Origin of the sequence: Streptomyces liliiviolaceus, assembly GCF_018070025.1 — a bacterium.
GTDB lineage: Bacteria > Actinomycetota > Actinomycetes > Streptomycetales > Streptomycetaceae > Streptomyces > Streptomyces liliiviolaceus.
On record NZ_JAGPYQ010000001.1, the window covers coordinates 2,171,664 to 2,229,334 of the forward strand.

A 57,671-nucleotide genomic window follows, 5' to 3' on the forward strand; every position below is an offset into this window, starting at 1 on the left:
ACCCTCGTCGGCTTCGCCTTCAAGACGGCCGCCGTGCCCTTCCACTTCTGGGTGCCCGACACCTACGTAGGAGCCCCTCTCCCGGTCGCCGCCTACCTGTCGGTCGTCGGCAAGGCGGTCGGCTTCTCCGGCCTGATCCTCGTCACCGTGATCGCCCTGCCGTCGTACGCGGACGTCTGGGGCCCGGCACTCGCCGCCCTGGCCGCCCTCACCATGACGATCGGCAACGTCGGCGCCCTGCGGCAAGTGGCCACGCGCGCGTACAGCGCGGTACGGCTTCTCGCCTGGTCCTCCGTGGGACAGGCCGGCTACCTCCTGGTGCCGATCGCCGCCGCCGCGTACTCCGATGACGCCCAGAAGGCCATCGGCTCCACCGTCGCGTACGCCCTCATGTACGCCGCCGTGAACCTCGGAGCGTTCGCGGTGGCCGCCCTGGTGGCCCGTACGAAGCCGCTGAACCGGATCAGCGACTACCGCGGCCTGTACGCCTCCCGCCCCCTCGCCGCGCTCGTCCTCGGCTTCTTCCTGCTCTGCCTGGCCGGTCTGCCGCCGGGCATCATCGGTCTCTTCGCGAAGGTCACCGTCTTCTCGGCGGCCGTCGAGGCGGGACTCGGCTGGCTCGCCGTGGTCATGGCCGTCAACGTCGTGATCGCGCTCTTCTACTACCTCCAGTGGACGACCCTGCTGTTCCGCGCACCCGAGGGCGAACCCGAGTCGCACCGCGTCCCGGCCCCCCTCACCGCGGCGATCGCCCTGACCGCCGTCCTCGGTGTCGCGCTCTCCGGGGCGCCTCAGCTCATCCTGCGCTTCTCGGACACCGGTCTCTTCTGACACCGGTCTCTTCTGGCACCGGTCTTTTCTGACCCCGTCCCCGCGGCCCTCACGCGCGCGTGAAGGCCGCCAGCCCCGCACAGACACGCGTGCGGGGCTGTGCGTCCATCACCCGGACAGCCGACGCGCGAGCCCGTGCGCACAAGGGAACTAGAGCTCCCCGCCTGGCGTTGACCAGTGAGGGAGGGTCCACTGGACCGTGGAGTCACGGAACCAGTGACGTCAGAGATCGACAAGCAAGGGTTCCCCTGCCGCACGATTTGGAGGGCGTACCGTGCACCGCCGGCACAACGGGCTCAGGACCGCCGTACTCCTCGGGGGACTGTCCGCACTCATCATCGTCATCGGCAGTTTCTTCGGGCGTACGGGTCTCGTCGTCGCACTGGTCATCGCGATCGGCACGAACGCATACGCGTACTGGAACAGCGACAAACTGGCTCTACGCGCGATGCGCGCGCGCCCGGTGAGCGAATTCGAGGCCCCGGCGCTCTACAGAATGGTCCGCGAGCTCTCCACACAGGCCCGCCAGCCCATGCCCCGCCTGTACATCTCCCCGACGGAAGCACCGAACGCGTTCGCGACGGGCCGCAACCCCCGCAACGCCGCGGTGTGCTGCACCGAGGGCATCCTGCGCATCCTGAACGAGCGGGAGCTGCGCGGCGTCATCGGCCACGAACTGAGCCACGTCTACAACCGCGACATCCTCATCTCGTCCGTCGCCGGCGCCCTGGCCTCCGTGATCATGTTCCTGGTCAACTTCGCCTGGCTGATCCCGATCGGACGCTCCAACGACGACGACGGCCCCGGCCTCCTCGGCATGCTGATGATCATGATCCTCGGCCCGCTCGCCGCGTCCGTCATCCAGCTCGCCATCAGCCGCTCCAGGGAGTACGAGGCGGACGCGTCCGGCGCGCAGCTCACCGGCGACCCGCTGGCCCTCGCGAGCGCCCTGCGCAAGCTGGAGGCGGGCACGAAGCAACTGCCGCTGCCTCCGGAGCCGCGCATCGAGACCGCGAGCCACATGATGATCGCCAACCCCTTCCGTCCGGGCCGGGGACTCTCCAAAATGTTCTCAACGCACCCGCCCATGGCGGAGCGCATCGCCCGGCTCGAACAGATGGCAGGTCGCCAGCAGTGAAGACAATCCTCAACATCATCTGGCTCGTCCTGAGCGGCTTCTGGCTGTTCCTCGGCTACCTGCTCGCGGGCGTGCTGCTGTGCATCACGATCATCGGGATCCCGTTCGGCGTCGCCGCTTTCCGCATCGGCACCTACGCGCTGTGGCCGTTCGGCCGGACGACGGTCGAGCGCCGTGACGCGGGGGCGCCGTCCTTCATCGTCAACATCCTCTGGCTGATCCTCGCCGGCTGGTGGCTGGCCCTCGCCCACATCGTCACGGGCCTCATCCAGTGCGTCACGATCATCGGCATCCCCCTGGGCATCGCCAACTTCAAGCTGATCCCGGTCTCGCTGTTCCCCCTGGGACGCGAGATCGTGCGTACGGACCAGCCGTTCACGTCGTCGGTCCGATAGGGCGGCGCCAGGGGTGCGGAGGCCGAAGTACGCCCTGACGGCGTACGACGCCGACGCCGAGGACGACGAGGTCTGGGCGCTGTGCGCGGACGCCGAGAACCTCTTCTGCGATCCGCCGGCTCCCGCGCGCGGCACGTACGAACTGCTCGGCTGCGTCCCCGAGGGAGAGCTGGGCAAAGCCCTCCTGCGCGCGCGTGCCGACGGATCGGCGCCTCTGGGCACCCTCGTCCTGGAGATCCTCGACAAGGACGGCGAGCGGGTCGAAGCGTGGTCCCTGGAGGACGTACGCGTCCTCGGTGACCGCCCGTGCGCGCGCGACCTGGCGCTGCGCGACATCACCGTGAGAGCGCGCGAGTCCCCGCACAACCCCTTCGACTATCCCCAGTGCCCGCCGCTCTCCCCGGGCTACCGGCTGCTGGGCGCGCAGGACGACCCCTGGGGCGGCTGCCGGGACCTGGCGCACGTCACGCACAGCCGGCCGGACCTCGTCGAACCACCCGTGCGACTGCTCGGCTGCTCCCCGCGCGGAGCCCTCCGCACGGCCCTGGACGCGGGCGAGGAGGACCTCGGACACGCCAAGCTGACACGCGTCGACACGGCGGGCCGCCCCATTCAGTCGGCCGTCGAGGGCGAACTCGTCGCCTGGATCCCCTCGGCGCGCGGCCCCGGCCTGGTGGACCTGACGCTGGAACCCTGGTCGGACCGGCCGCCGACCGCGGCCGAGGAGGTCTGGGAACTGTGGGACACCGGCCGGCCCACCGAGCCCGGCCTCTGGGCCCGGTGCGGCGCGGAAGGCCGCCGGCACTGGCTGACCACGGCGCTGGCCCGCCACGACGCATGCAAGCCCGACGCGGAACCGGGCCGTACCCATCACCTCGACGGCCGCCACATCATCGACGAACCGGGCTTCTTCTGCGCGCTCGGCGAGGCGGTCAACGGACCGGGCGGCTACTTCGGCCGGGGCCTGGACGCCCTCGACGACTGCCTCCGCGGCCGCTGGGGCACCCGACGGCCCTTCACCCTGGTCTGGCACGACGCGGAGGTCGCCCGCCGCTGCCTGGGCCTTGTCCCGCGCACCGACCACCGCCCGTGGACGTTCGAGGAACTCCTCGCGTTCCTCGTGGACGAGGGCATCGACGTCCGTCTCGACTGAGAGCCGCTCGTCCGAGGGTTATCCACAGGCCCGCCCGATTGTCAGAGGCGCGCTGCATCATGAATGCATGACCGAGATCGAGCAGTTGCTGGTACGTGTCCTCGCCGAGGCACACAACTCGCGGCCGTGGGGCTGGCCTTCGCTCCCCGACCCCGTGGACGCCGCCACGCTCGCCCGCGCCGAGTCCGCCCTCGGCTTCTCCGTCCCACCGCTGCTCGCCGCGCTCTATCTGCGGATAGGGGACGGAGGGTTCGGCCCGGAGCACGGTCTGCTGCCCCTGCTCGACAGCCCGCCCTCGGGAGAACCGGCGGTCGTCGCGCAGTACCTCGCCCACCGCGAGAGCGGCCGCCAGGACCCCGACTGGCCCTGGCCGGAAGGCATCCTGCCGATATCCCACTGGGGCTGCGGAATGTACGCGTGCGTGGACTGCCGTACGCCGGACGCCCCGGTGCTCCTGTTCGAGCCGAACGCCGACGACGCCGACCACGCCTGGTACGTGGACGCGCCCACCCTCACGGCCTGGCTCGACACCTGGCTCCAAGGCACCGGCTGGTACGACGAACTGAACGACGACACGGACCTGCCCCCCTGGACCGACTTCCGCACCCGCACGGAACCGACCCGAACGTCGTAACACCCGCCCGCCCCGTCAAGGGGCGCGCGAGGAACGGCGCGAACGACCCACGACAACCCGCACGATGGCCACCGGCCCCAGCCCTAGCAGGGGGCGCGGGGAACGGCGCGAGCAACCCACGACAACCCGCACGATGGCCACCGGCCCAAGCTCCGTCAAGGGGCGCGGGGAACTGCGCACCCAGCCCCCACCTACCCGCACGCACCCACGCCCCCCCCAGCCCCCGGCACCCCACACCAACGAAGCCAGCCGCAGGCACAAGCGCAGGCGATCAACGCGCGCGAAACCGCCACCGCACCCCGTACACACCCGCTCCCACCGCCAGCACACCCACCCCCACCGCCACGGACATCCGCGGCAGGGCGAAAGCCAGCGTCAGGCACCCCGCGAGACCCACCGCGGGCAGGACCCGCGACACGGCCGCCGAACCCAGCGTCCACGCCGAGGCGTTGGCGATCGCGTAGTACACCAGCACCCCGAAGGAGGAGAAGCCGATCGCACCCCGCACATCCACCGTCGCGGCCAGCACCGCGACCACCGCCCCGACGGCGAGCTCCGCCCGATGGGGCACCCGGAAGCGCGGATGCACGGCGGCCAGCCCACTCGGCAGATGCCGGTCGCGGGCCATGGCCAGCGTCGTCCGCGACACCCCCAGGATCAGTGCGAGAAGGGAGCCGAGCGCCGCCACCGCGGCACCCACCCGTACGACCGGGACGAGCCCCGGTGCCCCGGCGGCGCGCACCGCGTCGGCGAGCGGCGCCGTCGCCTGCCCGAGCCCCGTCGGCCCCAGCACGGAGAGGACAGCCACCGCCACGGCCGCGTACACGACCAGTGCGATACCCAGAGCGAGCGGGATCGCGCGCGGAATGGTGCGCGCCGGATCCCGTACCTCCTCGCCGAGGGTCGCGATCCGCGCGTACCCGGCGAAGGCGAAGAACAGCAGTCCGGCCGCCTGGAGCACTCCGGAGGCACCCCCGGAGACGCCCGCGCCGAGCCGCCCGGCATCGGAGTCCCCCGAGGTCAGACAGACGACCACGACGGAAGCGAGGACCGCGAGGACGACCGCGACGATCACCCGCGTCAGCCACGCGGATTTCTGCACACCGCCGTAGTTCACCGCGGTCAGGGCCACCACCGCCCCGACGGCCACCGCGTGCGCCTGTCCCGGCCACACGTACGTGCCCACGGTGAGCGCCATCGCCGCGCACGAGGAGGTCTTGCCCACGACGAACGACCAGCCCGCCAGATATCCCCAGAACTCGCCGAGCCGCTCGCGGCCGTACACGTACGTTCCGCCCGACGCGGGATATCGGGCGGCGAGGCGTGCCGAAGCGGTCGCGTTGCAGTAGGCGACGACGGCGGCGACGCCCAGCGCGAGGAGCAGCCCGGATCCCGCGGCCCGTGCCGCGGGCCCCAGCGCGGCGAAGATCCCCGCACCGACCATCGAGCCGAGGCCGATGACCACGGCGTCCCCGACGCCGAGCGTCCGCCGCAACTCCGCCGCGCCGTTCGCGGATCCAGCCCCGGATCCAGCACCGGACGTGGACGCGGACCCGGACGCGGACGCGGACCCGGATTCGGACGAACCCGGACGGGCCGGCTCGGACTGTGTCATGAACCGCACCCTACTGATCAGTGCAACCGGCCACCGTCGCGCAGACGTCCTCCTCAGCAACAAGGAACGAACAGAAGAGCGAAACGCAGAACGGCAAGAAACAGCCGAGAGCGGTATGACCACAGCCTTGTGCGAGCAAGATCACAGCACAGGTACAGCACGAAGGGGCAGGTTCACGGCATGGGCATCATCAGCTGGATCATTCTGGGGCTGCTGGCCGGAGCCATCGCCAAATTCCTGCTGCCGGGACGCGACCCCGGCGGCTTCATCGGCACGACACTGATCGGCGTCGCGGGCGCCTTCATCGGCGGGTGGATATCCGCCCGCTGGCTGGACCACCCGATCTCCAAGGACTTCTACGACGGAGCCACCTGGGCCGCCGCGATCGGCGGCGCGCTGGTTCTGCTGATCGGCTACCGCATCCTGTTCGGCAACTCGCGCGACTGAGTGCGCGCCCCCGAGGCCGCAGCCGGCAGGCGAGAAGGGTGGGCACCCGAGGTGCCCACCCTTTCTCGTACGCGCGGCCGGCGTCCGTGGAACGACCGGCACGTCACCGGTAGTTGACGAACTGCAGCGCGAAGTCGAAGTCCTTGCCCTTGAGCAGGGCCTGCACGGCCTGCAGGTCGTCACGGCTCTTCGAGCTGACCCGCAGCTCGTCGCCCTGCACCTGAGCCTTCACGCCCTTCGGGCCCTCGTCGCGAATGATCTTCGCGACCTTCTTCGCGTTGTCCTGGGAGATGCCTTCCTCGATCGAGGCGAAGATCTTGTACTCCTTGCCGGAGAGCTGCGGCTCACCGGCGTCCAGCGCCTTCAGCGAGATACCGCGCTTGACCAGCTTGGTCTCGAACACGTCGAGGATGGCCTTCACCCGCTCCTCGGAGTTCGCCTCCATGAGGATCTTCTCGCCGGACCAGGAGATGGAGGCGCCCACGTTCTTGAAGTCGTAGCGCTGCGAGATCTCCTTGCCGGCCTGGTTGAGGGCGTTGTCGACCTCCTGCCGCTCGACCTTCGAGACGATGTCGAAACTGGAGTCGGCCATGTCCTGTGGCTCCTTGTATCGGGGTGCGTAGTGGCGGCCGCCGAACCCGCTTCGGTCCCGGGCCGCATCCGCATAAGCCTAGCCACCCCCTCCCCTCCGAGCACCGATCAATCGAGTGGCGAAGCACCCCCGGGCATCGGGTATCGTTTACGTCGTTGCCACGGAGCGCCGCCGAAAGACGGTTCGAACGGCAGCAACCCCGGCGGTGTGCCCGAGCGGCCAAAGGGAGCAGACTGTAAATCTGCCGGCTCAGCCTTCCCAGGTTCGAATCCTGGCGCCGCCACGCTGAGAGAAGAAACCCTCTCTGAAATGCGAGTACGCATTTCAGAGAGGGTTTCTTCGTGTTCGGGCGGCTCCGGGCCCGGTGGCCGGTGGCGCGGCCGTCACAGGGTCCCGGACCACGGGAGCGCGGAGCGCCCCGCAGCCGCGCCCCGCGTTCTCTCCGTACCCTGACCCCATGTCCTCACGTCGCCGGATCTGCCCCGAGTGCCGTCGCGAGATCGCCGTCGTCGCCGGGCGGTTCGCCCGGCACGACCCGGCGGGGGCGCGGGGGAGCGGGGAACTCGTGTCCTGCCCGGGGTCGCGCAGGCAGGCGGAGCTCGGGGCCTCTCAGCCGGCGCTGGACGGGTACGTCGTCGCGGACTTCCCCGGCCAGCTTCCGCTCTTCTGACGCCCGCGGCCTTGCGGGCCGACGGCTTCCGGACGGCCTTGACTCTCGGGGCCGGCCTTCACCGGCGCCCTCCCGCCCACCTGCCCGTCAGTTGCCCGCCACCGACTTGACCGCCACCGACACCGGTGTGGAACCGCTGATCAGCTCCAGGGTCAGGCCCGCGGTCGCCGGGGTGTCCACCAGTTCCGCGAGGACCGCGGCGACGTCGTCGCGCGGGACCGGTCCGCGGCCCGTGGCGGCCTCCAGACGGACGAGGCCCTTGCCCGCGTCGTTCGTCAGCATGCCGGGGCGCAGGATCGTCCAGTCCAGGCCGCGGTGGGCGCGTACGTACGCGTCGGCCTCGCCCTTGGCACGCTGGTACGCGTCGAAGACCTCGTCCCCGGGGTGCTCCGGATCCGCGCCCATGGAGGACACGACCACATGGCGTCGTACCCCCGCCCGGGCCGCCGCGTCCGCGAAGAGCACCGCGGCTCCCCGGTCCACGGTCTCCTTGCGGGCCGCCCCGCTGTCCGGGCCCGCGCCCGCCGCGAAGATCGCGGCGTCCGCGCCCCGCAGATGCGCGGAGACCTCCTCCTCCGAAGCCGACTCCAGATCGCACAGCACCGGCTCGGCGCCGGCCGCCCGCAGATCGTCGCCCTGCTCGGCCCGGCGGATGATCCCCGCGACCTCGTCACCGCGCGCGGCGAGCAGCCGCTCAAGCCGCAACGCGATCTGACCATGACCTCCAGCGATAACAATGCGCATGTTTCCGACCGTACGCCCGGATGGAGACACTCGCCGCACAACCCTGTGGATAACTCGTGAGTCTCTTGAGAGATCACGTTGTACGAGGGGAACGCCGTCAGGCGTCATAAGGAGACCGTCATCACCGCCACACGCATGAGCCCCGCCACCCGCAAGAGCCCTGTCATACGCAGGACCCTCACCGCGGTCGGCTGCACCACCGCCCTGCTCTCCGCAGTGGCCGCCTGCGGCACGGTGGAGAACCTCACCGCCGGCCAGAAGGTGGACCGGGCCGTCGAGGGGCTCGGCGAAAAGAAGTCGCTCGCCTTCGAGTTGGGGCTCGACGCCAAGCCCTCGGCACTCGTGAAGCTGGCCGGGGAGGAGGAGCCCGGCGAGGAGATGCCGCCGGAACTCGCGAAACTGTTCGCCGGAGTACGGGTCAAGGTGTCCGTCGAGTCGCGCAAGCCGCTCGCCGAGTCGGGTGAGAAGGATCTCGTCGGTACGGCCATGTCGGTCTCCGGGCCCGACGGCGTCCTCGCCGAGTACCGCCTCGTCGGCGACTACACGTACTACCGCGCCGACATGAAGGCGTTCGGCGAGGCGATGGGCTTCCCCCTGCCGACCGCCGACGAGCTCCCCGAGAGCGAGAAGGAGCTCAGGCCGGTCCTTGAGGGCAAGTGGGTCAAGATCGACAACCGCGAACTCGAACGCGCCGCGAAGGACGCCACCGGCGAGGACGGCAACGGCAAGGGTGGCGAGGCCGACCCGGCCGACGAGATCGACAGCAAGACCCAGCAGAAGATCCTGAAGGCCGTGCGCTCGGTCGTCGCCCGCGAGGTCACCTTCAGCGACAAGGGAGGCAGCGACGGCGTCGAACGGGTCGTCGCCAAGGCCTCGTTCCGCGACCTGCTCACCGGCATCATCGACAAGCTGCGGCCGCTGGCGGGCGAACTCCCGGCGGGCGCCGAACTGCCCACCGACAAGGACCTGAAGGATGCCCCGGACAAGAAGGTGGCCGTCGACTTCTCACTGAAGAACGGCGATCTGACCCGCGTCTCCATCGACCTCGCCACCTTGGCGGACGACCCGAAGGGCGCGAAGGTCCCGCTCGTCCTCAAGTTCGGCGAGGCCGGGGACATCAGTGCCCCGTCCGGCGCCACGAAGCTGCCCGCGGGAGGGTTCGGCGGCCCGGGCAACCCGTTCACCAGCGGTCTGCTGGGCGGCTTCTGACCCTCAGTTCGCCGGCAACCGCATTCGTCGGCAGGCGTGTTCACCACACAGCACACACGCACGCACGGACACACCGCACAGACGGCAGACGAACGCACGCGCGCGTAGAGAGGTCGACGGCCTCCACGCGCGCGTGCCGCGCATCTCACCGCGACCGGCGACCCGCGGCCCGCGGCCACGATCGGCCACCCGCAACCCACGGCTCACAGCTCACGGCTCACGCCTGCCCCGTACGTCCCTGACGCGGCAGGTCCATCGCCACGGCCGCCGCCGAGTTGCAGTACTCCCGCACCGCGCTCGTCCGCGCCACCACGCGCCCCCGGTGCACCACGATCCGGCTGTACGCCAGCGACAGGGCGGCGTCGAGCCGGTCCCCGCGCACCGCGAGCAGCTCCGCCGGGAAGCCGGCCTCCACGCGCACCTCGGGCAGCCCCAGCACCGCCCGCGCCGACGAACTCACCGCGTCGTACGCGTCGGTGGACCGCAGCCCGTACCGCGAGGCCAGCAGATACGCCGCCTCCATGGGGTCCCCGCGGCCCACGGGGTTCGACAGGTCCCGCAGAGCGCCGCTCCCGGCCGCGACCCGTACCCCGGCCGCCCTCAGCAGCCGTACCGGAGCCGTGTCGCGGCGGTCCACGCCCGAACAGCCGCCCTGGGGCAGGCAGACGACGGTCACGCCGGCCGCGGCGAGCTGGTCGGCCGATCGCGAGGCCACCTCCGAGGGCAGCCGGCTCAGCCCTCCGCAGGGGCCGAGCGTCACCCCGGGCCGCAACCCGCCCGCCATCGCCGCGAGGCGCGCGAGCCGGGCCGGATCGTCACCGTCCGTATGCAGATCGACCGGGCAGCCCTGTTCCGAGGCCACCTCCAGGACCGCCTCCACGTATCCCGTCGGATCCGGGTCCAGATCCGGACAACCGCCCACTACGGAGGCGCCCATCTTCACCGCGTCCCGAAGCATCGCCAGCCCGTCGGCCCCGGCGAGTCCGGTGAGTACCCGGGGCATCGCCACGACCGTCAGCTCGACCAGCCCGCGCAGCGCGCGCCGCGCCTGGAGCACCGCCGCCATCGAGCCCAGCCCCTGAACGTCGCCCACGCGCACGTGCGAGCGGACGGCGGTCGCCCCGTGCCCGAGCTGCAGGAGAGCGGCCTCGGTCGTCCGGCGCTGGACCTCCCGGCCCTCGTACGAGACCGGGCCCTCGCCGTCGGCCGACAGGGCCGTGTCGCCGTGGGCGTGGGGCTCGGCCGGGGCCGGCAGGAGCAGATGGCCGGTGAGGTCCACGCGCGCGGTGTGCGCGGTGAGACTGCCCGCCGTGCCGACCGCCTCGATGCGTCCGCCGGCCAGCCGTACGTCCACGAGCCTGCCGTCGGTGAGCCGCGCACCGCAGAGCAGCAGGTCGGACCCGTTGTCCCGGCCGGACGGACCGGAGGCGCCCGAGGAGCCCGACGAGGACGAGGAGCTCGACGAGGAGTGGTGCGGCTGCGGCTGGCTGTCTGGCATCGCGCTCCCGGGGCTCGGCGGCTGCGCGGGAGGGGCACAAGATCACGCAGCGTGAGTCGAGCCTAGGGTGACGATCGGCGCACATCGAGGAGGAGCGGAATAGTCGTACCGGTGTGGTCCGTCGGGCCGCGGAGGCGGGTGGAACAGCCGGTGAGGACCCGGGAACGGGCCGGGGCAGGTGCCTCGAAACGGATTTGGGCGATCGGCTGCCGAGCGTGTAATGTCTTCATCGCTCGCCCCAATAGCTCAGTCGGTAGAGCGTCTCCATGGTAAGGAGAAGGTCTACGGTTCGATTCCGTATTGGGGCTCTGGTGTGGGAAGTTCCCGTCGAAAGACGGGAACTGATCACATCAAAGCGGTGTAGCTCAGTCGGTAGAGCAAGCGGCTCATAATCGCTGTGTCACCGGTTCAAGTCCGGTCACCGCTACTGACGGTAGCCGATTGCGGGGTCGGTCCTTCGATCGGTTACTCTTCTATGCGTTAATCCATGTCCCATCCGTCCGTCAAGGAGCACTCACGTGGCTGCCACCGACGTCCGCCCGAAGATCACGCTGGCCTGCGTGGAGTGCAAGGAGCGGAACTACATCACCAAGAAGAACCGGCGTAACAACCCGGATCGCATGGAGATGAAGAAGCACTGCCCGCGTTGCAACTCGCACACCGCGCACCGCGAAACGCGATAAAAAAGGCTCGTTCACGAGGCCGTCCCCTGTAATCGGGGGGCGGCCTCGCGTCGTTGAACACCAGCTGCGAACCAGTGCGAACCAGGAGGTGCCGAGCCGATGGCGCTCGACCAGTCCTTCGTAGGGCGGTCCTACCCGCCCACCGACCCGTACGAGGTCGGCCGGGAGAAGATCCGTGAATTCGCGGAAGCGGTGGGAGATCCCAATCCCGCGTACACGGACCCGGACGCGGCCAAGGCCCTCGGCCACCCCGATGTGATCGCGCCGCCGACTTTCGTGTTCGCGATCACTTTCAAGGCCGCGGGACAGGTCGTCCAGGACCCGCAACTGGGTCTCGACTACAGCCGGGTCGTGCACGGCGACCAGAAGTTCGTCCACCGGCGCCCGGTGCGCGCGGGGGACCGGCTGACGGTCACGTCCACCATCGAGGCGATCAAGTCGATGGCGGGCAACGACATCCTGGACATCCGCGGCGAGGTCCGCGACGAGGCCGGTGAGCACGTGGTGACCGCCTGGACCAAGCTCGTGTCCCGTGCGGCCGAGGAGGCGTGAACCGATGACCGCGAAGATCGCGTACCTCGACGTCGAGGTCGGCACCGAGCTGCCGGCCCAGACCTTCGGAGTGACCCGCGCCACGCTCGTGCAGTACGCGGGTGCCTCGGGGGACTTCAACCCGATCCACTGGAACGAGAAGTTCGCCAAGGAGGTGGGCCTCCCGGACGTCATCGCGCACGGCATGTTCACCATGGCCGAGGCGATCCGGGTCGTCACCGACTGGACCGGCGACCCGGGCGCGGTCGTCGAGTACGGCGTCCGCTTCACCAAGCCCGTCGTCGTCCCGAACGACGACGAGGGCGCCACGATCGAGGTCAGCGGCAAGGTCGCCGTCAAGCTCGACGACAACACCGTCCGCGTCGACCTCGTGGCGATGAGCGCGGGCCAGAAGGTGCTGGGCATGTCCCGGGCCGTCGTCCGGCTGGCCTGACGGACCGCAGGGGTACGAGTAAGGGGCGCCCGCCATTGCGGGCGCCCCTTACTCGTACCCTCTCCCCGGTCTCTCCGGAGCACCCTCTTGACTTGGTTAGTGATTGAGTACTAACTTCGTCGTATGGTCAGGATGAGCGCAGAGGAACGGCGTGAGAGCGTCATTCGCGCGGCGATGAGCGAGTTCGCCCGGGGCGGCTACTACGGCACGTCCACCGAGGCGATCGCCAAGCGCGTGGGGGTCTCGCAGCCGTACCTCTTCCGGCTCTTCTCCGGCAAGAAGGCGATCTTCCTCGCGGCCGCCGAACGCTGTCTGGAGGACACCGTTCGCGCGTTCGAGGCGGCCTCCGAGGGGCTGCACGGCGAAGAGGCCCTGCACTCCATGGCGGACGCGTACACGAGGGTCATCGCCGAGGAGCCGGAGCGGCTGCTCATGCAGATGCAGATGTACGTCGCGGTGGCGGCGGCCGAGCAGGCCGGGGATCACGAGCTCGGCGAGGCGGTGCGGGCCGGCTGGATGCGGCTGTGGGAGACCGTCCATCTGCCGCTCGGCGCCGACATCGACGAGACGACCGACTTCCTGGCCTACGGGATGCTCATCAACTGCCTGGTGGCCATGGGCTTCCCGGCCGAGCACCGGGTGTGGGAAGGGCTCTACCCGTCGGCCCGGGTCAAGGGCCGGCTCGAACACTGAAGCGGCACGACGGAGCAGGACGCGCAACGGAACACCGGAGCGAAGGCGGCGGAAATCGGCGCCTTTTCATGACCTAAAAAGTTAGTCAGCAATAACTAACCGAAACTGGCGATCACCCGCTGGGGGAGCGATGTCACAGCAGACGCCCGAACAGACGCCACAACCGACCGAACGTCGCGGGGGAGCCGTCTGGGCCCTCGTCATCACCAGCGTCGCCGGATTCATGGCGGCCCTCGACAACCTCGTCGTCACCACCGCTCTGCCCTCGATCCGCGAGGACTTCGGGGGAGCGCTCGACGATCTGGAATGGACCGTGAGCGCGTACACGCTCACCTTCGCCGTGCTGCTGATGTTCGGCGCGGCCCTCGGCGACCGGTTCGGCCGCCGCCGGCTCTTCCTCGTCGGCATCACCGTCTTCACCGGCGCGTCCGCCGCGGCGGCCATGGCGCCCGGCATCGACTCGCTGATCGCCGCCCGCGCGGTCCAGGGCGTCGGCGCGGCCATCATGATGCCGCTGACCCTGACCCTGCTGACGGCCGCCGTCCCGGCCGCCAAACGCGGGATGGCGTACGGGATATGGGGCGCCGTCAACGGTCTCGCGGTCGCCTCGGGGCCGCTCATCGGAGGCAGCCTCACCGAACACCTGTCCTGGCAGTGGATCTTCTGGCTGAACGTTCCGCTGGGCCTCGCCCTGCTGCCGCTCGTCCGGCTGCGCCTGACGGAGTCGTTCGGCTCCGGCGCCCCGCTCGACATCCGCGGCACCCTGCTCGCCAGCGGCGGCCTCTTCGGCATCGTCTACGGGCTGGTCCGCGCGCCTGTCGTCGGCTGGAGCGACGGTGTCGTGCTGCTCGCCCTCTTCGCGGGTACGGCCCTGCTCACCGGCTTCGTCTTCCACGGCATGCGGGCCGAGAACCCGATGCTGCCGATGCGCCTCTTCCGCAGTCGCGCCTTCGCCGGGATCAACGCGGCGAGTCTGCTGATGTTCCTCGGGATGTTCGGCTCGATCTTCCTGCTCAGCCAGTACATGCAGGGCGTGCTCGGCTACTCGCCCACCGAGGCGGGGCTGCGCATGCTGCCGTGGACCGGTATGCCGATGCTCGTCGCGCCGCTCGCCGGCTATCTGTCGGACCGTGTCGGTGGCCGTCCGGTCGTCGCGGCGGGTCTGTTCCTCCAGGCCGTCGGGCTCGGGTGGTTCGCCGCCGTGGTCGAGGCGGACACGTCGTACGCCGCGCAGCTGCCCGCGCTGATCATCAGCGGCATCGGGATGTCGCTCTTCTTCGCCCCCGCCTCCAGCCTGGTCATGTCCAGCGTCCGGGCGCAGGAGCAGGGGATCGCGTCCGGCGCCAACAACGCGCTGCGCGAGGTCGGCGGGGCGCTCGGTATCGCGGTGATGGCCTCGATCTTCTCAGCGCAGGGCGGCTACGAGAGCGCGCGGACCTTCGTGGACGGGATCCGGCCCGCGCTGTGGGTGGGCTCGGCGGCGGTGGCCCTGGCGGGGGTCGGGGCGCTGTACATCCCGCGCCGGCGGCCTGCGACCGGGCCTGCGGCCGGGGCTCAGGAGGTCACGGAGGCGGCCGTGCCTGTGCCTGTGCCTGTGCCGGAGACTGCGTCGCGTTGAGTTGAGTCCGCAGGCCGGTGGGGGCGGGTCGCGCAGTTCCCCGCGCCCCTCGGGAGCGGGGCTGCGCCCCGGCTCCCGCCCCACCGGCCCGCAGACTCAGTGCGACCTCAGGTGCCCGCACTCTTGAGAACGGCCCCGCCGGAACCGGCGGGGCCGTTCTCGTACTCTGGGGACGTGCAGGAACTCCACGACACCGCCCTCGCCCCGCTGACCACCTTCCGGCTCGGTGGTCCTGCCGACCGGCTGATCACCGCGACCACCGACGACGAGGTCATCGCCGCCGTCCGCGAGGCCGACGACTCCGGTACGCCGCTGCTGCTGATCGGCGGCGGATCCAACCTGGTCATCGGCGACAAGGGCTTCGCGGGCACCGCCCTGCGCATCGCCACCCGCGGCTTCGACCTGGACGGTACGAAGCTGGAGCTGGCCGCCGGCGAGGTGTGGACCGACGCGGTCGCCCGGACCGTCGAGGCCCGTCTCGCGGGCATCGAGTGCCTCGCCGGAATCCCGGGCTCCGCCGGTGCGACACCGATCCAGAACGTGGGCGCGTACGGGCAGGAAGTGTCGTCGACGATCACCGAAGTGGTCGCCTACGACCGCGAGAGCCGCGAGACGGTCACCATGTCCAACGCCGAGTGCGCCTTCTCGTACCGGCACAGCCGGTTCAAGGGCGATCCCGAGCGGTTCGTCGTGCTGCGGGTCCGTTTCGAGCTGGAGGACGCGGCGGGGCTGTCCGCGCCGCTGAGGTACGCCGAGACGGCTCGCATGCTCGGTGTCGACCCCGGCGACCGCGTGCCCGTGGACGCGGCCCGCGAGACCGTCCTGAAGCTGCGCTCCGGGAAGGGCATGGTCCTCGACCCCGAGGACCACGACACCTGGTCGGCCGGCTCGTTCTTCACCAACCCGATCCTCACGCGTGAGGAGTTCGCCGCGTTCCACGCGCGCGTGGCCGAGCGCCTGGGCGACGGAGTGGTCCCGCCCGCTTACCCCGCGGACGACGAGCACACCAAGACCTCCGCGGCCTGGCTGATCGACAAGTCGGGCTTCACCAAGGGGTACGGCACCGGCCCGGCCCGTATCTCCACCAAGCACACCCTGGCCCTCACCAACCGCGGCGGGGCCACCACGGAGGACCTGCTCGCGCTCGCCCGCGAGGTCGTCGCGGGCGTCCACGACGCCTTCGGGATCACGCTCGTCAACGAACCGGTGACGGTGGGCGTCAGCCTCTGAGACGGTATTCCGCTTGTCGGCGGCCGTGAGAGGCGGTCACCCTGGGGCCATGAGAGAACTCCCGTGCGGCTGAGGGTCACCGAGTTCGCGCCGCGAGCCGGCCGGTACGCGTTCCGGGTCGTCCAGCCGAGCCCCGCCCTGCGGCACACCACACTCAGCGACCCCCTACGGGAGTGGGGATATCTGGTCGGGGACCACGACGGGCTCTCCCGCCTCGCCGCGCTGTTCTCGTTCGCCGCGCACTCCCCGCACACGGTCGTCCACGTCCCGCTGCGCGACGGCGTCCCCCGGCAGTACGCGCCCGGGGTGCCGGTGGACCTGGTCCTCGTCCACCGGACCCTGGGCCTGCGGCCGTCCGTCTGGCCCGCGCTGCGCCGCGGGTTGACCCGGGGCACCCCGGGCACCGTCCGCACCGACGAACAGCGGACCGCCCGTCACGCCGCCGCCTGGCAGGCGCGCTGGGACCGGCGCTGGGACCGGCTGGCCCCGGTCGACAGGATCCGTCCCGCGACGCACGCCCGGACGCTGTTCCTCTTCGGCGCCCGGGACACCTTCGCCTCGGCGTCCGTCCACCTGGAACTGGCGGCAGGGTTCGGCCCGCTCGGCAAGAGGGCGGCCAAGGGACACGACGTGCTGGTCACCACGCTCACCCCGCATCTGCCGCTGACCCGGGGGCGGGGGCCGGAGCTCGACATCGGCTTCCAGGCGTACCCGCCCCTCTCCCACTTCAGGCGGCCGGGGCGCTCAGCCAGTCGTCGACCCCGGACAGCAGCTTCTCCCTGATGTCGGGCGGCGCCGCCGAGGCGCGTACCGACTGCCGTGCCAGTTCGGCCAGTTCGGCGTCCGTGAAGCCGTGGTGGCGGCGCGCGATGTCGTACTGGGCGGCCAGCCGGGAGCCGAACAGCAGCGGGTCGTCCGCACCGAGCGCCATGGGCACGCCCGCCTCGAAGAGCGTGCGCAGGGGGACGTCCTCCGGCTTCTCGTAGACCCCCAGGGCGACGTTCGAGGCCGGGCAGACCTCGCAGGTGATGCCGCGGTCCGCGAGCCGCTTCAGCAGCCGCGGGTCCTCGGCGGCCCGCACCCCGTGCCCGATCCGCGAGGCGTGCAGATCGTCCAGGCAGTCGCGGACGGACGCGGGGCCCGTCAGCTCGCCGCCGTGCGGCGCGGCCAGCAGCCCGCCCTCCCGGGCGATCGCGAAGGCCCGGTCGAAGTCCCGCGCCATGCCCCGCCGCTCGTCGTTGGAGAGCCCGAACCCGACGATGCCGCGGTCCGCGTACCGCACGGCCAGCCGGGCCAGCGTGCGGGCGTCCAGCGGGTGCTTCATCCGGTTCGCGGCGACCAGGACCCGCATACCGAGCCCGGTCTCGCGCGAGGCCGTGTCCACCGCGTCCAGGATGATCTCCAGGGCGGGGATCAGACCGCCCAGACGAGGGGCGTACGACGTGGGGTCGACCTGGATCTCCAGCCACCCCGAGCCGTCCCTCAGGTCCTCCTCGGCGGCCTCGCGCACGAGCCGCTGGATGTCCTCGGGATCTCTGAGGCATGAGCGCGCCGCGTCGTACAGACGCTGGAAGCGGAACCAGCCGCGCTCGTCCGTCGCCCGCAGCTTGGGCGGCTCGCCGCTCGTCAGCGCCTCGGGCAGATGGATTCCGTGCTTGTCGGCCAGTTCCAGCAGGGTGGTGTGCCGCATCGAACCGGTGAAATGCAGGTGCAGATGAGCCTTGGGCAGCTCAGAGACCTTACGTACGTGCTCCATTCAAGGATCCTGCCGCACGCCGGCGCCGTATCGGTAGCGCTTTCCCTGAACGTGGTCTTGCTCGCACGAAGAAACGAGCCGCCTCCCCGGAGGGAAGCGGCTCGCCCCACCCGCTGACGTGAGCGGATTCAGTACTTACTGTCGTGCGCGGGTTCAGGCCTTGGCCTCCGCCAGGAGCTTCTGGATCCGCGAGACGCCCTCGACGAGGTCCTCGTCACCCAGCGCGTACGACAGCCGCAGATAGCCCGGCGTGCCGAAGGCCTCGCCCGGGACGACCGCGACCTCGGCCTCCTCCAGGATCAGCGCGGCCAGCTCGACGGAGGTCTGCGGGCGCTTGCCGCGGATCTCCTTGCCGAGGAGCGCCTTCACCGAGGGGTACGCGTAGAACGCGCCCTCGGGCTCCGGGCAGAGCACGCCGTCGATCTCGTTGAGCATGCGCACGATCGTCCTGCGGCGGCGGTCGAAGGCCTCGCGCATCTCGGCGACGGCCGTCAGGTCGCCCGAGACGGCGGCGATCGCGGCGGCCTGGGCCACGTTCGACACGTTCGACGTGGCATGGGACTGCAGGTTGGTCGCGGCCTTCACCACGTCCTTGGGGCCGATGACCCACCCGACCCGCCAGCCGGTCATCGCGTACGTCTTCGCCACGCCGTTGACCACGATGCACTTGTCGCGCAGCTCGGGAAGTACCGCCGGCAGCGAGGTGAACTTCGCGTCCCCGTAGACCAGGTGCTCGTAGATCTCGTCCGTCATCACCCACAGGCCGTGCTCGACGGCCCAGCGGCCGATGGCCTCGGTGTCCTCGGCGCTGTAGACGGCGCCGGTCGGGTTGGAGGGCGACACGAAGAGGACGACCTTGGTCTTCTCCGTACGGGCCGCCTCCAGCTGCTCGACCGAGACGCGGTAGCCGGTCGTCTCGTCCGCGACGACGTCCACCGGGACACCGCCGGCGAGACGGATCGACTCGGGGTACGTCGTCCAGTAGGGGGCCGGGACGATGACCTCGTCGCCCGGGTCGAGGATCGCGGCGAACGCCTCGTAGATGGCCTGCTTGCCGCCGTTGGTCACCAGGACCTGGGAGGCGTCCACCTCGTAGTGGGAGTCACGCAGCGTCTTGGCGACGATCGCCGCCTTCAGCTCAGGAAGGCCGCCGGCCGGCGTGTAGCGGTGGTACTTCGGGTTCTTGCATGCCTCGATGGCGGCCTCGACGACGTAGTCCGGGGTCGGGAAGTCGGGCTCACCGGCGCCGAAGCCGATCACCGGACGTCCGGCGGCCTTGAGGGCCTTGGCCTTGGCGTCCACGGCGAGGGTGGCGGACTCGGAGATCGCGCCGACTCGGGCGGAGACCCGGCGCTCGGTGGGAGGGATTGCAGCGCTCATGGGACCCATCGTTTCAGACCGGAAACGTCCCCGGCACACTGGTTTCACAGACTGGGCAGCGCCGGACGGACCCGGGGCCGGGTACGCACAAAGTCCGTACGGACACTTTCTGTTCGACGACCGGCCGCCGACCACGTACACTCTCACCTCGTTGGCCTTCACCGGCCGCACTCTTCCGGTGCACTCCGAGCACCCGGGCGGATGCGGTACGTTGTGGGGGAAGCAAAGGGTCGTAGCTCAATTGGTAGAGCACTGGTCTCCAAAACCAGCGGTTGGGGGTTCAAGTCCCTCCGGCCCTGCTACACACTCCTTTCACCAGGATGTGTGCGCATGTACGTACTGCATTGCACCGCCGTGCGGCTCACACCGGGCGCGGCACGGCCACGACCCGGAATCAGGTGAGGACGAGTGACGGACGCCGTGGGCTCCATCGACATGCCTGATGCCCAGGATGAGGCGCCGGAGTCCCAGAAGAAGGGCCGCAAGGGTGGCAAGCGTGCCAAGAAGGGCCCGCTGAAGCGCCTCGCCCTCTTCTACCGCCAGATCGTCGCGGAGCTCCGCAAGGTTGTCTGGCCGACCCGCAATCAGCTGACGACGTACACCACAGTGGTGATTGTGTTCGTTGTCATCATGATCGGTCTGGTGACTGTGATTGACTTCGGACTCGACAAGGCCGCCAAGTACGTCTTCGGCTAGGCCAAGCGCGAAGGGCGCCGTACCCGGCGCCCGCTTTCGCGTGTTCCACCCCCATGATCCAGGAAGAAGCAGCCACCGTGTCTGACCCGAACCTGAACGATGCCGTCGAGTCGGTCGAGTCCCGTGACGACGAACTCGACATCGTCGAGGGCGCGGACGTCGAGGACGAGGTCGAGGCTGCCGACGCCGCGGCGGGCAAGCCCGCCGAAGAGGCCGCGCTGCAGGTCGAGGACGAGTCCGGCGAGGACGCCGAGGGCGAGTCCGCCGACGCCGCGGCCGACGAGGACGCCACCGACGAGGAGGAGGCGGAGGAGGCCGAGCCGGTCGACCCCGTCACCGCCCTGCGTGAGGAACTCCGTTCGCTGCCCGGCGAGTGGTACGTCATCCACACGTACGCCGGTTACGAGAACCGCGTGAAGACCAACCTCGAACAGCGTGCCGTCTCGCTGAACGTCGAGGACTTCATCTTCGCGGCCGAGGTGCCGCAAGAAGAGGTCGCGCAGATCAAGAACGGCGAGCGCAAGACCATCAAGCAGAACAAGCTCCCCGGCTACGTGCTGGTGCGCATGGATCTGACGAACGAGTCCTGGGGTGTCGTCCGCAACACCCCCGGCGTCACCGGCTTCGTGGGCAACGCCTACGACCCGTACCCGCTGACGCTGGACGAGATCGTCAAGATGCTCGCCCCCGAGGCCGAGGAGAAGGCCGCCCGCGAGGCCGCCGAGGCCGAGGGCAAGCCGGCGCCGTCCCGCAAGCTTGAGGTCCAGGTGCTGGACTTCGAGGTGGGCGACTCGGTCACCGTCACCGACGGCCCGTTCGCGACGCTGCAGGCGACCATCAACGAGATCAACGCCGACTCGAAGAAGGTCAAGGGCCTCGTCGAGATCTTCGGCCGCGAGACTCCGGTGGAGCTCAGCTTCGACCAGATCCAGAAGAACTGACGTTCTTTCGGACCGTACGCTTCCGACCAGGTCAGACAGGCTCTCGCAGCCCGTCTGACCTGCTCGGTTTCAGGCTGCGCACCGATACCCGTTATCGTTGTGCGGTATGCCTCCATCCGGATGATCCGGATGGATGGCCGGAAACTCTCACTAGGACCCGGAGAGAGCAATGCCTCCCAAGAAGAAGAAGGTCACGGGGCTCATCAAGCTCCAGATCCAGGCCGGTGCGGCCAACCCGGCGCCGCCGGTCGGCCCCGCACTGGGCCAGCACGGCGTCAACATCATGGAGTTCTGCAAGGCCTACAACGCGGCGACCGAGTCGCAGCGCGGCTGGGTCATCCCGGTGGAGATCACGGTCTACGAAGACCGCTCCTTCACCTTCATCACCAAGACCCCGCCGGCCGCGAAGATGATCCTCAAGGCCGCCGGTGTCGAGAAGGGCTCGGGCGAGCCGCACAAGACCAAGGTCGCCAAGATCACGCAGGCCCAGGTCCGCGAGATCGCCACGACCAAGCTGGCCGACCTGAACGCCAACGACCTGGACGCCGCGTCGAAGATCATCGCCGGCACCGCCCGTTCCATGGGCATCACGGTCGAGGGCTGATCCCCACCCTTGTAGAACACCGTGGCAGGGCCTGCTCGGCCCCTACCACGACTCCTCAGAGCACACAGGAGCAGTAGTGAGCAAGCGCAGCAAGTCTCTCCGCGCTGCGGACGCCAAGATCGACCGGGAGAAGCTGTACGCCCCGCTCGAAGCCGTCCGTCTCGCCAAGGAGACCTCCACCTCCAAGTTCGACGGCACCGTCGAGGTCGCCTTCCGTCTGGGTGTCGACCCGCGCAAGGCCGACCAGATGGTCCGCGGCACCGTGAACCTCCCGCACGGCACCGGCAAGACCGCCCGGGTCCTGGTCTTCGCGACCGGTGACCGTGCCGAGGCCGCGACTGCCGCCGGCGCCGACATCGTCGGCTCCGACGAACTCATCGACGAGGTCGCGAAGGGGCGTCTGGACTTCGACGCCGTCGTCGCCACCCCGGACCTCATGGGCAAGGTCGGCCGCCTGGGCCGTGTCCTCGGCCCGCGTGGTCTGATGCCGAACCCGAAGACGGGCACCGTGACCCCGGACGTGGCCAAGGCCGTGACCGAGATCAAGGGCGGCAAGATCGAGTTCCGCGTCGACAAGCACTCGAACCTGCACTTCATCATCGGCAAGGCGTCGTTCGACGACACGCAGCTGGTGGAGAACTACGGCGCCGCGCTCGACGAGATCCTTCGTCTGAAGCCGTCGGCCGCCAAGGGTCGCTACATCAAGAAGGCCACGATCAGCACCACGATCGGCCCCGGCATCACTGTCGACTCGAACCGCACCCGCAACCTCCTCGTCGAGGAGGACCCGGCCGCCGTCTGAGCCTGACGCTCACCGGTAGCCGCGTCGCAGACGCGATTTCAGGACGGGCCCCGCAACCTTTCGAGGTGCGGGGCCCGTCTTTGTGTCCGGCGCCCGGTGACCGTTCCCGGGTCGGATGTCGGTGGCCTGCGCTAGCGTGCGGGGCACAGGAATCGCATAGGGGGACGAATGATGAGCTCGATCGTGCGCCGGGTGGCCGTCTCGATAGCGGTGGCCGCCGCCCTGACCGGAGCCGCGGCCTGTAGCGGCTCCGACTCCGACGGGGACTCCGGAGGGGACAGCGAGGGTTCGGCGGGCGCGGGCAAGGGCGCCGGCGAGGCCAGGACCCGTACGGACGCGATCGTGGCCCTTCGTTCCGTGGAGAAGAGCACCGACGGCGCGGACTCCGCCAAGGTCGAGTCCACCACGACCATGGGCACGATGATGTCGATGGAGGCGGACGGCGCCCTCGGCTGGGCCGACGGACTCACCGGCAAGCTGACGATCACGTACACCGGCGGCACGATGGCCGACCAGATGCGCCAGCTGGGAACCACCTCCATGGAGGCCCGGTATCTGCCGGACGCCTACTACGCGAAGATGGGCGACAAGTTCGCCGCGCAGTCCGGCGGCAAGCACTGGATCAAGTACGACTACGACGACCTGGCGAAGCTCGCCGGCGGATCGGGCGCGTACATGAAGGACCAGATGCAGAACACCACGCCGAACCAGTCGGTGAAGCTGCTGCTGGCCTCCGGGGACGTCGAGAAGGTCGGCGAGGAGAAGGTGCGCGGCGAGGACACCACGCACTACTCGGGCACGGTCGACGTCGCGGATCTCGCGGGCCGGAACTCCTCCCTCTCCGCGAGCCAACTGGCCGATCTCAAGAGCCAGTTGGAGCAGGCCGGGGTGACCACCGAGACCATCGACATCTGGGTGAACGACAAGGACCTGCTGGTCAAGAAGGCCGAGAAGGGCGAGCTGGCGACCGGCTCGATGTCCTCGACGGCGTACTACAGCGACTACGGCGTCGAGGTCGCGGCCGAGGAGCCCGCGGCGGGCGACACCGCGGACTTCAAGGACCTGATGCGGAGCCAGCCGGCGGGCTGAAGCCGGTCGGCGGGCTGAAGCCGCCCGGACACTCCCTCCGGCCTCCGGTTCCACCCTCTCCTGGAAGTCACAGGCGTCACAGGCGTCACACAGGGCACGTGAGAACTCAGAGGACTGCCTGAACCACGCTGGGATACGCTCGCGGCTTGTCTGTGAGTCGCTCATTTGTTCCTTGGGGGGAACCATGAAGCTTTCTGTGCGCACGTCTGCACGCAACAGGGCGACGGGCGCGGTCGTCGCCGCGCTCGTCCTCGGTGGGGGTGCCGTCGGCTGTTCCAAGGGGGACGAGGAGTCCCCCGAGATGACTCCCGCCGCGGCCGTCGCCAAGGCGGCGAAGAAGACGGAGGACATCACCTCCCTCAGCTACCGGATGACGGGCAGGACCCCGGAGGAGGGGCGCATCAAGGCCGAGGCCCAGATGCGCATGAAGCCCGACCTCGCCATGAGCATGAAGATGACCGCCCTGGACCAGGGGAAGGACGGCAACGCCGAGATCCGTCTGGTCGACAAGGCGATGTACATCGGCGGGGGCGCCGCGGCGGCCAAGGAGATGGACGGCAAGAGCTGGATCAAGTTCGACATGTCCACGCTGGGTGACGACGCACTGGGCGGCGGCGGGGCCCCGGGCGCCGGGACGGCCGACAAGAACCCGGCGCAGGAGTCCACCTTCCTCACCGGCTCCAAGGACGTGAAGAAGGTCGGCACCGAGAAGGTCGAGGGCGTCGAGACCACCCACTACAAGGGCACGGTCACCCTCGACGAGTTCCGCAAGTCCCTCAAGACCGAGAGCAAGGCCACCCGCGAGAAGCGGGAGAAGAGCCTTGAGCAGTACGAGAAGCTGGGCCTGGACGCGCTCACGATGGACATGTGGGTCGACGGCGAGGACCACACCAAGCAGTTCCGCATGCAGGGCGACGCCGACAAGGGCAAGCTCGACATGACCATCACCTTCCTCGACTACAACAAGCCCGTGACCGTCGAGGCCCCGCCGGCCAAGGACGTCATGGACCTGGCCGAGATGATGGGCGACCTGGAGGGCTGACGGCCCCGGAGGGCGCGATTTGCTTGACAGCGCCCCGTTCACGTAACCTTCCACAGAAGCCAAAGACCGCTGGTCGTTGCTGTGCTCTCGTCAGAGGACGCGGTGACCGAAGGATCCGCTGAATTGCGGACGACCCGCGCAGGTGACTGTGGATGAGCTCCCGGACAGTCCCGTACTTCGTACGGATTCCGTCTGGTAGAGCCACGCCCCGTGCGCCTGCGCCGGGGCGTTTCGTTTTCCCAGTCTCCTTCTGAGCGGTCCTCATCACCCGGAAGGAGGCCACGCTTATGGCAAGGCCCGACAAGGCTGCCGCGGTAGCCGAGCTCGCGGACCAGTTCCGCAGCTCGAACGCCGCTGTGCTGACCGAGTACCGGGGTCTCACCGTGGCGCAGCTCAAGACGCTGCGTCGTTCGCTCGGTGAAGACGCCCAGTACGCCGTGGTGAAGAACACGCTGACCAAGATCGCGGCCAACGAGGCCGGGATCTCCACGCTCGACGACCTGTTCAACGGTCCGACGGCGGTTGCCTTCATCTCCGGTGACCCGGTGACGTCGGCGAAGGGTCTTCGTGACTTCGCCAAGGACAACCCGAACCTCGTCATCAAGGGCGGTGTCCTTGACGGTAAGGCGCTGTCCGCCGACGAGATCAAGAAGCTTGCGGACCTTGAGTCCCGCGAGGTTCTGCTCGCCAAGCTGGCGGGTGCCATGAAGGGCAAGCAGTCCCAGGCTGCCACCCTCTTCCAGGCGCTCCCGTCGAAGTTCGTCCGCACCGCGGAGGCGCTTCGCGTCAAGCTCGAAGAGCAGGGCGGTGCCGAGTAACTCGGCTCGCGCAATGACCGCCGCCTGAGGCGACGGTCGCAGCGGGCCGAACGTACGCCCGCCTCACCAGTACATCCCGGCACCTGCCGAATGAGTGGAAGGACGCCATCATGGCGAAGCTGTCCCAGGAAGAGCTGCTCGCGCAGTTCGAGAACCTCACCCTCATCGAGCTCTCCGAGTTCGTGAAGGCCTTCGAGGAGAAGTTCGACGTCACCGCCGCCGCCGCGGTCGCCGCCGGCCCCGCCGCCGCTGCCGCCCCGGCCGAGGCCGAGGCCGAGCAGGACGAGTTCGACGTCATCCTCACGGGTGCCGGCGAGAAGAAGATCCAGGTCATCAAGGTCGTGCGTGAGCTCACCTCGCTGGGTCTGAAGGAGGCCAAGGACCTCGTCGACGGCGCTCCGAAGCCCGTCCTGGAGAAGGTCGACAAGGCTGCCGCCGAGAAGGCTGCCGAGTCCCTCAAGGGCGCCGGCGCCTCCGTCGAGGTCAAGTGACCCGACGAGTCCGCCAGGACTCCTGCGAGCCGCGTAGAGCCGCTTTCGTAGCGGTGTAACGCTGACGCACCGAAGAGCGATCACCCAACTGGGTGGTCGCTCTTCGGCGTTCGAGGGGGCCGTGCGGCGACTGCCTTGCGCTGTAGGTCGCGACGAGTATGGTGATCTTCGTTCGTGCCTCCAGCCGCCCGTGACGGGCTGCAAGACAGGTTGCAAGTGACGGTGGCAGCACCCGGTTCGGGCTTGGGGGGCCTTGACGAACCGCACGCAGCGCGCAATTCTCAGGACGCGTCGTCACAACGATCCGGATCCGAGGCATGGATCGGCGGCGAAGAGGGCAGTATCGATGTGCATCGAGGGCGTGGCTTGCAGCAGGGGTTGAGAACAACGAGGGTCTTCAAAAACCCGCACTGGACATCAGTGGGCCTAGTGGCTACACTGACCCTTTGCGCTGCCTGTTAGCTGCCTCCTGCCCGTCACCAGGGGCATACCCTCGCTTGAGCATCGTGGATGGAACCGACTCCGACCTGGTCGTATTCGACTAGATCGGGAGACGTTCTTCCTGGTGCCCCGCTTGGGACCGGTACGCGCGTAGTGAGTCCGAGCCCTCGGAAGGACCCCCTCTTGGCCGCCTCGCGCACTGCCTCGACCGCGAATACGAACAACGGCGCCAGCACCGCCCCGCTGCGCATCTCCTTTGCAAAGATCAAGGAGCCCCTTGAGGTTCCGAACCTTCTTGCGCTGCAGACCGAAAGCTTTGACTGGCTGCTCGGCAACGACGCGTGGAAGGCTCGTGTCGAGGCGGCTCTGGACAGTGGACAGGACGTCCCCACGAAGTCCGGTCTGGAGGAGATCTTCGAGGAGATCTCCCCGATCGAGGACTTCTCAGGGTCGATGTCCCTGACGTTCCGCGACCACCGCTTCGAGCCTCCCAAGAACTCGATCGACGAGTGCAAGGAGCGCGACTTCACGTTCGCCGCGCCGCTCTTCGTCACCGCCGAGTTCACCAACAACGAGACCGGCGAGATCAAGTCCCAGACCGTCTTCATGGGTGATTTCCCGCTCATGACGAACAAGGGCACCTTCGTCATCAACGGCACCGAGCGTGTCGTGGTGTCGCAGCTGGTCCGTTCGCCGGGTGTCTACTTCGACTCCTCCATCGACAAGACGTCCGACAAGGACATCTTCTCCGCGAAGGTCATCCCGTCCCGGGGTGCCTGGCTGGAGATGGAGATCGACAAGCGCGACATGGTCGGTGTCCGCATCGACCGCAAGCGCAAGCAGTCCGTCACCGTCCTGCTCAAGGCTCTCGGTTGGACGACCGAGCAGATCCTTGAGGAGTTCGGCGAGTACGAATCCATGCGCGCCACCCTGGAGAAGGACCACACCCAGGGCCAGGACGACGCGCTGCTCGACATCTACCGCAAGCTGCGTCCGGGCGAGCCGCCGACCCGTGAGGCCGCGCAGACGCTGCTGGAGAACCTCTACTTCAACCCCAAGCGCTACGACCTCGCGAAGGTCGGCCGCTACAAGGTCAACAAGAAGCTGGGCGGCGAAGCCCCGCTCGACGCCGGGATCCTGACCGTCGAGGACATCATCTCGTCGATCAAGTACCTGGTGAAGCTGCACGCCGGTGAGACCGAGACCGTCGGGAACAACGGCACCTCGATCGTCGTCGAGACCGACGACATCGACCACTTCGGCAACCGCCGTCTGCGCAACGTGGGCGAGCTCATCCAGAACCAGGTCCGTACGGGTCTGGCGCGTATGGAGCGAGTCGTCCGCGAGCGCATGACGACCCAGGACGTCGAGGCGATCACGCCGCAGACCCTGATCAACATCCGGCCGGTCGTCGCCTCCATCAAGGAGTTCTTCGGCACCAGCCAGCTGTCGCAGTTCATGGACCAGAACAACCCGCTGTCGGGTCTCACCCACAAGCGCCGTCTGTCGGCTCTTGGCCCGGGTGGTCTCTCCCGTGAGCGGGCCGGCTTCGAGGTCCGTGACGTGCACCCCTCGCACTACGGCCGCATGTGTCCGATCGAGACCCCCGAAGGCCCGAACATCGGCCTGATCGGCTCGCTCGCCTCCTACGGCCGGGTCAACGCGTTCGGCTTCGTCGAGACGCCCTACCGCCGGGTCACCGACGGTGTCGTCACCGACGAGGTCGACTACCTGACCGCCGACGAGGAGGACCGCTTCGTCATCGCGCAGGCCAACGCCGTGCTCAACGACGACATGCGGTTCAACGAGGCCCGTGTCCTGGTCCGCCGCCGTGGCGGAGAGGTCGACTACGTCCCCGGTGACGACGTCGACTACATGGACGTCTCGCCGCGCCAGATGGTGTCCGTCGCGACCGCGATGATCCCGTTCCTGGAGCACGACGACGCCAACCGTGCCCTCATGGGCGCGAACATGATGCGCCAGGCCGTGCCGCTCATCACCGCCGAGGCCCCCCTCGTCGGTACGGGCATGGAGTACCGCTGCGCCGTCGACGCCGGTGACGTCATCAAGGCCGAGAAGTCGGGTGTGGTCCAGGAGGTCTCCGCGGACTACGTCACGGTGGCCAACGACGACGGCACCTACACCACCTACCGGGTGGCCAAGTTCTCCCGCTCCAACCAGGGGACCTCGGTCAACCAGAAGGTCGTCGTCAACGAGGGCGACCGGGTCATCGAGCACCAGGTGCTCGCCGACGGCCCGGCCACCCAGGAAGGCGAGATGGCGCTGGGCAAGAACCTGCTCGTCGCCTTCATGCCGTGGGAGGGTCACAACTACGAGGACGCGATCATCCTGTCGCAGCGCCTCGTGCAGGACGACGTCCTCTCCTCGATCCACATCGAGGAGCACGAGGTCGACGCCCGTGACACCAAGCTCGGCCCCGAGGAGATCACCCGGGACATCCCGAACGTCTCCGAGGAGGTCCTCGCCGACCTCGACGAGCGCGGCATCATCCGCATCGGTGCCGAGGTCGTCGCCGGTGACATCCTGGTCGGCAAGGTCACGCCCAAGGGTGAGACCGAGCTGACCCCGGAGGAGCGCCTGCTCCGCGCGATCTTCGGCGAGAAGGCGCGCGAGGTGCGCGACACCTCGCTGAAGGTGCCGCACGGCGAGATCGGCAAGGTCATCGGCGTCCGCGTCTTCGACCGTGAAGAGGGCGACGAGCTGCCGCCGGGCGTGAACCAGCTGGTTCGTGTCTACGTGGCGCAGAAGCGCAAGATCACGGACGGCGACAAGCTCGCCGGCCGGCACGGCAACAAGGGTGTCATCTCCAAGATCCTTCCGATCGAGGACATGCCCTTCCTTGAGGACGGCACGCCGGTCGACATCATCCTCAACCCGCTGGGTGTCCCGTCCCGAATGAACCCGGGACAGGTCCTGGAGATCCACCTCGGCTGGCTCGCCAGCCGCGGCTGGGACGTCTCCGGGCTCGGCGAGGAGTGGGCGCAGCGCCTCCAGGCCATCGAGGCCGACAAGGTGGAGCCCGGTACCAACGTCGCCACCCCCGTCTTCGACGGTGCGCGTGAGGACGAGCTGGCCGGTCTGCTGCAGCACACGATCCCGAACCGCGACGGCTCACGCATGGTGCTCCCGACCGGTAAGGCGCCGCTGTTCGACGGCCGCTCCGGCGAGCCGTTCCCGGAGCCGGTCTCGGTCGGCTACATGTACATCCTCAAGCTCCACCACCTGGTCGACGACAAGCTGCACGCCCGCTCGACCGGTCCGTACTCGATGATCACCCAGCAGCCGCTGGGTGGTAAGGCCCAGTTCGGTGGCCAGCGATTCGGTGAGATGGAGGTGTGGGCGCTGGAGGCTTACGGCGCCGCCTACGCCCTCCAGGAACTGCTGACCATCAAGTCCGACGACGTGACCGGCCGCGTGAAGGTCTACGAGGCCATCGTCAAGGGCGAGAACATTCCTGAGCCCGGCATTCCCGAGTCCTTCAAGGTGCTCATCAAGGAAATGCAGTCGCTCTGCCTCAACGTGGAGGTGCTGTCCTCGGACGGCATGTCCATCGAGATGCGCGACACGGACGAGGACGTCTTCCGCGCCGCGGAGGAGCTCGGTATCGACCTGTCCCGGCGCGAGCCGAGCAGCGTCGAAGAGGTCTGACGGGTCTGGCCGGGGCTCGCTGAACACGAGCCCCGGCTAACCAACCCCGGACCCCAGTCAGACCAGTGAAGAATCGACCCCGAAAGAGGGATTGACGACAAGTGCTCGACGTCAACTTCTTCGACGAGCTGCGGATCGGCCTTGCCACCGCTGACGACATCCGTCAGTGGTCCCACGGTGAGGTCAAGAAGCCGGAGACCATCAACTACCGCACCCTCAAGCCCGAAAAGGACGGACTCTTCTGCGAGAAGATCTTCGGTCCGACCCGGGACTGGGAGTGCTACTGCGGTAAGTACAAGCGCGTCCGCTTCAAGGGCATCATCTGCGAGCGCTGCGGCGTCGAGGTCACTCGCGCCAAGGTGCGTCGTGAGCGGATGGGCCACATCGAGCTGGCCGCTCCCGTCACCCACATCTGGTACTTCAAGGGCGTTCCGTCGCGGCTGGGCTACCTGCTCGACCTCGCCCCGAAGGACCTCGAAAAGGTCATCTACTTCGCCGCGTACATGATCACGTACGTCGACGACGAGCGTCGTACGCGTGACCTGCCCTCGCTGGAGGCGCACGTCTCCGTCGAGCGTCAGCAGGTCGAGAACCGTCGCGACTCCGACCTCGAAGCCCGCGCCAAGAAGCTTGAGACCGACCTGGCCGAGCTTGAGGCCGAGGGTGCCAAGGCCGATGTGCGCCGCAAGGTGCGCGAAGGCGCCGAGCGCGAGATGAAGCAGCTGCGCGACCGTGCGCAGCGCGAGATCGACCGTCTCGACGAGGTGTGGACCCGCTTCAAGAACCTCAAGGTCCAGGACCTCGAAGGTGACGAGCTGCTCTACCGCGAACTGCGCGACCGCTTCGGCACGTACTTCGACGGATCGATGGGTGCCGCGGCGCTGCAGAAGCGCCTGGAGTCCTTCGACCTCGACGAAGAGGCCGAGCGCCTGCGCGAGATCATCCGTACCGGCAAGGGCCAGAAGAAGACCCGTGCGCTCAAGCGCCTCAAGGTCGTCTCCGCGTTCCTGCAGACCAGCAACAGCCCCAAGGGCATGGTGCTCGACTGCGTGCCGGTCATCCCGCCGGACCTCCGCCCGATGGTGCAGCTGGACGGTGGCCGCTTCGCGACCTCCGACCTGAACGACCTGTACCGCCGTGTGATCAACCGCAACAACCGTCTGAAGCGGCTTCTCGACCTCGGCGCGCCCGAGATCATCGTGAACAACGAGAAGCGCATGCTCCAGGAGGCCGTGGACGCCCTCTTCGACAACGGTCGTCGTGGTCGCCCGGTCACCGGTCCCGGCAACCGCCCGCTGAAGTCCCTGAGCGACATGCTCAAGGGCAAGCAGGGTCGTTTCCGTCAGAACCTCCTCGGCAAGCGCGTGGACTACTCCGCGCGTTCCGTGATCGTCGTCGGTCCGCAGCTCAAGCTGCACCAGTGCGGTCTGCCGAAGGCGATGGCGCTGGAGCTCTTCAAGCCGTTCGTGATGAAGCGCCTGGTGGACCTCAACCACGCGCAGAACATCAAGTCGGCGAAGCGCATGGTGGAGCGCGGCCGCACGGTCGTGTACGACGTCCTCGAAGAGGTCATCGCCGAGCACCCGGTTCTGCTGAACCGTGCGCCCACCCTGCACCGCCTCGGCATCCAGGCCTTCGAGCCGCAGCTGGTCGAGGGCAAGGCCATCCAGATCCACCCGCTCGTCTGCACCGCGTTCAACGCGGACTTCGACGGTGACCAGATGGCCGTGCACCTGCCGCTCTCCGCGGAGGCGCAGGCCGAGGCCCGCATCCTGATGCTGTCCTCGAACAACATCCTCAAGCCCGCCGACGGCCGTCCGGTGACGATGCCGACCCAGGACATGGTCCTCGGTCTGTTCTTCCTCACCACCGACGGCGAGCTGCGCAACGTCAAGGGCGAGGGCCGGTCCTTCGGCTCCTCGGCCGAGGCGACCATGGCGTTCGACGCCGGCGAGCTCTCGCTGCAGTCGCGCGTGGACATCCGCTTCCCGGTGGGCACCATCCCGCCGCGCGGCTGGACCCCGCCGGCGCGCGAGGAGGGCGAGCCGGAGTGGCAGCAGGGTGACACCTTCCGCCTGAACACCACCCTGGGCCGCGCGCTCTTCAACGAGCTGCTGCCCGAGGACTACCCGTTCGTCGACTACGAGGTCGGCAAGAAGCAGCTCTCCGAGATCGTCAACGACCTCGCCGAGCGCTACCCCAAGGTCATCGTGGCGGCGACGCTCGACAACCTGAAGGCGGCCGGCTTCTTCTGGGCGACCCGTTCCGGCGTCACCGTGGCCATTTCCGACATCGTCGTTCCCGACGCGAAGCGCGCGATCGTCAAGGGCTACGAGGACCAGGACGAGAAGGTCCAGAAGCAGTACGAGCGCGGTCTGATCACCAAGGACGAGCGCACGCAGGAGCTCATCGCGATCTGGACCAAGGCGACCAACGAGGTCGCCGAGGCGATGAACGCGAACTTCCCGAAGACCAACCCGGTCTCGATGATGGTGAACTCCGGTGCTCGCGGAAACATGATGCAGATGCGTCAGATCGCGGGTATGCGTGGTCTGGTGTCGAACGCCAAGAACGAGACGATCCCCCGTCCCATCAAGGCGTCCTTCCGTGAGGGCCTGTCCGTGCTGGAGTACTTCATCTCCACGCACGGTGCCCGTAAGGGTCTGGCGGACACCGCCCTGCGTACCGCCGACTCGGGTTACCTCACCCGTCGTCTGGTGGACGTCTCGCAGGACGTCATCATCCGCGAGGAGGACTGCGGCACCGACCGCGGTCTGCGCCTGGAGATCGCCGAGGTGGGCGCCGACGGCGTGCTGCGCAAGGCGGAGAACGTCGAGACCAGCGTGTACGCACGTGCGCTGGCCGAGGACATCACCGTCGACGGGCGGGTGCTGGCCCCGGCCAACACCGACCTCGGCGACGTCCTCATCGACGAACTCGTCAAGCACGGCATCAAGGAGGTCAAGACCCGCTCGGTCCTGACCTGCGAGTCCGCCGTGGGTACCTGCGCCATGTGCTACGGCCGTTCGCTGGCCACCGGCAAGCTGGTCGACATCGGTGAGGCGGTCGGCATCATCGCCGCCCAGTCCATCGGTGAGCCCGGCACGCAGCTGACGATGCGTACCTTCCACACCGGTGGTGTGGCCGGTGACGACATCACCCAGGGTCTGCCCCGTGTCGTCGAGCTCTTCGAGGCTCGTACGCCGAAGGGTGTCGCCCCGATCTCCGAGGCCTCCGGCCGCGTGCGGATCGAGGAGACCGAGAAGACCAAGAAGCTCGTCGTCACCCCGGACGACGGCAGCGACGAGACGGCGTTCCCGATCTCGAAGCGTGCCCGACTCCTGGTCAGCGAGGGCGAGCACGTCGAGGTGGGCCAGAAGCTCACCGTGGGTGCCACCAACCCGCACGACGTGCTGCGCATCCTGGGTCAGCGTGCCGTCCAGGTCCACCTGGTCGGAGAGGTCCAGCGGGTCTACAACTCGCAGGGCGTGTCGATCCACGACAAGCACATCGAGATCATCATCCGGCAGATGCTGCGCCGTGTGACGATCATCGAGTCGGGCGACGCGGAGCTGCTGCCCGGCGAGCTCGTCGAGCGGTCGAAGTTCGAGACCGAGAACCGTCGTGTGGTGCAGGAAGGCGGCCACCCGGCCTCCGGCCGTCCGCAGCTGATGGGTATCACCAAGGCCTCGCTCGCCACCGAGTCGTGGCTGTCGGCGGCGTCCTTCCAGGAGACGACCAGGGTTCTGACGGACGCGGCGATCAACGCCAAGTCCGACTCCCTGATCGGCCTCAAGGAGAACGTCATCATCGGTAAGCTCATCCCGGCCGGTACGGGCCTGTCCCGCTACCGCAACATCCGGGTCGAGCCGACCGAGGAGGCCAAGGCCGCGATGTACTCGGCCGTCGGCTACGACGACATCGACTACTCGCCGTTCGGCACGGGCTCCGGCCAGGCCGTTCCGCTGGAGGACTACGACTACGGTCCGTACAACCAGTAGGCGGGTCGCCTGAACAGGGCGCCTGATCGAGTCAGAGGGCGGTCACCTTCCGGGGTGGCCGCCCTTCGGCGTTCCCGGGCCGGCCGCCCCCTCTTCGCGCCGTCGGGAATTCCTGACATGAGTGGTGCGGGAACCTGTGCCCGTATTGCCGCGTTGGAGCATGATGGAGATCCGTGGAGACCCAGTCGTCGGGGGAGGTGCTCCCGTGTCGTATCCGTCGCCGTGGCAGCCGGGGCAGGGGCAGGGGTGGAATCAGCCGCGTCCCTGGCATGAGCAGCAGGCCGCCGGCCACTCGATGCTCGCGTCCACCGCCGACCGGGAGCGGGCCGTGGACGTCCTCAGAGCGGGGTTCGGCGAGGGGCGGATGCAGCAGCCCGAGTTCGAGAAGCGGGTGGCGCGGGCCTACGCGGCCCGTACGGTGGGTGAGCTGGCCCTGCTGGTGTCCGACCTTCCGCAGGGGCCCGTACCGCTTCCGGCGGTCTCTGGGCCCGTGCCACGGACGTTCCTGCCCGTCTCCGTGCCGCCGAAGACGAACGAGAAGGCCGTCGGGTCGGCGATCTGCGGGGTGCTCTGTCTGGTGACCGTCGGGCTCACCGGGATTCCGGCGGTGATCCTGGGCCACAGCGCCCGCTCCGAGATGCGGCACACGGGCGAGGGTGGTGAAGGTCTCGCGCTCACGGGACTGGTCTTCGGGTGGCTGTCCACCGTGGGCTGGGCGCTGCTGGTGACCTTGCTGTTCGTCGCCGTGGTGACGTCCTGACCAAGATCGTGAAGAGGGCCGGGTCTTGGCATGGTCCGCTCAGGGATGCTAGTGCGGTCCATTTGTTTTGACCGCAGCCTATGAGGTAGGTACGCTCAGACCTTGTGCCTGGGGTGTGCCCTGGCTTCCGTGCGTGCCTTCAACCGCACTAGGGGAGCCATCACCGGCCACCGCAATCTGCGCCCCTCCCGCTTCGCGGCGGGAATCTGCAGTGTTCGACACACCCGACCGCGTGGGTCGGCGGTGTTCCAGGTTAGCTTCACCATTCGGCACACAGAAACCGGAGAAGTAGTGCCTACGATCCAGCAGCTGGTCCGGAAGGGCCGGCAGGACAAGGTCGAGAAGAACAAGACGCCCGCACTTGAGGGTTCGCCCCAGCGTCGCGGCGTCTGCACGCGTGTGTTCACGACCACCCCGAAGAAGCCGAACTCGGCCCTGCGTAAGGTCGCGCGTGTGCGTCTGACCAGCGGGATCGAGGTCACTGCTTACATTCCGGGTGAGGGACACAACCTGCAGGAGCACTCGATCGTGCTCGTGCGCGGCGGCCGTGTGAAGGACCTGCCCGGTGTTCGTTACAAGATCATCCGTGGTTCTCTCGACACCCAGGGTGTCAAGAACCGCAAGCAGGCCCGCAGCCGCTACGGCGCCAAGAAGGAGAAGTAGAAATGCCTCGTAAGGGCCCCGCCCCGAAGCGCCCGGTCATCATCGACCCGGTCTACGGTTCCCCTCTGGTGACCTCCCTGATCAACAAGGTGCTGCTGAACGGCAAGCGCTCCACCGCCGAGCGCATCGTCTACGGCGCCATGGAGGGCCTGCGCGAGAAGACCGGCAACGACCCGGTCATCACGCTCAAGCGCGCTCTGGAGAACATCAAGCCGACCCTTGAGGTCAAGTCCCGCCGAGTCGGCGGTGCGACGTACCAGGTCCCGATCGAGGTCAAGCCCGGTCGCGCCAGCACGCTCGCGCTGCGCTGGCTCGTCGGTTACTCCCGCGCCCGTCGCGAGAAGACCATGACCGAGCGGCTGCTCAACGAGCTTCTCGACGCCTCCAACGGCCTTGGTGCCGCTGTGAAGAAGCGCGAGGACACCCACAAGATGGCCGAGTCCAACAAGGCCTTCGCGCACTACCGCTGGTAGTCGCTACCCCCATCGAGACCGAGAGAAGACCGAAGCCTTATGGCTACCACTTCACTTGACCTGGCCAGGGTCCGCAACATCGGGATCATGGCCCACATCGACGCGGGCAAGACGACCACCACCGAGCGGATCCTCTTCTACACCGGCGTCAGCTACAAGATCGGTGAGGTCCACGACGGCGCCGCGACCATGGACTGGATGGAGCAGGAGCAGGAGCGTGGCATCACGATCACCTCTGCTGCGACCACCTGTCACTGGCCGCTCGACGACAACGACTACACCATCAACATCATCGACACCCCGGGTCACGTGGACTTCACGGTCGAGGTGGAGCGTTCGCTCCGCGTCCTCGACGGTGCCGTCACCGTGTTCGACGGTGTCGCGGGCGTTGAGCCGCAGTCCGAGACGGTGTGGCGTCAGGCCGACCGCTACGGCGTGCCGCGCATCTGCTTCGTCAACAAGCTCGACCGGACCGGCGCGGAGTTCCACCGCTGCGTCGACATGATCTCGGACCGCCTCGGGGCGCAGCCGCTGGTCATGCAGCTTCCGATCGGCGCCGAGGCCGACTTCAAGGGTGTCGTCGACCTCGTCACCATGAAGGCGTTCGTCTGGTCCGCCGAGGCCGCCAAGGGCGAGATGTACGACGTCGTCGACATCCCGGCCACGCACGCCGAGGCTGCCGAGGAGTACCGCGGCAAGCTGATCGAGGCCGTCGCGGAGAACGACGAAGAGATCATGGAGCTGTACCTGGAGGGCGAAGAGCCCACCGAGGAGCAGCTGTACGCCGCGATCCGTCGCATCACCATCGCGTCCGGCAAGTCCAGCGACACCACGGTCACCCCGGTGTTCTGTGGCACCGCGTTCAAGAACAAGGGCGTCCAGCCCCTGCTCGACGCGGTCGTGCGCTACCTCCCGACCCCGCTTGACGTCGAGGCCATCGAGGGCCACGACGTGAAGGACCCCGAGGTCGTCGTGAAGCGCAAGCCGTCCGTGGACGAGCCGCTGTCGGCCCTCGCGTTCAAGATCATGAGCGACCCGCACCTGGGCAAGCTCACCTTCGTCCGGGTCTACTCGGGCCGCCTGGAGTCCGGCACCGCCGTGCTGAACTCCGTCAAGGGCAAGAAGGAGCGCATCGGCAAGATCTACCGCATGCACGCGAACAAGCGTGAGGAGATCGAGGCGGTGGGCGCCGGCGACATCGTCGCCGTGATGGGCCTGAAGCAGACCACCACCGGTGAGACGCTCTCCGACGACAAGCAGCCGGTCATCCTGGAGTCCATGGACTTCCCGGCGCCGGTCATCCAGGTCGCCATCGAGCCCAAGTCCAAGGGTGACCAGGAGAAGCTGGGTGTAGCCATCCAGCGTCTCGCGGAGGAGGACCCCTCCTTCCAGGTTCACTCGGACGAGGAGACCGGCCAGACCATCATCGGTGGTATGGGCGAGCTGCACCTTGAGGTGCTGGTCGACCGTATGCGCCGTGAGTTCAAGGTCGAGGCCAACGTCGGTAAGCCGCAGGTCGCCTACCGTGAGACGATCCGCAAGGCCGTCGAGCGCGTGGACTACACCCACAAGAAGCAGACCGGTGGTACCGGTCAGTTCGCCAAGGTGCAGATCGCGATCGAGCCCATCACCGAGGCCGACGGCCCGGCGTACGAGTTCGTGAACAAGGTGACCGGTGGCCGTATCCCGCGGGAGTACATCCCGTCGGTGGACGCCGGTGCGCAGGAGGCCATGCAGTTCGGCATCCTCGCCGGGTACGAGATGACGGGTGTCCGCATCACGCTTCTCGACGGTGCCTACCACGAGGTCGACTCCTCCGAGCTGGCGTTCAAGATCGCCGGTTCGCAGGCCTTCAAGGAGGCTGCCCGCAAGGCCAGCCCCGTGCTCCTTGAGCCGATGATGGCCGTCGAGGTCACCACGCCCGAGGACTACATGGGCGAGGTCATCGGCGACATCAACTCCCGCCGTGGCCAGATCCAGGCCATGGAGGAGCGTGCCGGTGCCCGTGTCGTGAAGGGCCTCGTGCCCCTCTCGGAGATGTTCGGCTACGTCGGCGACCTCCGCAGCAAGACCTCGGGTCGCGCAAGCTACTCGATGCAGTTCGACTCCTACGCCGAGGTTCCCCGGAACGTCGCCGAGGAGATCATCGCGAAGGCCAAGGGCGAGTAACACACACCGTTTACACGCTTTAGGCTTGACACCGACCGCCCGGGTCGCGAACCGGCAAGGGACGAGAAATCGCCCTGTACCGGCGAGGACCTCGGCGGGCGGCATCCCAGCAAAGATCACCCTGGCGCCGATGAGTAAGGCGTACCAGAACCACTCCGCAGGAGGATTCAGTGGCGAAGGCAAAGTTCGAGCGGACTAAGCCGCACGTCAACATCGGCACCATCGGTCACATCGACCACGGTAAGACGACCCTCACGGCCGCCATTACCAAGGTGCTGCACGACGCGTACCCGGACCTGAACGAGGCCTCGGCCTTCGACCAGATCGACAAGGCTCCCGAAGAGCGCCAGCGCGGTATCACGATCTCGATCGCGCACGTCGAGTACCAGACCGAGACGCGTCACTACGCCCACGTCGACTGCCCCGGTCACGCGGACTACATCAAGAACATGATCACGGGTGCGGCGCAGATGGACGGCGCCATCCTCGTCGTCGCCGCCACGGACGGCCCGATGCCGCAGACCAAGGAGCACGTGCTCCTGGCCCGCCAGGTCGGCGTTCCGTACATCGTCGTCGCCCTGAACAAGGCCGACATGGTGGACGACGAGGAGATCCTGGAGCTCGTCGAGCTTGAGGTCCGTGAGCTCCTCTCCGAGTACGAGTTCCCGGGCGACGACCTGCCGGTCGTCAAGGTCTCGGCGCTCAAGGCTCTTGAGGGCGACGCCGAGTGGGGCAAGTCCGTCCTCGACCTGATGAAGGCCGTCGACGAGTCGATCCCGCAGCCCGAGCGTGACGTCGACAAGCCGTTCCTGATGCCGATCGAGGACGTCTTCACGATCACCGGTCGTGGCACCGTCGTCACCGGTCGTATCGAGCGTGGTGTCCTCAAGGTCAACGAGACCGTCGACATCGTCGGTATCAAGACCGAGAAGACCACCACCACGGTCACCGGCATCGAGATGTTCCGCAAGCTGCTCGACGAGGGCCAGGCCGGTGAGAACGTCGGTCTGCTCCTCCGTGGCATCAAGCGCGAGGACGTCGAGCGCGGCCAGGTCATCATCAAGCCGGGCTCGGTCACGCCCCACACCTCGTTCGAGGCGCAGGCGTACATCCTGTCCAAGGACGAGGGCGGCCGTCACACGCCGTTCTTCAACAACTACCGTCCCCAGTTCTACTTCCGCACGACGGACGTGACTGGCGTGGTGACCCTCCCCGAGGGCACCGAGATGGTCATGCCGGGCGACAACACTGAGATGACCGTTGAGCTCATCCAGCCCGTCGCCATGGAGGAGGGCCTCAAGTTCGCCATCCGTGAGGGTGGCCGGACCGTCGGCGCCGGCCAGGTCACCAAGATCAACAAGTAGTCTCGGCTGCTGGTTGGGCTTGAACGCCTGGTAGCTCCGCACTGAACGCAGAGCTCCTGAAGGGGCCCGTACGACTTCGGTCGTGCGGGCCCCTTTGCTGTGTCCGGGAGTCCGGGCGGGGTTTGGGGCGGGCGTCGAAATGATTCGTCACGAAAGTGTTCGGCGGTGACGACCCGTTCCCCTCAGGTGTCACTCCCGTCACCGTTTGTCATGCCGACATTCGATACGGGGACGGTCGAGGGGTGACGCATGTCCGGAGGGGTCAGTCGTAGAGCCGTGCTCGGGGCCGGGGCGGGGGCCGGGTTGCTGGGGTTGTCGGGGGCCGGGACCGCGTGGGCGGAGGGTGTGCCGCAGGCCGCTGCCGATACCGCTTCGGACCCGGGCGCGTACATCTCCTTCTCCCCGGAGCCCGGAGCCTTCCGGCTCGTCGGCGCCCCGGTCGTCGTCAGCGCGGACGATCACCCCGGAGTCGTACGGGTGGCCGGTGACCTGCGGGACGACATCGAGCGGGTCACGGGGGTGCGGCCGGGGGACTCGGTCGCGCGCGAGGTGGTCCTGGTGGGGACGGTCGGGCGCAGTGCGCTGATCGACGGGCTGGTCGCGGCCGGGAAGCTCGACGTCGACGGGATCCGCGGCCGGTGGGAGACCTCGTTGCAGACCGTGGTCGAACGCCCGATGCCCGGGGTGGAGCGGGCGTTCGTGATCGCCGGCAGCGACCAGCGCGGCACGATCTTCGGGGCGTACGACGTCTCGTACGGGATCGGGGTCTCGCCCTGGTACTGGTGGGACGACGTGCGGCCGGTGCGGCGGAGCGAGGTGTACGTGCGGCGGGGGCGCTTCAGCCAGGGCACGCCGGCCGTGAAGTACCGGGGTGTCTTCATCAACGACGAGAATCCGGCGCTGGGGACCTGGGCGCCCGGGTACTTCGGGCCGGGGAAGGCTCCCGGTCACCCCGGCGGCTTCACCGCGGACTTCTACGCGAAGGTCTTCGAGGTCCTGCTGCGGCTGAAGGCGAACTATCTGTGGCCGGCGGTGTGGGGGCGGGCGTTCGCGGAGGACGACCCGGAGAACCACGCGCGGGCGACGGCGTACGGGATTGTCATGGGCACGTCTCATGAGGCGCCGATGATGCGGGGTATCGAGGAGTGGAACCGGCATGCCGTGCCGGCCGTGCGCGACAGCGCGGGGAACATCGTGACGCCGGGGCGGGACCCGTACGGCGGCACCGGCGAGTGGTCGTTCCGGCGGAACGCGGAGGCCGTCAAGGCGTACTGGCGTGACGGCATCCGGCGGATGGCCGACCAGGGCTTCGAGGGGGTCGTCACCCTCGGTATGCGGGGCAACGGCGACACCAGCCTGCCGGACGGCGACGGCATCGAGCTGATGCGGGAGATCATCGCGACGCAGCGGTCGATCATCGAGGACGTCACCGGCCGGGCCGCCGCCGAGACCCCGCAGGTCTGGACGCTCTACAAGGAGGTCCAGCGGTACTGGGACCGCGGGCTGCGGGCGCCGGACGACGTGACCGTCGTGCTGACGGACGACAACTGGGGCAACATCCGCAAGCATCCCGATCAGGGGGAGGGGGAGGGGGAGGGGGAGGAGGGCACAGGGAAGGGGGTGCGGGGTGGGGGTTACGGCCTGTATTACCACTTCGACTACGTGGGCGTTGGCCGCAACTACAAGTGGGTGGACACCGCCTCGCTGCCGAACCTGTGGGATCAGCTCCACCAGGCCGCCGCGTACGGGAACCGGGAGCTGTGGGTCACGAACGTCGGCGATCTGAAGGGCAACGAGCTGCCGACGGAGTTCTTCCTCGACTACGCGTGGGACCCGGGGCGATGGCCGCTGGAGCGGCTGGGGGAGTGGGAGCGGCGGTACGCGCGGCAGAACTTCGGTGACGCGCACGGGCAGGCGGCGGCGATCGCGTCCGTGCTCGCGGCGTACGGGCGGCTCCAGTCGCGGCGCAAGCCCGAGCTGCTGAACCGCCGGATCACGCTGGTGGACGGGCGGGTCGTGTACGACGACCAGGAGACGCCGTTCCACTTCGGCCACCGTGAACTGGAGCGGGTCACCGAGGAGTGGCAACGGCTCGGCGAGGAGGCGGCGCGGATCGGCCGACGGCTGCCGGCCGCGGACCAGGACGCGTGGTTCGAGCTGGTCGGGTACGAGGTGGCGGCGACGGCCAACCTGTACGGGCTGCGGGCGGCCGAGTTCACGAACCTGTTGTACGCCGGGCAGGGGCGGGCCGCGACGAACGGCCTCGCGGCCGAGGCGGAGGCGGGGCTCGCCCGGGATCTCGCGCTCGCCGAACGCTTCAACGCGCGGGTGGCGGGCGGCAAATGGCGGGGCTTCCAGACCCAGCCGCACATCGGGTACGGGGATGTGGAGCGCTACGGCCCGAACGCGCCCTGGCAGCAGCCCGAGCGGGACAACGTGGCACTGCCGGACGAGATCTTCCCGGCGGTGCGGCGGATCGAGGTGCCGGCGGGGGCGGAGCTGGGGGTGGCGGTGGACGGGGTGGAGGGGTGGTGGCCGGGGGGAGGAGGCCCGGGCGCGGCTTCGGATTCGGGTTCGGGTGCGTGTTCGGGTGCGGGTTCGGGTGCGGGTTCGGCTGTGTTGCCGGTGTTCAGTCCGTATCAGACGCGGCCCGATCAGTACATCGAGGTGTTCAACCGGGGGCGTACGGCCTTCGACTACCGGATCACGTCGTCCGTGCCGTGGCTCGTGGTCGACCGGCCGCGCGGGCGGGTCCAGGAGCAGGTACGGGCGGTGCTGACGGTGGACTGGGCGAAGGCTCCGCGGGGGCGGACGGAGGCGTCGGTGACCGTGGCGGGGGCGGGGGAGTCGGTGCAGGTCGGGGTGATCGCGGAGCAGCCGTCGGTACGGGTGGCGCGCGGGCTGCGGGGGTTCGTGGAGGCGGGCGGTTACGTCGCCGTCGACGCCGAGCACTTCACGCGCTCGGTGGGGGCGTGGCGGCGTATCGACGGGATCGGGCGTACGGGGGCGGGCGTGACGCCGTGGCCGGTGACGGCTCCCGGATGGACACCGGTTCTGGGAGGTTCGTCACCGCGGCTTGAGTACGAGGTGAGTCTGCTGTCGGAAGGGGCGGTCACCGTGTGGGTGTACTTGTCGCCGCGGAATCCGGCGTTGGCCACGGGTGCCGGGCTGCGGTACGGGGTCTCGTTCGACGGGGACGCGCCGCAGATCGTCGACATCCACGCGGCGACCGGGGCCGACGACGGGCTGATGAATATGGAGTGGGCCCGCAACACATCGGACAACGTCAATCGCACGTCTACGCGCCACACGATCGGGGCCGGGGCCGAGGTCGGGGCTGCGGGGGTGCACCGGCTCGTGTTCTGGGCGGTCGATCCGACGGTGGTGGTGCAGCGGCTGGTGATCGACACGGGTGGGTTGACGGCGACGTATCTGGGGCCGCGGGAGAGTTGGCGCGTGCGCTGAGCCCGGACTCGTCGATCAGTCCTGGCCGCCGTGGTCCTTGATCGACTGTTCGATGGTGTACGCGGTCGTGGTGAATGCCTCGATCTGCTCCGCTGTCAGTTCTCGGACGGAGATCTCCTCCAGGGTTCGCCACATCTCGGTGATGGGGGCGCGCAGGGCGCGGCCGGCGTCGGTCAGGCGGACGACCAGGACGCGTCGGTCGTGGGCGGACGGTTCCCGGGTGAGGAGCCCGGCCTCCTGCATGCGGCGCAGCGACTTGGAGACGGTGGAGTGGTCGAGGCCGACGCCCTCCAGGAGTTCGGACTGGGTCTGCTCGTCGCGGTCGAAGAGCTGCATCAGGAGCAGTTCCTGACCGGGATGCAGGTTCATGGCGCGGAGCATGGCTGCGGCGTGGCCGCGGTGGGTGCGGGCGAGTACGAAGATCGCGTAGCTGAGGTGGCCGTCGCGGGCCGTGGTCGGGGGGGTGGGGTTGATCATTGTTGTTCCTTGGGTGCGGGTTCAGTGGGGGGTGGCCTACAGGATTGCGCAGTTCCCCGCGCCCCTAGGGGGTGGGGCTGGCCCCGATGTTCTGCTGCGGGTCCGGTGGGGGTGGGCCGCGCAGTTCCCCGCGCCCCTTACGGGGCCTGGGGCGAGGCTTCACCGACCTGCAGCCAAACTTCGTACCCCCGCCCCCTACCCCCTAGGGGCGCGGGGAACTGCGCGACCAGCCCCCACCGGACCCGCACCCGAAACCCAAGGGCGCAAGGAACGGCGCAATCTCTTAGGGGTGCGGGCGCGGGGCACAACCCGTGTGCGTCGCCCTCATGGGGGTCGCTGTACGGGCGGGTCAGGCGACTGTGAGGACGAGCTTTCCGCGGCCGTGGCCCGCGTCGCTCGTCTGCTGGGCCTTGGCCGCGTCGGCGAGCGGGTAGGTCGTGCCGACCGTGACGGTCAGGTCGCCGTCGGCGGCCATGCGGGCGAGTTCGGCGAGGCGGGTGGCCGAGCGGCGCTGCGGGCCCTCGGCGAAGACGATGCCCAGTTCGCGGGCCCGGAAGTCGGCCGTGGTGACGATGCGGTCGGTGCCGCCGCGCAGGGTGATGGAGTCCTCCAGCGCGCCCTTGCCCGCGGCGTCGAAGACGGCGTCCACGCTGTTGGGAGCGACTGCGCGGACTCTTTCGACCAGGTTGTCTCCGTAGGTGAGGGCCGTGGCGCCGAGTGAGCGCACGTAGTCCTGGTTGGTGGGGCCGGCGGTGCCGATGACGTGGGCGCCGCGGGCGACAGCGAGCTGCACGGCGATGGTGCCGAGCGCGCCGGACGCGCCGTGGATCAGCAGCGTCTCGCCGGCCTTGATGTCGAGGAGGTCCAGGACCCGCTCGGCGCCGTCGCTCGCCACGGGCAGTGCGGCTGCCTGCGTCCAGTCCAGGGCAGCCGGCTTGGGGGCGAGGACGGTCGCGTCGGCCAGTGCGTACTGGGCGTAGGAGCCGGTGTCGGACCAGCCGAGCACCTCGTCGCCGACCTTGAACTGGTCGACAGCCTCACCCACGGCGTCGACGACTCCGGCGATCTCGCCGCCGGGGATGGCGGGCAGCGTGGTGGGGAAGATGGCTTCCATGATCCCGGAGCGGATCTTTCCGTCCACCGGGTTGACGCCCACGGCCTTGACCTGGACGCGGACCTGGCCGGGCCCCGGCTGGGGCACCTCGACCTCGGTCTCGTGCAGGACCTCGGTGCCGCCGAACGCGTCGAAAACGATGGCCTTCATGACTGCTGTCTCCTTCGGTGAGCTGGTCCTGCGACCACCGACCACATTTGTGTGGCCAGCCACATAAAAAGTAGCACCGATTGTGTGGCTAGCCAAGTAGTTGGCGGAGGGGCGCTCTGGAGTCGGGGATGTTCCGGTGCTGCTGTCAGTCCGTGGCGGGGTATCGCGGCAGGTCGGCCGTCGAGATGGTCCACTCGGCGATCGTGACGTCCTCGCCGTAGAGGAAGTCCTTGCGGGTCGCGTAGCGGGGGCCGTCGGGGGTGGGGTGGATGTCGGAGAGGACGGCGCCCGTGCCGCTACGGGGGTCGAAGATCGCGTAGATGGGGATTCCGACCAGCGGGTAATCGCGTCCGTCAGTGTCCTGATGTCGACGCGGGCACCGGTGGGCAGCGACTGGATGTGGACGCCGAGCCCGATCGCGAGCCCTGACAGCTGCGGGTGCTGGGCGAGGTGGTTGCCGATCACCGTGAAGCGGGCGGTGTGGCGGACTTTGACGTGTGTGACGCCTCGCGGATGCTGCTGCGCAAACTGCTGCGGAATCCGGGGCCGGGCGCACGGGGGCGCGCTAGGGTGCTGAGTATCCATGGGGAAGCGTCTTCTTCCTCGGTGGTCAGGCCCTCGATCGGGAGTCCAGTCCCGGCCGGGGGCCGTCGCATGTTCTGGGGTCTGTTCGGGCGAGCATATGACCGACAACCAGTCAGAAATCCAGCTGAGTTGGGGATTGTCACCCTTGTGGGCGAGGCGGGTTCGCGGTGCTGACGAGAGGCCGACCTGGGTCAGGTGAGAGCCGGGTGGGGCTGGGTTTGGTGGGTTCTCTCCCTGAGTTCTTGAAAAGCATTTGATGCCGGGCGGTACCGGTCGGTCGTTTACCGGGACGGTGGAATCCGGGGACCGGTGGGGGCTGGTGCCGAGCCGGCGGGCTTCAGCGCCGGCGTCAGTGCTGATGACGGTGCCGGATGCGGTACGAAGTTGAGCTCGGCCCAGACCGTCTTGCGCGGGGGTCTGCCGGGCGTGACGCCCCAACGGTCGGAAAGCGCCTCCACGATGACGAGTCCGCGCCCCGACTCGTCGGCGGGGCCCGGGTGTTGCGGGCCGAGGGTCCGCCGGTCGCCGCGGGTGTCGGTCACCTCGATGCGGAGGGTGCCGCCGATCACGTACAGCGTGAGGCGGAAGTCGCGGCCGGGGACGCGGCCGTGCGTGACGGCGTTGGCGGCCAGCTCGGCCACGATGTGCTCCGCGCGGTCGGGGTCCAACGGCAGCTCCCAGGCGCGGACTTGCTCGGTCGTGAACCGCCGGGCGAGACGGGCGCCGCGGGGTGTCGCTGACAGGAGCAGGCTGAAGCTGCGGACGGTTTCTTGATTCACGTCACACAGCGTGGCCAATCGTGTCTACTTTGAACTGGGGTTACGACTGTGCGTATCGGAACTGTCGCGCTGTGGTCCCGGTCTGTCTTGGCTGTCTCGGGTGTCGTACGGGTGCGGGCGGGAGTTGGAGGTGGGTGGCGATGAGCAGCGGTGAGGGTGTGGATGAGGCGGGCTGGGACCTCGAACCGGGGGACGAGAGCGCGCCGCTGGTGGAGGCCGTCGGGCGGCTGCTCAGGCTCTGCCGCGAGGCGGCCGGGCTGCGGGTCGCCGACGTCGGTGAAGCCCTCGGATACGGCGAGGACATGATCCGCAAGATCGAGCGTGGGGCGCGGATTCCCCGGCCGGAGTTCCTGGACCGGGCGGACGAGGTGCTGAACGCGAGCGGGCACCTCAAGGCGTTCAAGGGGGATGTGGAGAGGGCCCGGTATCCGAAGAAGGTGCGGGAGCTGAAGGAGTTGGAGGACCGGGCTGTCGAGTTGCTGCAGTACAGCAACCACAACATCCAGGGGTTGTTGCAGACGCCGGAGTATGCGCGGGCGTTGTTCGAGATGGTGCTGCCTGCGTACTCGCCGGATGAGGTGGAGCGAGGCATTGCCGCTCGTATGGCGCGGAAGGCAATTTTCGAGAGCGATTCCCCTCCGACGGTCAGTTTTGTCCAGGAGCAGGTGACGCTGGAGCGCCCGCTAGGTGGGAAAATGGTGCTGCGGCGGCAGCTTGAGTACCTGCTGGAGGTTGCGCAGATGCGACACGTCACGCTTCAGGTCATGCCGACTCAGTGTGAGGAGCACGGTGGAGTACACGGCTTGATCCAGGTGCTGAAGTTCGCCGATGGCACGGCCGTGGGTCGCTGCCCAGGCGCGTTCAACGGCCGCCCGGTCTCCGACCCCCGGGCCCTTCGTATCCTGGAACTCCGCTACGGCATGATCCGGGCGCAGGCTCTCACCCCGAGGGAGTCGCTGGCCTTTATCGAACGAACGCGAGGAGAGCTATGAGCACCACGGAACTCCGCTGGTTCAAGAGCAGTTACAGCAGCGGTCCTGAGGTTGATGACTGCGTCGAGGCTGCCCTGGAGTGGTTCAAGAGCAGCTATAGCGACAGCGGCGATATCAATGACTGCGTCGAAATAGCGAAGGCGCCTGCCGCCGTCCACGTTCGCGACTCCAAGAACCCCGCCGGGGCGCGGCTCACCCTCAGCCCCGCCGCCTGGGCGTCGTTCGTGGCACCCATGGCGCCAGGCCACTAGCTGGGATTGGGGGCCGGGTCACTGCATGTTCTGCACATGCGGATGGCCGGGCGCGACCGTACACACGTACAGCTGCAAGTTGTAGCTGCGGCCGATGTTCAGCTGGGTCGCGCAGGACGGGCCGCGGTAGTGCAGGCCCGTATAGCCGGCGTCCTCCACAGGACGCCAACTCCCGTTGCCGCCGTCCCATTCGCTGCCGTCGATGGTGAGCAGGGGCCGCACGGCCGAGCCGCATTCGGGGCATGCCATGGGGAACGGATCGCTGAAGCTCCAGGGGGCGTGGCCGCCGAGCTTGCAGCCCGGGGCGACGCTGAGGTCGTACTGATAGCCGATGACGGCGGCGTCATCCAGCTCATCCCCGTCCTCAGGCTCTTCCGGGGTCTGCTCCTCCTCCCAGGCCTCGATGCGGTCCGCCAGGTCCTCGGGCAGTTCGTGCGGGGCAGGGTACTCGGTGACCGTCTCCGGGTGGAGTACGCAGGGCTCGGGGAGGTAGTCGTCGTTGCCGATCACCGAGGGCTGCGGGGCGGCGGTGAGGGGGTCGGTCACGTCGGTGGAGGCGCGCCAGCGGAGCGTGACCGCGGGGAGGTAGTCGGCGGCGTGGTCGAAGGGGCACCACAGGACCTGGAGCAGATCGGTACCGGCCGGGCAGGGCAGCGCGGGGACGTCGGCGGCGTACAGCTGGACCACGGGGATCATGGGGGCCGGGCCGTCCTGGGGTATCCGGGTGCGGCCGGAGATCGAGGCGCGGTCGACGATGACGCGCTCCTCGGGGGTGAGGAGGTCGGCGCCCTCGGCGCGTGGCCGGTCCCAGGCCTCGTCGAGGATGCGTCGCCCCAGCCGTACGTCGTCGAGGGCGACACCGCGGTGCGAGGGGCCGGCGTGATCCGGGCAGGTGGGCCACGGTTCGTGGGCAGGCCAGAGGAGCGGCCCGCCGATCGAACTGTCGGCGGCGGTCGGCGCACCGGCACGCGGGTGCAGTCGTACGGCGGTACGGGCCATCGGCGCCAACTCGGGGAAGAGGGCGGCGATGTCGAGGGGGCGGGGTGGAGTGGTGCGGGGCATGGGGAGAGGCTATGGGTGCACGCAGGCGCTAGGTGAAGGTGGGGCACGCACGATGGCCGATGGCCGATGGGGCGCGGGCGGTGGCGTACACCTGGTCCACCGAGGGGGATAGGGGGATGCAAACGCCGTGACCGCGGAATTCCATATGAAGCTGGACGAGGGAATGCTCGGCTATTTCCGCGAGATAGCGGACGAAATGGTGGGGCGGTTCGGTATCTCCCGTGCGGAGGCGGTGGCGAGGATCAATGAGAGGTACGGCGGAACGGAGATGTCTCCGTACCCCGATCTCATGTGTCATGAGCTTCCGGAGTTCTGGGCCTACGGCCCGTACTACTACCCCGACGACGCCGGACGTCTTCCGACGGGGGACGCGAGCGCGGACGTGGGCATCGACGTGACGCGACTGCGGATCCGCCCCCGGCCGCCCGAGGATTCGCCCGCGTGGACTCTCCGCGGGGACGTTCAGGGCGGGGGAGAGGGATGAGCAGCACTGTCGAGTACCGGCTCCGGGGCACCCGCTCGCAGGGCGGCCTGGCCGCGGACTTGACGGCGGAGTATCGCCTCCCAGGCACTGGTGCGGTGGGCTGCCTGCAGATCTACCGCAACGTATCGCTGGCGCTTCCGAAGGGCACCCATTGGCGCGACGCCGCATGGCTCGCCTTCGGGCTCTCGGTGCACTCCGCCGACCTGTCCTCCGCGCGTCCCGACGGCCTCCTCGTCGAGGTCGCCGCGCTCACCTTCCCCCTCGCCCATTACCGGTCCGAGGTGGCGGCGCTGGCGATGGACGCCTGGCTGCGCAACGAATTCGCCCTCCCCGATCAAGGACTGCGCGCTGCTCCCGACGAGGAGAACGGGGCATGGCGATTCCAGTGGGGAGGGCACTCTGATCCCTTTTCGGACGGACGCTGACCGGTCGGTGGTGGAGGGGAGGCGGGCTGACGTGGCCGCGGAGGACGCCCTGATGCGGCGAGTGGATTCGCTCATCGGCTCGGGATATGTGGGGCGAGAGAAAGCCGTAGAAGTCGAGGACGCGTTTCCGGAGGCGCGCGCCCGTGTTCTGGGCTGGCTGCGGCTCTCGTCCGAAGCGGGGGACTGGCGCAGGTTCGAACGGCAGGCGGGTGTCGCGGTTCACCTCCACCCCGAGGGGCTCGCCGCGATCCTGGCGCCCGTACTCGCGTCGCGCGCGCCAGGCGTGAACTCGGAGGATCTGGTCGACATGCTCGGCGAGCTGCGGGCTCCCGAGGGCGTGGAGCCGATCAGCGCTCTCGTGCGGGAGCGCAAGGACACGGACGGGCCCTTCTACGCTCTGTGCATCAAGGGCGTGCAGGCGCTGGCCGGGATCGGTACTCCGGAAGCGCTGCGTTTTCTGGAAGGCATCGCCAGAAGCGCCGCGGGGGAGTGGCCGGACCCGCTGAGATGGCATGCGGCGGAGGAACTGGGCATCGAGGACGAGCTCGGCTTCGACGAGGACGCGATGGTGGGCGGGGCATAGCCCGGAGGCCGGGGATGGACGGCGGGTCTTGTGTCGGCACGGTCGGCACGGCGGGTTCTGTGCCGACATCGTCGGCATCGGGAGGAGGGGACATGGCGACGGGCGGGTGGGACTGGGGCGGTGACGAGAGCCCGCTTCGCTTCGACGATCCCGTCGAGTGGGACGCGGCGTACGAACGCGGAGAGGACTCACTGGGCTCCGCCGCGATCGGGCTGGCCTTCAACTGCTCGCTGGCCGAGGCGTCACCTCGGATCGTCAGGGCGATGCAGCTGCCGGACATCGGCCAACGCGGCTTCGCCTTCACCGCGGCGGGCACCGCGGCCCGGCTCAACGGCGAACTGACACCAGAGCTGTACGCCGCGCTGCGGGCGGAGGGCCACGGCCGCAGGAGCATGGCGGAGAACGCCATCGACGACACCCTCGACTACGTGCCGTTCCGGCAACTCCCGCCCTGGTTCAAGTGGCAGATGGTCCGGATGACCGTGCAGAACAAGCTGGAGTACTGGTGGATGCTGACCACGGACGCGGTCGGCGATGCGCGGCGGGCCCTGCGAGGTCGCCGCTCCTGAGGACAAGGGGCGCGATGACGCGGTCGGCGGGGGGCGTGGCAACAACTGAGTGTTCGGGCGGTGGTGCAAGTGGCGGATGACCGGACGCGACGGGGCTGGTCCCCGCAGACCGAGGACGTGCTGCGCCGTGCGGGCTGGCGTCCCGGACGGTCGGTGCCGACGTCGACCTGGGAAGCGGTCCTGAGCGAGCGCGGGGCCTTCGTGGCTCATGACGCCGCGCGTCGGCTCCTCGCCGAGTTCGGCGGTCTGGTGACGTACGGCTGGCCCGCCGATTCGATCAGCACATCGTCGGCCGTCCGCTTCGACCCCCTCGCGGCCGCGTGGCAGGACGAGCGGTTCGCGCGGGCGAGCCGGGAAGCAGGGGCGCCGCTCTACCCAGTGGGCACGGCGGACGAAGGCGCCGGCTTCCTGGGGATCACCGAAGAGGGAGCACTGCACCTGCTCCGGGACCGGGCGGAACCGCTGGCGACGACCATCGACCAGGCGCTGGACCGCTTGGTCACGCTGCAAGGGGCGCAGGCAGCCCTGTGGACACCCGACGTGCCGGCGGACCCCTCTCCGTTCTGGCGGAGGTTCGACATGGCGGAGGCCGGCGAGGACGCCGGGCTGCGCTGGTCGGCGGAGACGGACCGGGTGCTGCGCGCAGGGGGCTGGCGTCCGGGCCGGGCCATTCCCACGGACACCTGGGAAAGCGCCCTTACGCAGAGCGGTGAGTACGAGATCCACGAGGCCGCGCGCCGGTTTCTGGCGGAGTTCGGTGCGGTGGGTGTGCCCTACCGCGATTCACTGGACGCCACGTCGTGGATGGAGTTCCGGCTCGATCCGCTGCCGGCGTTCTGGGACGCGGAGATCATCGAGGATCTGGCCGAACAGGCGGGTGTCGACAGCCTCTACCCCGTCGGCATGCGTGACCGCGGGAACCAGTACCTGGCCATGGCCGCGGACGGGGCTGTCTACGCCGGCATGGACAGCGTCTGGCTGCTGGCGCCCACGCCCGACGAGGCGGTGCAGCGGCTCACGCGGCGGCTGGGCGACCACTGACAGGCTGGTCGGCCGATCTTCACGCCGAACGACTGTGCCTAGTAACTTCACTTGTGCGTACGTGTGGTTGACGGGCTTGGTGCGACGGGGGTTGCGGCGTGGCGGGGTATCGGCCGACGGACTGGCATGTGCTGGACCTGGAGAAGGATCCGACGCCGGGCGATCCGGTCCGGGTGAAGTCGTTGGCCAAGAGTCTGCATGACTTCGCTGATGACGTGCAGGATGCGTTGCGGCTGGTGAATGGGATGGCGGGCGAGGATGCCGTCCTGACGATGGTCGGTAAGACGGCCGAGGTGTTCCGGGACGAGTTTTCCGGGGTGCCGAAGAATCTCAAGAAGCTGAAGAAGTCGTACGACCTGGCCGGCGATGCGCTGGCGGCGTACTGGCCCGAGCTTGAGCGCGCCCAGACCCTCGCCGACAAGGCCCTCGCCAAGGGGCGGGACGCGCAGGCCGACCTTTCGTCCGCCAAGTCCAAGCTGTCGTCGGCTGATTCGTGGGTGACGCGGGCGAACAAGGAAGCGGACAAGTACAAGGACGATCCCGGGTCGGCGGGCAAGGACGTGCCGAAGCCGGATGAGGCGAAGGTTCGGGCCGCGACTCGTGACGCGCAGAGTGCCAAGGACGCGCACACCGCCGCCCAATCCGACGTGACCTCCGCGCAGAGTGCGCTGGACGCGGCGAAGAAGATGGCCGCGGACGCCCGTCAGATGCGTGAGGACGCGGCGGGGGAGGCGAAGCGCAAGCTGGACGATGCTTCCGACGCGGGGATTCAGAACCGTAAGTGGTACGAGGAGGTCGGTGACTGGTTCGTCGACAACTGGGACACCATCGTCGCCGTCTGCAAGGTCGTCGTCGCCGTACTCGGCATTATCGCCCTCATCATCGGGGGGCCGATCCTCGGTGCGATCGTGCTGATCGCCGCGCTCGTCGTTCTCGCCGACACCCTCAATAAATATATGAAGGGGCAGGCCTCTCTTTGGGATGTGGCGTTCGCCGCCCTTGACTGCATCCCCGGCATGAAGGGGCTCACCACCCTCGGCGGGCTCGCCAAGGGGCTCAAGGGCCTTCGCACCATGAACGGGCTCAAGGCCGGCTTGAAGGGCATGGCTGCCGGGGTCCGTGGCCTGGGCAAGTCGGCCCGGAGCGCCCTCGCGGACGGAGCCAAAGGCGCGTACAACCGGCTCAAGAACCTGGTGCGTTCCAAGGGCAGCGACCCGATCGACATGGCCACCGGTGCGATGTTCCTGCCGGAGACCGACGTCACCCTGGCCGGCACTCTGCCGCTCGCCTTCACCCGCCGGGCCGCCTCCAACCACCGCACCGGCTGGTGGTTCGGCCCCACCTGGTCCTCCACCATCGACGAGCGTCTGGAGACCGACGAGCACGGGGTCGTATGGGTCACGGAGGACGGGCTGCTCCTCGCCTACGCACACCCCACCGGTCCGCACGGCCCGGTGTTTCCCGAGGCCGGGCCCCGTCTCCCCCTGACCCGTCTCGACAACGGCGGCTACCGGATCGAGGACCGGCTCACCGGGATCACCCGCCGCTTCGCCTGCCCGGTCGACGGGATCGCTCTGCTGGAGCGCATATCCGACCGCAACGGCGACACGATCGACTTCGACTACTCCGAGGACGGGACCCCGCTCGCCATCCGGCACTCCGGTGGCTACCGCCTGGGGCTCACGGTCACCGACGGCCGCGTGACCGCCCTGCACCTGTCCGGGGCCGGTGAGAACGGCGCGGACCTCGTATTGCGCACCTACGGTTACGCCGACGACTGCCTGACCACGGTCGGCAACGCCGCAGGCCGGGCGATGCAGTTCGGTTACGACGACCGGCACCGGATCACCTCGTGGACCGATCGCAACGGTCGCAGCTACTTCTACACCTACGACACCGCGGACCGCTGCGTGGCGGAGGGCGGCGAGGCCGGGCACATCAGCCTCGTACTGGACTACGACGGAACCGACGCGGCCTGGCCCGATGCCCGGATCACCACGGTCACCACCGCTGAGGGCGCGGTCAGCAGGTTCGTCGTCAACGGCAACAGCCAGATCGTCGCCGAGATCGATCCGCTCGGCGGCACGATCCGTACCGCCTGGGACGAACACCACCACCTGACGTCCTGGACGGACCAGCTCGGCCACACCACGAGCCGGGCCTACGACGACCTGGGCCGGCTCCTCGTCCTCACCCGTCCCGACGGCGCGAGCGTCCAGGTCGGCTACGACGCCGAGGGCAACCCGCACACGATCACCCGCCCCGACGGGCACGTCGAACGCAGGGAATTCGACGCCCGGGGCAACTGCGTCACGATCGCCAGACCAGGCGGCACCACGACCCGTTACGCCTACGACGACGCCGGGCACCTGTCCTCCGTCACCGACCCCACAGGACTCGTCACCCGGGTACGGTGCGACGCCGCCGGTCTTGCCGAGCACGTCACCGACCCCCTGGGCGGGGTCACGCGGTACGCGCACGACGCTTTCGGGCGGGTGGCGACCGTCACCGACCCCTTGGGCAACACGAGCCGCATGCAGTGGGGAGCGGACGGCGAACTGCTCCGGCGTACCGCTGCGGACGGACAGACCGAGGTCTGGACCTACGACGCCGAGGGCAACAGGGTCCGTCATACCGACGCCCTCGGAGCCGAGACGCGGTTCGAGTACACCCACTTCAACCTGCTCGCGGCGCGGACCGGGCCCGACGGCGTACGCCATTCCTTCGCGTACGACCCCTCGCTGCGCCTGCTCGGAGTGAGCCGCCCGGACGGACGGAGCTGGAGCTACCGCTACGACGCCGCGGGCCGGCTCCTTTCGGAGACCGACTTCGACGGCCGCACCCGGTCGTACGGTCATGACGCCAGGGGCCAGGTGATCCAGCGCACGAACGCCGCCGGTCAGACGGTGCGCATCGCACGGGACGCCTTCGGACGCATGGTCGCCAAGGACGCGGACGGCGCGGCGGGCGCGTACAGGTACACCTACGCGTACGACCTGAGCGGCCGTCTCCGCGCGGCTGAGGGCCCCGACGCCGTCGTGACGCTGGGGCGCGATCCGCAAGGACGTCTCGTCCGCGAGACCGTCAACGGCAGAAGCATCACCTTCACCCACGACGCCGCCGGGCGAACGCTGAGCCGCACCACCCCCACCGGTGCGACCAGCACATGGAGCTACGACGGCCGGGGTGACCTCACGCGGATACACACCGCCGGCCGCACTCTCGACTTCGACCACGACGCGGCAGGACGGCTCCTCTCCCTGGGGGTGGGCGACGCCCTTTCACTGACGAGCGAGTACGACGGCGTGGGGAGGGTCACCTCGCAGGCGGTCGCCGTCGACGACGGGCGAACCGTGCACGCCCGCTCCTACCGCTACCGCGCGGACGGCCACCTCATCGGTATCGAAGGACCGAACGGCGAGAGCCGGACCTTCGACCTGGACGCAGCCGGTCGTACGACAGCCGTCCGGGCGGAGAACTGGACGGAGTCCTACGCGTACGACGACGACGGCGCGCAGACGACCGCTGCCTGGCCGAGTCGTCACCCCGGCCAGACGTCAGTGGGCACACGAGACTACGAGGGTGCCCGGCTGACCCGGGCCGGCGGCACCCGCTACCGCTACGACGACCAGGGCCGCCTGGTGCACCGGCATCGCACCCGCCTCTCGCGCAAGGCGGAGACCTGGGCGTACACCTGGGACGCCGAGGACCGGCTGGCGTCGGTCCGTACTCCCGACGGGACGGTGTGGCGGTACCGCTACGACCCGATGGGGCGCCGCATCGCCAAGCAGCGCATGGGCGCGGACGGCACAACCGTGGTGGAGCAGACCGACTTCACCTGGGACGGCACCACTCTCTGCGAGCAGCTCACCACCGACGCCGCGCAGGCGCACACCGTCGCACTGTCCTGGGAGCACGACGGGCTGCGGCCCGTGGCCCAGACCGAGCGTCTCCTCACGGCTTCGAACGAGGAGATCGACGCACGGTTCTTCGCCATGGCCACCGACCTGGTGGGCTCGCCCACCGAACTGCTACACGAGGACGGCCGTGTCGCCTGGCAGGGCCGGAGCACGCTGTGGGGTCTCACGGCCTGGAAGAGCGAGAACAGTGCTTACACTCCCCTGCGTTTTCCCGGGCAGTACTACGACCCGGAGACGGGTCTGCACTACAACGTCCACCGCTACTACGACCCGGAAACGGCCCGCTACGCCAGCCCTGATCCGCTCGGCCTGGGCCCTTCCCCCAACCCGTTCCTCTACGTCCTCGACCCTCTTCTCTCGGCCGACCCGCTGGGGCTCTACGAGATCGGCAAACCGGACCCGGCCAGCCAGGTGGGCAACCTGCCCATGCTCGCCGACAAGATCGCCGCGCACGGTGACATCAAGAACCGCGGAATCCCGGGCATCGACGACCTCGACGTACCGGAACACCTGGAAGACCTGATGACCAACTCGCCCGGCATCCGTATGCGCAGTACGCCGTCGGGCAACGCCCGTTTCGCCTGGTGGGACGACGCGACCGGAACGATGCTGATCCGCGAGGGGGACAATGGAACCTTCATGCAGCCCGATGACGGCTACGAGTACTTCCTGAAGCAGTTGAAGGAGTGAGGGCGTTGGCCGGCGAGGCGGAACGCGGCCGGACTCGGCGAGGCAGGATACGGCCTCCGTACGACGTGTTCCGGGCCGCACCGGAGAGCAAGGCCGTGTGGGACGAACTGCCGGAGGCGGTCCGCACGGCGATCGCCGGATGTGACGCGGAGCGGCTGGCGGTGGAACGGTCGCGGGTGGCGCCGGAGCTGCGGGAGAAGATCACGGCTCCCGTGTACTCGGTGGCGGAGCGGTTCGCCTCCTGGGAACGCGTGGTGCGCCGGATGGAGCCCGGCTGGTCGAGCGAGGACTTCTATCCGGTCAGCGCGTACAGCAACGACCTGGACTCCCGTGACTCGTTGGACGAGGCCATGCGGGGGCTGCCCGAGGAGGCGCGTGCGGGTGCGCTCGGCCGGCTGCTGGAGCGGCTGGACGCACGGTTCCGGGCCGCGAGCGTGCCGGATCCGGACGGTTCCCTGCGGCCCTGGGTGCGTCCGACGAAGGAGAGGCCCGAGGCCGAACTCGCGGAGTGGTGGAAACGCAGGCCCGAGCGTGAGCCCTGGGACTGATCTCCGGCAACGCCCTCAGGGACTCTTCGCGCCGAACGCCTGTGCCTAGTAAATTCGCTGCTGCGTACGTGTGGTTGACGGGGTTGGTGCGACGGGGGTTGTGCGATGGCGGGGTATCGGCCGACGGACTGGCATGTGCTGGACCTGGAGAAGGATCCGACACCGGGCGATCCGGTCCGGGTGAAGTCGTTGGCCAAGAGCCTCCACGACTTCGCCGATGACGTGCAGGATGCGCTGCGGCTCGTCAAGGGCATGGCGGAGGAAGACGCCGTCCTGACGATGGTGGGCAAGACGGCCGAGGTGTTCCGGGACGAGTTCTCGGGTGTGCCGAAGAACTTGAAGAAGCTGAAGAAGTCGTACGACCTGGCCGGCGATGCGCTCGCGGCGTACTGGCCCGAGCTTGAGCGCGCCCAGACCCTCGCCGACAAGGCCCTCGCCAAGGGGCGGGACGCGCAGGCCGATCTGTCCTCGGCCAAGTCCAAGTTGTCGTCGGCTGATTCGTGGGTGACGCGGGCGAACAAGGAAGCGGACAAGTACAAGGACGATCCCGGGTCGGCGGGCAAGGATGTCGAGAAGCCTGATGAGGCGAAGGTGCGGGCCGCCACCCGGGACGCGCAGAGTGCCAAGGACGCGCACACCGCCGCGCAATCCGACGTGACCTCCGCGCAGAGTGCCCTCGATGCGGCGAAGAAGATGGCCGCCGACGCGCGTCAGATGCGTGAGGACGCCGCGGGGGAAGCCAAACGCAAGCTGGACGACGCTTCCGACGCGGGGATTCAGAACCGTAAGTGGTACGAAGAAGTCGGGGACTGGTTCGTCGACAACTGGGACACCATCGTCGCCGTCTGCAAGGTCGTCGTCGCGGTGCTGGGCATTATCGCGATGATTATCGGGGGGCCGATTCTCGGTGCGATCGTGCTGATCGCGGCGCTTGTCGTTCTCGCGGACACCCTCAATAAATATATGAAGGGGCAGGCGTCTCTTTGGGATGTGGCGTTCGCCGCCCTTGACTGCATTCCGGGGATGAAGGGGCTGACCACTCTCGGCGGGCTCGCCAAGGGGCTCAAGGGGCTCCGGAGCTTGAACGGGATCAAGGCCGGGATGAAGGGCATGGCCGAGGGCGTGCGCGGCATGAGCGGCGTCTTCAAGGGCGCAGCCCGCATGCCGGGTGGCCAGATCCCCTACCGGGCGCTGTCCCCGAAGGCCAGGCAGCTCACCCGGGCGCTGGAGAACGGCCACATA

50 protein-coding genes, 4 tRNA genes and 2 pseudogenes (1 of these 56 only partly in view) are annotated in these 57,671 nt (G+C 68.7%); 45 read left to right on the top strand and 11 right to left on the bottom strand.

What is annotated here, in order from left to right:
- The 5 genes from J8N05_RS09570 to J8N05_RS09590 all read left to right on the top strand — a co-directional run.
- Nucleotides 1–831: the 3' portion of an NADH-quinone oxidoreductase subunit N gene (locus tag J8N05_RS09570; protein ID WP_210882002.1), read on the top strand. Its footprint begins 735 nt before the window's first position; only the last 831 of its 1,566 coding nucleotides appear in the window; its start codon lies beyond the left edge, outside the window; the stop codon is at nt 829–831.
- A 274-nt stretch (nt 832–1,105) separates the two neighbouring features.
- Entirely contained in the window at nt 1,106–1,969 is an 864-nt protein-coding gene (gene htpX, locus J8N05_RS09575; RefSeq protein WP_210882003.1) for a zinc metalloprotease HtpX, read from the top strand.
- The gene (locus tag J8N05_RS09580; protein WP_210882004.1) at nt 1,966–2,364 is read left to right on the top strand and encodes a YccF domain-containing protein; all 399 of its coding nucleotides are present in this window, start codon (nt 1,966–1,968) and stop codon (nt 2,362–2,364) included. Before htpX ends, J8N05_RS09580 begins: the two co-directional genes overlap by 4 nt.
- Nucleotides 2,365–2,377: 13 nt before the next feature.
- A complete protein-coding gene (locus J8N05_RS09585) occupies nt 2,378–3,517 on the top strand; it encodes a barstar family protein (protein WP_210882005.1) in 1,140 nt (379 codons plus the stop codon).
- A gap of 67 nt (nt 3,518–3,584) precedes the next feature.
- The gene (locus J8N05_RS09590; RefSeq protein WP_210882006.1) at nt 3,585–4,151 is read left to right on the top strand and encodes an SMI1/KNR4 family protein; all 567 of its coding nucleotides are present in this window, start codon (nt 3,585–3,587) and stop codon (nt 4,149–4,151) included.
- 271 nt (nt 4,152–4,422) lie between these two features.
- Here the strand turns inward: J8N05_RS09590 and J8N05_RS09595 are convergent, their stop codons facing one another.
- Nucleotides 4,423–5,766, bottom strand: coding sequence for an APC family permease (locus J8N05_RS09595; RefSeq protein ID WP_210882007.1), 1,344 nt, complete (start codon nt 5,764–5,766; stop codon nt 4,423–4,425).
- A 180-nt stretch (nt 5,767–5,946) separates the two neighbouring features.
- Between J8N05_RS09595 and J8N05_RS09600 the strand changes: the two genes are divergently transcribed.
- Nucleotides 5,947–6,213 carry a GlsB/YeaQ/YmgE family stress response membrane protein gene (locus J8N05_RS09600; protein WP_210882008.1) on the top strand — a complete coding sequence of 89 codons (267 nt, stop codon included), beginning with the start codon at nt 5,947–5,949 and terminating at the stop codon, nt 6,211–6,213.
- Between the two features lie 103 nt (nt 6,214–6,316).
- Here the strand turns inward: J8N05_RS09600 and J8N05_RS09605 are convergent, their stop codons facing one another.
- Entirely contained in the window at nt 6,317–6,805 is a 489-nt protein-coding gene (locus J8N05_RS09605) for a YajQ family cyclic di-GMP-binding protein (RefSeq protein WP_210882009.1), read from the bottom strand.
- A gap of 201 nt (nt 6,806–7,006) precedes the next feature.
- Here J8N05_RS09605 and J8N05_RS09610 point away from each other — a divergent pair.
- Both J8N05_RS09610 and J8N05_RS09615 read left to right on the top strand, forming a co-directional pair.
- A tRNA-Tyr gene (locus J8N05_RS09610) sits at nt 7,007–7,088 on the top strand.
- A 174-nt stretch (nt 7,089–7,262) separates the two neighbouring features.
- Entirely contained in the window at nt 7,263–7,475 is a 213-nt protein-coding gene (locus J8N05_RS09615) for a hypothetical protein (protein WP_107020969.1), read from the top strand.
- A gap of 87 nt (nt 7,476–7,562) precedes the next feature.
- On the opposite strand, the gene J8N05_RS09620 is transcribed toward J8N05_RS09615, so the two are convergent.
- The gene (locus tag J8N05_RS09620) at nt 7,563–8,219 is read right to left on the bottom strand and encodes an NAD(P)H-binding protein (RefSeq protein ID WP_210882010.1); all 657 of its coding nucleotides are present in this window, start codon (nt 8,217–8,219) and stop codon (nt 7,563–7,565) included.
- A gap of 135 nt (nt 8,220–8,354) precedes the next feature.
- Between J8N05_RS09620 and J8N05_RS09625 the strand changes: the two genes are divergently transcribed.
- Nucleotides 8,355–9,428 carry a hypothetical protein gene (locus J8N05_RS09625; RefSeq protein WP_210882011.1) on the top strand — a complete coding sequence of 358 codons (1,074 nt, stop codon included), beginning with the start codon at nt 8,355–8,357 and terminating at the stop codon, nt 9,426–9,428.
- A gap of 217 nt (nt 9,429–9,645) precedes the next feature.
- On the opposite strand, the gene J8N05_RS09630 is transcribed toward J8N05_RS09625, so the two are convergent.
- Nucleotides 9,646–10,926: an amidohydrolase family protein gene (locus J8N05_RS09630; protein ID WP_210882012.1), complete on the bottom strand. Its 1,281-nt coding sequence runs from the start codon at nt 10,924–10,926 to the stop codon at nt 9,646–9,648.
- Nucleotides 10,927–11,161: 235 nt separating this feature from the next.
- Between J8N05_RS09630 and J8N05_RS09635 the strand changes: the two genes are divergently transcribed.
- The 9 genes from J8N05_RS09635 to J8N05_RS09675 all read left to right on the top strand — a co-directional run bounded on the left by J8N05_RS09635 (nt 11,162) and on the right by J8N05_RS09675 (nt 16,918).
- A tRNA-Thr gene (locus tag J8N05_RS09635) sits at nt 11,162–11,234 on the top strand.
- A gap of 46 nt (nt 11,235–11,280) precedes the next feature.
- Nucleotides 11,281–11,353 (top strand) — tRNA-Met (locus tag J8N05_RS09640).
- A 91-nt stretch (nt 11,354–11,444) separates the two neighbouring features.
- A complete protein-coding gene (rpmG, locus tag J8N05_RS09645) occupies nt 11,445–11,609 on the top strand; it encodes a 50S ribosomal protein L33 (RefSeq protein WP_007265873.1) in 165 nt (54 codons plus the stop codon).
- Nucleotides 11,610–11,708: 99 nt separating this feature from the next.
- Nucleotides 11,709–12,161: a MaoC family dehydratase N-terminal domain-containing protein gene (locus J8N05_RS09650; RefSeq protein ID WP_210882013.1), complete on the top strand. Its 453-nt coding sequence runs from the start codon at nt 11,709–11,711 to the stop codon at nt 12,159–12,161.
- A gap of 4 nt (nt 12,162–12,165) precedes the next feature.
- Nucleotides 12,166–12,594: a MaoC family dehydratase gene (locus tag J8N05_RS09655; RefSeq protein WP_210882014.1), complete on the top strand. Its 429-nt coding sequence runs from the start codon at nt 12,166–12,168 to the stop codon at nt 12,592–12,594.
- A 123-nt stretch (nt 12,595–12,717) separates the two neighbouring features.
- On the top strand, nt 12,718–13,287 hold the full coding sequence (locus tag J8N05_RS09660; RefSeq protein ID WP_210882015.1) for a TetR/AcrR family transcriptional regulator: 570 nt from the start codon (nt 12,718–12,720) through the stop codon (nt 13,285–13,287).
- 130 nt (nt 13,288–13,417) lie between these two features.
- Nucleotides 13,418–14,905 carry a DHA2 family efflux MFS transporter permease subunit gene (locus J8N05_RS09665; RefSeq protein WP_210882016.1) on the top strand — a complete coding sequence of 496 codons (1,488 nt, stop codon included), beginning with the start codon at nt 13,418–13,420 and terminating at the stop codon, nt 14,903–14,905.
- 174 nt (nt 14,906–15,079) lie between these two features.
- On the top strand, nt 15,080–16,135 hold the full coding sequence (locus J8N05_RS09670; protein WP_210882017.1) for a UDP-N-acetylmuramate dehydrogenase: 1,056 nt from the start codon (nt 15,080–15,082) through the stop codon (nt 16,133–16,135).
- Between the two features lie 63 nt (nt 16,136–16,198).
- Complete coding sequence (locus J8N05_RS09675; RefSeq protein ID WP_210882018.1) at nt 16,199–16,918, top strand: hypothetical protein; 720 nt, start codon at nt 16,199–16,201, stop codon at nt 16,916–16,918.
- Here the strand turns inward: J8N05_RS09675 and J8N05_RS09680 are convergent.
- Both J8N05_RS09680 and J8N05_RS09685 read right to left on the bottom strand, forming a co-directional pair.
- Complete coding sequence (locus J8N05_RS09680) at nt 16,863–17,891, bottom strand: adenosine deaminase (RefSeq protein WP_210882019.1); 1,029 nt, start codon at nt 17,889–17,891, stop codon at nt 16,863–16,865. The genes J8N05_RS09675 and J8N05_RS09680 overlap by 56 nt on opposite strands.
- A 153-nt stretch (nt 17,892–18,044) precedes the next feature.
- Nucleotides 18,045–19,271, bottom strand: a complete 1,227-nt coding sequence (locus tag J8N05_RS09685) for a pyridoxal phosphate-dependent aminotransferase (RefSeq protein WP_210882020.1) — start codon at nt 19,269–19,271, stop codon at nt 18,045–18,047.
- 226 nt (nt 19,272–19,497) lie between these two features.
- Between J8N05_RS09685 and J8N05_RS09690 the strand changes: the two genes are divergently transcribed.
- The 17 genes from J8N05_RS09690 (at nt 19,498) to J8N05_RS09770 (ending at nt 42,759) form a co-directional block, all read left to right on the top strand.
- A tRNA-Trp gene (locus J8N05_RS09690) sits at nt 19,498–19,570 on the top strand.
- Between the two features lie 109 nt (nt 19,571–19,679).
- Nucleotides 19,680–19,967 carry a preprotein translocase subunit SecE gene (gene secE / locus J8N05_RS09695; RefSeq protein ID WP_055610500.1) on the top strand — a complete coding sequence of 96 codons (288 nt, stop codon included), beginning with the start codon at nt 19,680–19,682 and terminating at the stop codon, nt 19,965–19,967.
- Between the two features lie 77 nt (nt 19,968–20,044).
- Nucleotides 20,045–20,908 carry a transcription termination/antitermination protein NusG gene (nusG, locus tag J8N05_RS09700; RefSeq protein WP_210882021.1) on the top strand — a complete coding sequence of 288 codons (864 nt, stop codon included), beginning with the start codon at nt 20,045–20,047 and terminating at the stop codon, nt 20,906–20,908.
- 169 nt (nt 20,909–21,077) lie between these two features.
- The gene (gene rplK / locus J8N05_RS09705) at nt 21,078–21,512 is read left to right on the top strand and encodes a 50S ribosomal protein L11 (RefSeq protein WP_107020981.1); all 435 of its coding nucleotides are present in this window, start codon (nt 21,078–21,080) and stop codon (nt 21,510–21,512) included.
- 76 nt (nt 21,513–21,588) lie between these two features.
- On the top strand, nt 21,589–22,314 hold the full coding sequence (rplA, locus tag J8N05_RS09710; RefSeq protein ID WP_210882022.1) for a 50S ribosomal protein L1: 726 nt from the start codon (nt 21,589–21,591) through the stop codon (nt 22,312–22,314).
- A 168-nt stretch (nt 22,315–22,482) separates the two neighbouring features.
- Nucleotides 22,483–23,403: a hypothetical protein gene (locus tag J8N05_RS09715; protein ID WP_210882023.1), complete on the top strand. Its 921-nt coding sequence runs from the start codon at nt 22,483–22,485 to the stop codon at nt 23,401–23,403.
- Between the two features lie 184 nt (nt 23,404–23,587).
- Nucleotides 23,588–24,445 (top strand): LolA-like protein, encoded by an 858-nt coding sequence (locus J8N05_RS09720; RefSeq protein ID WP_210882024.1) that lies wholly within the window; start codon nt 23,588–23,590, stop codon nt 24,443–24,445.
- 287 nt (nt 24,446–24,732) lie between these two features.
- Nucleotides 24,733–25,263, top strand: coding sequence for a 50S ribosomal protein L10 (rplJ, locus tag J8N05_RS09725; RefSeq protein WP_210882025.1), 531 nt, complete (start codon nt 24,733–24,735; stop codon nt 25,261–25,263).
- A 110-nt stretch (nt 25,264–25,373) separates the two neighbouring features.
- A complete protein-coding gene (gene rplL, locus J8N05_RS09730; RefSeq protein ID WP_107020986.1) occupies nt 25,374–25,754 on the top strand; it encodes a 50S ribosomal protein L7/L12 in 381 nt (126 codons plus the stop codon).
- A gap of 624 nt (nt 25,755–26,378) precedes the next feature.
- Nucleotides 26,379–29,864, top strand: coding sequence for a DNA-directed RNA polymerase subunit beta (rpoB, locus tag J8N05_RS09735; RefSeq protein ID WP_210882026.1), 3,486 nt, complete (start codon nt 26,379–26,381; stop codon nt 29,862–29,864).
- 101 nt (nt 29,865–29,965) lie between these two features.
- Entirely contained in the window at nt 29,966–33,865 is a 3,900-nt protein-coding gene (locus J8N05_RS09740) for a DNA-directed RNA polymerase subunit beta' (RefSeq protein WP_210882027.1), read from the top strand.
- Nucleotides 33,866–34,070: 205 nt separating this feature from the next.
- A complete protein-coding gene (locus J8N05_RS09745) occupies nt 34,071–34,625 on the top strand; it encodes a DUF1707 and DUF4190 domain-containing protein (RefSeq protein WP_247706217.1) in 555 nt (184 codons plus the stop codon).
- Nucleotides 34,626–34,916: 291 nt separating this feature from the next.
- Entirely contained in the window at nt 34,917–35,288 is a 372-nt protein-coding gene (gene rpsL, locus J8N05_RS09750; RefSeq protein WP_003948652.1) for a 30S ribosomal protein S12, read from the top strand.
- Between the two features lie 2 nt (nt 35,289–35,290).
- On the top strand, nt 35,291–35,761 hold the full coding sequence (gene rpsG / locus J8N05_RS09755) for a 30S ribosomal protein S7 (protein WP_081218873.1): 471 nt from the start codon (nt 35,291–35,293) through the stop codon (nt 35,759–35,761).
- Nucleotides 35,762–35,800: 39 nt separating this feature from the next.
- Nucleotides 35,801–37,930 carry an elongation factor G gene (gene fusA, locus J8N05_RS09760; protein WP_210882028.1) on the top strand — a complete coding sequence of 710 codons (2,130 nt, stop codon included), beginning with the start codon at nt 35,801–35,803 and terminating at the stop codon, nt 37,928–37,930.
- Between the two features lie 170 nt (nt 37,931–38,100).
- Nucleotides 38,101–39,294: an elongation factor Tu gene (tuf, locus tag J8N05_RS09765; protein ID WP_107020991.1), complete on the top strand. Its 1,194-nt coding sequence runs from the start codon at nt 38,101–38,103 to the stop codon at nt 39,292–39,294.
- Between the two features lie 249 nt (nt 39,295–39,543).
- On the top strand, nt 39,544–42,759 hold the full coding sequence (locus J8N05_RS09770; RefSeq protein ID WP_210882029.1) for a glycosyl hydrolase 115 family protein: 3,216 nt from the start codon (nt 39,544–39,546) through the stop codon (nt 42,757–42,759).
- A 15-nt stretch (nt 42,760–42,774) separates the two neighbouring features.
- Here the strand turns inward: J8N05_RS09770 and J8N05_RS09775 are convergent, their stop codons facing one another.
- The 4 genes and pseudogenes from J8N05_RS09775 to J8N05_RS09785 form a co-directional block, all read right to left on the bottom strand.
- Complete coding sequence (locus tag J8N05_RS09775) at nt 42,775–43,236, bottom strand: MarR family winged helix-turn-helix transcriptional regulator (RefSeq protein ID WP_210882030.1); 462 nt, start codon at nt 43,234–43,236, stop codon at nt 42,775–42,777.
- A 349-nt stretch (nt 43,237–43,585) separates the two neighbouring features.
- Nucleotides 43,586–44,500: an NADP-dependent oxidoreductase gene (locus tag J8N05_RS09780; RefSeq protein ID WP_210882031.1), complete on the bottom strand. Its 915-nt coding sequence runs from the start codon at nt 44,498–44,500 to the stop codon at nt 43,586–43,588.
- Between the two features lie 145 nt (nt 44,501–44,645).
- A pseudogene (locus J8N05_RS47280) lies at nt 44,646–44,849 on the bottom strand (Uma2 family endonuclease); the annotation flags it as partial.
- A 517-nt stretch (nt 44,850–45,366) separates the two neighbouring features.
- Nucleotides 45,367–45,864, bottom strand: coding sequence for an ATP-binding protein (locus J8N05_RS09785; RefSeq protein ID WP_210882032.1), 498 nt, complete (start codon nt 45,862–45,864; stop codon nt 45,367–45,369).
- 140 nt (nt 45,865–46,004) lie between these two features.
- Here J8N05_RS09785 and J8N05_RS09790 point away from each other — a divergent pair, with 140 nt between their 5' ends.
- Both J8N05_RS09790 and J8N05_RS09795 read left to right on the top strand, forming a co-directional pair.
- Complete coding sequence (locus J8N05_RS09790) at nt 46,005–46,856, top strand: helix-turn-helix domain-containing protein (RefSeq protein ID WP_210882033.1); 852 nt, start codon at nt 46,005–46,007, stop codon at nt 46,854–46,856.
- On the top strand, nt 46,853–47,107 hold the full coding sequence (locus tag J8N05_RS09795; RefSeq protein ID WP_210882034.1) for a DUF397 domain-containing protein: 255 nt from the start codon (nt 46,853–46,855) through the stop codon (nt 47,105–47,107). The genes J8N05_RS09790 and J8N05_RS09795 overlap by 4 nt, the downstream gene beginning before the upstream one ends.
- Before the next feature lie 18 nt (nt 47,108–47,125).
- Here J8N05_RS09795 and J8N05_RS09800 read toward each other — a convergent pair whose 3' ends face one another.
- On the bottom strand, nt 47,126–48,169 hold the full coding sequence (locus J8N05_RS09800; RefSeq protein WP_210882035.1) for a hypothetical protein: 1,044 nt from the start codon (nt 48,167–48,169) through the stop codon (nt 47,126–47,128).
- Between the two features lie 145 nt (nt 48,170–48,314).
- Here J8N05_RS09800 and J8N05_RS09805 point away from each other — a divergent pair, with 145 nt between their 5' ends.
- The 8 genes and pseudogenes from J8N05_RS09805 to J8N05_RS09840 form a co-directional block, all read left to right on the top strand.
- Nucleotides 48,315–48,653, top strand: coding sequence for a hypothetical protein (locus J8N05_RS09805; protein WP_247706218.1), 339 nt, complete (start codon nt 48,315–48,317; stop codon nt 48,651–48,653).
- Entirely contained in the window at nt 48,650–49,078 is a 429-nt protein-coding gene (locus J8N05_RS09810) for a hypothetical protein (RefSeq protein ID WP_210882037.1), read from the top strand. The genes J8N05_RS09805 and J8N05_RS09810 overlap by 4 nt, the downstream gene beginning before the upstream one ends.
- Before the next feature lie 52 nt (nt 49,079–49,130).
- Nucleotides 49,131–49,661: a hypothetical protein gene (locus J8N05_RS09815; RefSeq protein ID WP_210882038.1), complete on the top strand. Its 531-nt coding sequence runs from the start codon at nt 49,131–49,133 to the stop codon at nt 49,659–49,661.
- Nucleotides 49,662–49,753: 92 nt separating this feature from the next.
- On the top strand, nt 49,754–50,230 hold the full coding sequence (locus J8N05_RS09820; RefSeq protein WP_210882039.1) for a hypothetical protein: 477 nt from the start codon (nt 49,754–49,756) through the stop codon (nt 50,228–50,230).
- Between the two features lie 69 nt (nt 50,231–50,299).
- Entirely contained in the window at nt 50,300–51,271 is a 972-nt protein-coding gene (locus J8N05_RS09825; RefSeq protein WP_210882040.1) for an SUKH-3 domain-containing protein, read from the top strand.
- Nucleotides 51,272–51,369: 98 nt separating this feature from the next.
- Nucleotides 51,370–55,881 (top strand): RHS repeat-associated core domain-containing protein, encoded by a 4,512-nt coding sequence (locus J8N05_RS09830; protein WP_210882041.1) that lies wholly within the window; start codon nt 51,370–51,372, stop codon nt 55,879–55,881.
- Nucleotides 55,882–55,886: 5 nt separating this feature from the next.
- Complete coding sequence (locus J8N05_RS09835; RefSeq protein WP_210882042.1) at nt 55,887–56,429, top strand: hypothetical protein; 543 nt, start codon at nt 55,887–55,889, stop codon at nt 56,427–56,429.
- Nucleotides 56,430–56,534: 105 nt separating this feature from the next.
- A pseudogene (locus tag J8N05_RS09840) lies at nt 56,535–57,566 on the top strand (putative T7SS-secreted protein); the annotation flags it as partial.
- Between the last annotated feature and the right edge of the window lie 105 nt (nt 57,567–57,671).

Bases quoted from the DNA above. Each gene is read 5' to 3' on its own strand.
- J8N05_RS09800 (WP_210882035.1), bottom strand. From the start codon at position 48,169: ATGCCCCGCACCACTCCACCCCGCCCCCTCGACATCGCCGCCCTCTTC.
- J8N05_RS09805 (WP_247706218.1), top strand. From the start codon at position 48,315: ATGAAGCTGGACGAGGGAATGCTCGGCTATTTCCGCGAGATAGCGGAC.
- J8N05_RS09790 (WP_210882033.1), top strand. From the start codon at position 46,005: ATGAGCAGCGGTGAGGGTGTGGATGAGGCGGGCTGGGACCTCGAACCG.
- J8N05_RS09680 (WP_210882019.1), bottom strand. From the start codon at position 17,891: ATGGAGCACGTACGTAAGGTCTCTGAGCTGCCCAAGGCTCATCTGCAC.
- J8N05_RS09665 (WP_210882016.1), top strand. From the start codon at position 13,418: ATGTCACAGCAGACGCCCGAACAGACGCCACAACCGACCGAACGTCGC.
- J8N05_RS09770 (WP_210882029.1), top strand. From the start codon at position 39,544: ATGTCCGGAGGGGTCAGTCGTAGAGCCGTGCTCGGGGCCGGGGCGGGG.
- J8N05_RS09630 (WP_210882012.1), bottom strand. From the start codon at position 10,926: ATGCCAGACAGCCAGCCGCAGCCGCACCACTCCTCGTCGAGCTCCTCG.
- J8N05_RS09650 (WP_210882013.1), top strand. From the start codon at position 11,709: ATGGCGCTCGACCAGTCCTTCGTAGGGCGGTCCTACCCGCCCACCGAC.
- rplL (WP_107020986.1), top strand. From the start codon at position 25,374: ATGGCGAAGCTGTCCCAGGAAGAGCTGCTCGCGCAGTTCGAGAACCTC.
- fusA (WP_210882028.1), top strand. From the start codon at position 35,801: ATGGCTACCACTTCACTTGACCTGGCCAGGGTCCGCAACATCGGGATC.
- J8N05_RS09595 (WP_210882007.1), bottom strand. From the start codon at position 5,766: ATGACACAGTCCGAGCCGGCCCGTCCGGGTTCGTCCGAATCCGGGTCC.
- J8N05_RS09820 (WP_210882039.1), top strand. From the start codon at position 49,754: ATGGCGACGGGCGGGTGGGACTGGGGCGGTGACGAGAGCCCGCTTCGC.
- J8N05_RS09685 (WP_210882020.1), bottom strand. From the start codon at position 19,271: ATGAGCGCTGCAATCCCTCCCACCGAGCGCCGGGTCTCCGCCCGAGTC.
- J8N05_RS09720 (WP_210882024.1), top strand. From the start codon at position 23,588: ATGAAGCTTTCTGTGCGCACGTCTGCACGCAACAGGGCGACGGGCGCG.
- J8N05_RS09620 (WP_210882010.1), bottom strand. From the start codon at position 8,219: ATGCGCATTGTTATCGCTGGAGGTCATGGTCAGATCGCGTTGCGGCTT.
- J8N05_RS09715 (WP_210882023.1), top strand. From the start codon at position 22,483: ATGATGAGCTCGATCGTGCGCCGGGTGGCCGTCTCGATAGCGGTGGCC.
- J8N05_RS09780 (WP_210882031.1), bottom strand. From the start codon at position 44,500: ATGAAGGCCATCGTTTTCGACGCGTTCGGCGGCACCGAGGTCCTGCAC.
- J8N05_RS09625 (WP_210882011.1), top strand. From the start codon at position 8,355: ATGAGCCCCGCCACCCGCAAGAGCCCTGTCATACGCAGGACCCTCACC.
- J8N05_RS09795 (WP_210882034.1), top strand. From the start codon at position 46,853: ATGAGCACCACGGAACTCCGCTGGTTCAAGAGCAGTTACAGCAGCGGT.
- J8N05_RS09815 (WP_210882038.1), top strand. From the start codon at position 49,131: ATGCGGCGAGTGGATTCGCTCATCGGCTCGGGATATGTGGGGCGAGAG.
- J8N05_RS09775 (WP_210882030.1), bottom strand. From the start codon at position 43,236: ATGATCAACCCCACCCCCCCGACCACGGCCCGCGACGGCCACCTCAGC.
- rpsG (WP_081218873.1), top strand. From the start codon at position 35,291: ATGCCTCGTAAGGGCCCCGCCCCGAAGCGCCCGGTCATCATCGACCCG.
- J8N05_RS09605 (WP_210882009.1), bottom strand. From the start codon at position 6,805: ATGGCCGACTCCAGTTTCGACATCGTCTCGAAGGTCGAGCGGCAGGAG.
- J8N05_RS09615 (WP_107020969.1), top strand. From the start codon at position 7,263: ATGTCCTCACGTCGCCGGATCTGCCCCGAGTGCCGTCGCGAGATCGCC.
- J8N05_RS09655 (WP_210882014.1), top strand. From the start codon at position 12,166: ATGACCGCGAAGATCGCGTACCTCGACGTCGAGGTCGGCACCGAGCTG.
- J8N05_RS09590 (WP_210882006.1), top strand. From the start codon at position 3,585: ATGACCGAGATCGAGCAGTTGCTGGTACGTGTCCTCGCCGAGGCACAC.
- rplJ (WP_210882025.1), top strand. From the start codon at position 24,733: ATGGCAAGGCCCGACAAGGCTGCCGCGGTAGCCGAGCTCGCGGACCAG.
- rplK (WP_107020981.1), top strand. From the start codon at position 21,078: ATGCCTCCCAAGAAGAAGAAGGTCACGGGGCTCATCAAGCTCCAGATC.
- J8N05_RS09660 (WP_210882015.1), top strand. From the start codon at position 12,718: ATGGTCAGGATGAGCGCAGAGGAACGGCGTGAGAGCGTCATTCGCGCG.
- J8N05_RS09600 (WP_210882008.1), top strand. From the start codon at position 5,947: ATGGGCATCATCAGCTGGATCATTCTGGGGCTGCTGGCCGGAGCCATC.
- J8N05_RS09810 (WP_210882037.1), top strand. From the start codon at position 48,650: ATGAGCAGCACTGTCGAGTACCGGCTCCGGGGCACCCGCTCGCAGGGC.